This window comes from Faecalibacterium gallinarum (assembly GCF_022180365.1).
GTDB classification, from domain to species: Bacteria; Bacillota; Clostridia; order Oscillospirales; family Ruminococcaceae; genus Faecalibacterium; species Faecalibacterium gallinarum.
This window is the reverse complement of the sequence record NZ_BQKV01000106.1, coordinates 1-55593: the sequence shown is the minus strand read 5'-3', so window position 1 is coordinate 55593 and position 55593 is coordinate 1. Positions and strand designations below refer to the sequence as shown.

The following is a 55593-nucleotide window of genomic DNA, read 5'->3' as shown; positions in this document are numbered from 1 at the left end:
CCAAACCCCTTTGGGCACGTCGGCCGGGAGGTTCACAGAATGTCTGAAAAAGTTACTGTTAAGGTGGAGCGCCACGAGCTGCACCTGCCCGCCATCGCCCTGCGGGGGCTGGTGGTTTTTCCGAACAATCTCGTTCACTTCGAGGTGGGGCGCGAGAAGAGCGTCGCCGCCGTGGAGTGGGCGATGGCCAATAATTCCAACGTCTTTCTCGTCACCCAGAAGGAGATGGACACCGACACCCCCCAGCAGGAGGACCTCTACGCCTACGGCGTGGTGGCCGAGATCAAACAGGTGCTGCGGGTGTCCGACGAGCTGGTGAAGGTCCTGGTGGAGGGCAAATACCGCGCCAAACTCACCGGGCTGGACACCAGCGGCAAGTTTTATCTTTCCACCGTCCGCCCCGCGCCGGTCCAGGCCCCCAAGGGGGAACAGGCCCTGGAGGTGGACGCCCTGCTCCGCAGCCTGAAAGCCGGGTTTGACGAGTATCTCGCCATGAATCCGCGGCTGGCGAAGGACGTGGTCTTTGCCATCATGTCCTCCAGCGACCCCGCGTTCCTCAGCGAGTACATCCCCGCAAACCTCTTGTTCCGCTACCAGGACAAACAGTCGGTGATGAACGAGAACACCCTGGTGGGCCGTCTGAACCGGCTTTTGGAGATGCTCCACCGGGAGTGCCAGGTGATGCGGATCGAGAAGGAGATCGCCGACAAGGTCAACGAGTCCATGGACAAAAACCAGCGGGACTACTATCTCCACGAGCAGCTCCACATCATCTCCGACGAGCTGGGGGAGGGGGACGACACCCACGCCGAGGCGGACAACTACCGCCGCCGGATCGAGGAGCTCCACCTGGAAGCCGACAGCGAGGCGAAACTCCTGAAAGAAGTGGACCGCCTGTCCAAGATGCAGGGCTCGAACCAGGAGGCCACCGTCATCCGTACTTATCTGGATACCTGCCTCGACCTGCCCTGGAACACCTTCACCACCGATAACCTGGAGATCAACCGGGCCGCCCAGATCCTGGATCGGGACCACTACGGCCTGAAGAAGGTCAAGGACCGGATTCTCGAGCTGTTGGCCGTCCGGAAGCTGGCCCCCGATATGAAGGCCCAGATCATCTGCCTGGTGGGCCCCCCGGGCGTGGGCAAGACCAGCATCGCCCGGTCCATTGCCGAGTGCCTGAACCGGAAGTACGTCCGGCTGAGCCTGGGCGGCGTCCGGGACGAGGCCGAGATTCGGGGCCACCGGCGGACCTACATCGGCGCCATGCCGGGCAAGATCATCAGCGCCATGATCTCCGCCAAGAGCCAGAACCCCCTGATGCTGCTGGACGAGATCGACAAGCTGGCGGGGGATTTCCGGGGCGACCCGGCCGCCGCCCTGCTGGAGGCGCTGGACCCCGAGCAGAACAACACCTTTAAAGATCACTTCCTGGATATCCCGTATGATCTGAGCCACGTGCTCTTTATCACCACCGCCAACGACCTGGGGGGCATCCCCGGCCCGCTGCGGGATCGTATGGATATCATCGAGCTGCCCAGCTATACCCGGGTGGAAAAGTACAACATCGCCCGCAAGCACCTGCTGCCGAAGCAGCTGAAAGCCTGCGGCCTCACCGGCCGGGTGACCCTGAGCCAGTCGGCCCTCTACGGCCTCATCGACGGCTACACCCGGGAGGCGGGCGTCCGCAGCCTGGAACGCACCATCACCAGCGTATTGCGCAAGTGCGCCCGGAAGATCGCCGCCGGCGAAGTCGAGGAAGTCTCGGTCAACGGCTCCATGCTGGAAGAGCTGCTGGGCCCCCGCCGGGTCAAGCCCGAGTTCCTCAACCGGACCGGCGCGGTGGGCATCGCCAACGGCCTGGCCTGGACCAGTGTGGGCGGCGAGACCCTGCCCATTGAAGTACAGGCCATCGAGGACGGCGCGGGCAAGATCACCGTCACCGGTTCTCTGGGCGACGTGATGAAGGAGAGCGCCCAGCTGGCGGTCACCTACGCCCGGGTCCACGCCGCCGAGTACGGCATCGACCCCGAAAAGCTGAAAAAATGCGACCTGCACATCCACGCTCCCGAGGGCGCTGTGCCCAAGGACGGCCCCTCGGCGGGCGTCACCCTGACCACCGCCCTGATCTCCTGCCTGTCCGGCCGCCCGGTCCGGGGGGATGTGGCCATGACCGGCGAGATCACCCTCCACGGCAACGTGCTGGCCATCGGCGGCCTGCGGGAGAAGAGCATGGCCGCCTACCGGGAGGGGATGAAGATCGTCCTCATGCCCAAGGACAACGAGAGCGACCTCTACGAGGTGGACGACGAGGTGAAGGAGAATCTGGAGTTTGTGCCGGTCTCCAACCTGGAACAGGTGCTCCGCACCGCCCTCTCGGCCCCCGGCGCCGCCCCGGCCCGCCGCCCCCGCCCCAAGGCCAAAAAGCGGCCCGCCGCCCCGGTCCCGGCGGAGTCGGGCGCCCGGCCCGGCGCTTTCTGCTGAGACACACCCCCACAAACCAAAGGAGAGAGCATGAACTACAACAAGGCAGAGTTTCTGGCCAGCTACGGCATCTCGAGCCAGCTGCCCGAGGCCGATCGCCCCGAGATCAGCTTCTCGGGCCGGTCCAACGTGGGCAAATCCAGCATCATCAACAAGCTGTGCAACCGCAAGAACCTGGCCCGGGTGTCGGCCACCCCGGGTAAGACGGCCACCATCAACTTTTACAGCGTGGACGGCTGCTATTTTGTGGATCTGCCGGGCTACGGCTACGCCAAGGTGTCCAACGCCGACCGCCAGCGGTGGGACGAGCTGATCAACAGCTATTTTGCCGCCAAGCACCGCTGCACCCTGCTGGTCCAGCTGCTGGACTGCCGCCACGCCCCCAGCGCCGACGACTTGCAGATGCTCAAATACCTGCACTACCATGACATCCCCTTTGTGGTGGCCCTGACCAAGGCCGATAAGCTGAAAAAGAGCCAGCTGGCCGCCACCCAGGCCGAGTTCGAGGCGCTCTGCCGCCCCTACGGCTGCCAGGCCGTGGTGCTGACCAGCGCCGAGAACGGCTATGGCGTGCCCGCATTGCAGGCCCTTTTGGAAGAGGCCGCCTCGGCCGGGACGGACGGGGAGTGAGCAGGGGATGGCCTACAACGAGTTCGCTTATTTTTACGACGAGTTCAACGGCGAGGCCGACTACGAGGCCCTCTACGCCCAGGTGAAGGCCCGGCTGGACGCCCACGGCATATCCAGCGGCATCCTGGCGGATCTGGGCTGCGGCACCGGCGAATTGACCCTCATGCTGGCCCAGGCGGGCTACGACATGATCGGCATCGACCAGTCGGAGGAGATGCTCTGCGTGGTGCGGGACAAAGCCGAACAGCTGGGGCTCTCCGGGGGGCTGCTGCTCTTGCAGCAGGACCTCTGCGCCCTGGACCTCTACGGCACCATCCGGGGGGCGGTGTCCACCTTCGACACCCTCAACCACATCCCCGACCTGGACAAGGCCATCGCCAACGCCGCCTTTTTCATGGAAAAGGGCGGGGTGTTCCTCTTCGATATGAACACCCCCTATAAGCACCAGGCGGTGCTGGGGGAGAACGTCTTTACCTTCGAGGAGGAGGACGCCCGCTGCGTCTGGCGGAACCACTACGACCCCGACGCCCGCCGGGTGACCATTACGGTGGACATCGACTATCAGGAGACCGGCGAGCATTTCCACGAGGAATTCTTCGAGTACACCTATACCCTCGCGGAGATCACCGCCGCTCTGGAAAAGAACGGTTTCACCCTGGAATCGGTCTGCGACGGCGAGAGCTTCGGCCCCCTGACCGAGGAGAGCGAGCGGTATTTCTTCTGCGCCGTCAAAAACTACACACAACGGGAGGAACAATAAATGGCAGAACTGATTCGCGGCCTGTCCCACAACGGGGCAGTGGTTTTCTGCGGGGTGGATTCCACCGATATCGTCCGCACCGCCGAGCAGCTGCATAAAACCAGCGCCACCTGTTCGGCGGCCCTGGGCCGGCTTCTGACCGGGGCGTCCCTCATGGGCGCCATGCTCAAGGACACCCGGGACAAAGTCACCCTGCGGGTGAGCGGCGGGGGCCCGGCGGGGGTGGCCATCGCCTGCACCGACGGCACCGGCAACGTCAAGGGCTGCATCGACCACCCCCTGGTGGAGCTGCCTCCCCGGGCGGACGGTCACCTGGACGTGGGCGGGGCCCTGGGCTGTGACGGCGTGCTGACCGTCATCCGGGACAACACCCTCCAGAAGGAGCCCACCGTGGGCCAGGTGCCCCTGGTCTCGGGGGAGGTGGCCGAGGACCTGACCAGCTACTATGCCTACAGCGAGCAGATCCCCACCGTCTGCGCCCTGGGGGTGCTGGTGGATAAGGACCTCTCCATCCTCTGCGCGGGGGGGTATCTGGTCCAGCTTCTGCCCGGCGCGGCTGAGGCGGACATTGCCCGGCTGGAACAGAACATCGCGGGGATTCCCTCGGTCACCGAGATGATGCAGGCGGGCCAGACCCCCCAGCAGATCATGGAGCGGGTGCTGGCGGGCTTCGAGCCGGAGGTGCTGGACCGCCGCACCGTGGCCTACCAGTGCGATTGCAGCGAGGAGCGCACCCGGGAGATGCTCATGAGTCTCGGCCGCAAGGAGCTGGAAAAGATGCGGGACGAGGACCCTTCCTGCGAGGTGGTCTGCCACTTCTGCCACGCCAAATATACCTACGACCTGAACGACCTTCTGGCCCAGCTGGACGCCGAGGCCCAGCCCGCGGAATAACCATTACATAACCAAAAAAGACTGCCATCCCCTTTGCCGGGGGCGGCAGTCTTTTTTGGCTCAGCGGGCGATGTCGGCGATCACGGTGTAGACAACGTCGTAGTGGACCGCGTCCGCTGTCCGCTGGACATTCTCCCGCTGGGCCACCAGCTGGGCGTCGGGGTATTCCTCCTCGAGGGCCTGGAGGCAGGCCAGCCGCGCCAGGGCCAGGGCCGTCTCGTCGGAGTACCGGAGCTCGGCGGGCTGCTGCTGATAATAGGTGGTCTCCTCCACCGAAAAGGGGAGGGGCAGCCCCCATAAATCCGGCTGGATGTGCCGGGTGATGGCGAGCTCCCCGGAATCCTCCCCCGGCCCGAAGGGCAGTACCAGCTCCCGCCCGGCCCAGCGGATCACCCGCCGGGTGTCGGCCTCGCCGGTGAGGGCGGGGGACTGGCTGTCCAGGGGTTGGGTGTGGGCGGCGGACCACTCGAACCGGGCCAGGACGCTCCCCGCCGCGGGCTGGTAGATCAGTGTGCCGTCCCGCTCGGTGCGGGAGGTGCCGATGAGGGTCTGGCCCTCGGCCACCGTGGCCCCCGGCGTGACCAGAGGGGTGCCGCTTTTCAGGTTGATTTCGGTCACCACCCCGGCGGCGCTGGCTTTCAGCCCCTGCAAGTTCCCCGAGAAGATCTCGGGGGCGTCGCGGGCCGGGGCGGCCTCCACCGTCAGCCGCCCGCCGAAAAAGTTGACGCTGGCCCAGGCGAATTCCCCGCCCTCCAGGAGGGCGTATTCCCCGGCGGTGAGGAGGGCCTGGGTCACCTGGGCCCCGGGTTCCAGCCCCACCGTCCGCAGGGCGGCGGCGGCCCGGGCCTCCTGGCCGGGGGTCATGCCGGGGTATTCCACCGCCCAAACCAGACCCCGGGCCCAGAGCAACAGGGGCAGAAAGACCGCCAGCCCCACCCAGAGCCCCGCCCGGCGGGCCAGGGGCCGCAGCCGGAACCAGAGCCCCCGCCGCCGGGTCACCCGCAGCCGCACCCGCCGCCGGCGGGCCAGCCCCGCCAGGGGGAGGTAGTGCCAGGCGGCGCACCGGGCCGCAAAGCCCCCCGGCAGGGGCTCGATCTGCCGCAGGTGGAGCCCCGCCGCCGCGGCGGCCCCCAATAGCCCCTCGGTGTCGCCGCCCAGGGCCGTCAGCTGGACGGCCGCCCAGAGTTCTACCGCATCCATTCCTTATTCCTCCGAAAAATCCGTCCGCAAAAACCGCCCCCGCAGGGTGATCCGGTGGGCGGCCAGGGTCAGAATCTGCATCCCGTCGCCGTAGACGGTGAACAGCCCCCGCCCCATCTCGAGGCAGAGCTTGGTTTCGTCGTAGGCGCGGACCCGCCGAAAATGCTCGATCTCCATCTGTGCGCCGCTGATGTAGATCGAGGGCTGAAGGTACAGCCCGGCGGGAGGCTGCCGGAACAAGAGCTTGAGCCAGCCGCCCGGTGTTGTGCGCTTTTTGCGATGTTTCGACACCTTTTTCCCTCCCATAACGGCTGCGCAAGAAGTTGCGGGCCGCTACATATATATAAACCGGGGGGCGTGGTTATGAGTCGTGCGAACAAATTGGGGCGGTGGGGCTTGGCCTTGGCGGCGGTTTTGACGGGGGTTTTGCCCTTTGCGGCGCCGGAGGCCTGCGCCGAGGCCCTGGCCGAGGGGCTGGCCCTCTGCGGCGGGGGGCTGCTGGTGTCCCTTTTCCCTTATTTAATTGTGTCGGTGCTCCTGGTCCGCTCGGGGGCGGCGGGGGTGCTGGGGGCGTTCCTGACCCCGGCGGCCCGGCTCTGCGGGGTGCGGGCCCGGGCGGCAGGGGGTGTGCTTTTGATGGGATTGGTGGGGGGCTTTGCCCCCGCCGCCAACGCCGCCGCCGAGGCCGTCCGGGCGGGGGAGCTGACCCCCGGCGAGGCCGCCGCCCTGCTGCCCGCCTGCATCTGCTCGGGCCCCTCCTTTGTGGTCCTGACGGTGGGCGGGGAGATGCTGGGGAGCGCCGAACTGGGGGTGCGGCTCTTCCTGGCCCAGGTGCTGGCGGGGTATCTGGCGGCCTTTCTGCTTCGGCTGGGGCGGCGGGTGTCCTCCCCGGCGGTGGAACGGCCAACCCGCCCCGCCCCGGGGGAGGCTGGGGGGATCGACCAGGTCATCGCTAATGCGGCGGTGGCCTATCTGAAACTCTGCGGTTTCGTGCTCTACTTCCGGTTTTTGGCGGCGGGGCTGGGGGCGCTCTTGCCCGGCGGGGCGGCCACCGTCCTGGCCATGGTTTTGGAGGTCTGTTCGGGCTGCGATCTGGCCGCCCGGTCGGGGCGGTGGGCGGCCTGGCTCTGCTGCGCGGCCCTGAGCGTCCAAGGGGCGTCGGTCCTCTTGCAGATCCGCACCCTCTGCCCAAAGGAGATTTCCTTCCGGCCCTTGCTGGCCGCCCGGCTGCTCCATCTGCCCCTGTCGTTGGGGCTGTTCCGGCTGTTCCTGCCCGGGGGCGCGGCGGATGTGTTCAGCACCCTGCCGCCCCAGGTGGTGCCCCTGCGGCGGGTGCCCCCCGACTGCGCGGCCCTGGCGTTTTTGGGCTGCTGCCTGGTGGTCTGCTGGCTGGGGAAACTGAGGGATTCATCCGCGCCCTAGCTTGTGTGGGGGCCATTACGCCCGCGCCGCGACAGCTTAACGTGAAAAAACAGGGGGCATTAAATGGGCGGGCAACGCCGCCGAAGCGCCGCTGCGGAGCCGACCGCGCCCAGTGGGCGAAACAGGGAGCTGTTGTTGCCACGCGGTCTGTTTTTTTCAAGCGGTATCTGCCGCGCAGGAAAAACCAGCTCAGCGCAAGAGAAGGGCCGCCTTGGCGGGGCCGGATCTCTTGCGCTGAACCAATATTTGCGGCGGGACTTGCGCCCTTGCAAATATTGGAGCGCGGCGCCAACAACGCCTTGCTGTTTCCGCCACTGGCGGCGCTTCGGCGTTGTTGCTGGGCAAATCCGGGCGGCGGCCCCAGGAGCAGCGGTTTTCGGCCAGTTCCCCCCGGAGGGGGGATGCCGCGCAGCGGCAGGGGGGACACATTAGATGGGTGGGAGGGCGGGAGTATAAATCCCCTTGCATTTTCCCCCGGAATATGGTACTATACTAAAAGCACAGAGCGCGACGCTCTTGTGTTATCTGTCGGACAGCGCCTTGCTGCGTGGTTCGGCATACGGATGCGGGTCCTGTACGACGGGGCCTCTGCGAACCAGGTCAGGTGGGGAACCAAGCAGCCTTAAGTGGTGTGCCCGGTGCGTTTCAGTCAGCCTGCATCCGTATGCCGAGTTACGCAAGGCGGGGGTCAACCCCGCAGCGCTGCCCGATTTTTTATTTTCTGTCATCTTTCCGGGAGAGGAGGCGGGCGGATGTACCGTGCGCTCTATCGCAAATGGCGGCCCCAGCGGTTCGAGGACGTGGTGGGCCAGCGGGCCGTCGTGGCGGCGCTGAAAAACCAGGTGGCCGCCGGGCGGGTGGGCCATGCCTATCTGTTCACCGGCGTCCGGGGCACCGGCAAGACCACCTGCGCCAAGATTTTCGCCAAGGCGGTCAACTGCCTGCACCCCGTGGGGGGCGACCCCTGCGGCGAGTGCGAGGCCTGCCGGGGCATCGACAACGGCAGCATCCTGGACGTGGTGGAGATGGACGCCGCCTCCAACAACGGCGTGGACGATATCCGCGATCTGCGGGACGAGACGGCCTACACCCCCAGCGCCTGCAACTATAAGGTATACATCATCGACGAGGTGCACATGCTGTCCACAGCGGCCTTCAATGCGCTGCTCAAGACCCTGGAAGAGCCCCCCGCCCATGTGATCTTTATCCTGGCCACCACCGAGATCCAGAAGGTGCCCGCCACCATCCTCTCCCGCTGCCAGCGGTACGACTTCACCCGGATCGAGCCGGAGGACATCGCCGGGCGGGTGAGCTACATCGCCGGCCAGGAGGGGCTGGAACTGTCGGACGACGGGGCGGCCCTCATCGCCCGGCTGGCCGACGGCGCTTTGCGGGACGCCCTCTCGATCCTGGACACCTGCGCCGGCGTCAGCGCCAAGATTGACGCAGACCTCGTCCGCCGGATGGCGGGGGTCACCGACCGGAGCTATCTCTTCCGGATCTCGGACGCCCTGGCAGCGGGGCAGGGGAGCGAGGCCCTGGCCGAGCTGGCCGCCCTGCGTCAGCAGTCGGTGGACGTCAAGCGTCTCACCGAGGAGCTGATCTCCCACTACCGCTGCCTGATGCTGGCCGCCCTGCCCGGGGGCCAGGGGCTCTTGGCGGGCGTCTCCCCCGAGGAAGAAGCCCGTTACCTTGAAAAAGCCGCCGCCCTGCCCCGGCAGGAGCCCATCCGGGCCATCCGGGCCCTGGGCGGCGCTCTGGAACACATGGCCCGGGGCAGCGACCAGCGGATCGAGCTGGAATTGGCCCTGCTGGCCCTGGCCGACCCGCCCCAGGCGGCCGCCGCCCAGCCGGTGGTGTACGCCCCGGCGGCCCAGACCGCCCCGGCCGCACAGACTGCCGCCCGGCCCTTTGCCTCTGCTCCGGCGGCCCGGCCCTTCGCTTCGGCGCCGGTGCAGCCCCAGCCGGTCCAAGCCCAGTCCGTGGCAGAACCCCCGGCCCAGCCGGTCCAAGCGGCCCCGGTGACCGAACCGGATACCGCCCCTCTGGCCGGGCAGGACGCCCCGCACTGGGAGGCCCCCGCCCCCCAGATGGCTCCCGAGGCCCCGGCCGTCAGCGAGCCTGCCCCAGTGGAAGAGGCCCCTGCCGCCCCGGCGGCCCAGGCCCAGCCCGCCCCGGCCACCCCCGCGGGGACAGCCGACGCGCCGGAACCCTTCGGCCCCTGGGCCGAGGTGGTCCGCAAGATGCAGGACGCCGACCCGCTTCTCTACAGCTATCTCAAAAAGTCCAAAGCCTATTTCGACGGTACCCGGGTGCTGATCGACGGGGGAAAGACCTTCCGAGATTTCATCCGCAGCAACAAGGAGAGCCGCCGGTTTATTAAAACCCTGATCCTCAAGACAGCGGGGATCGCGGTGCCCATCGGCCCCTACGAGCCCAAAGCCGCCGCCGAGGCGGCCGCCGGTTCCACCGCCGAACAGTCCCTCCAGGCCCTGGCCGAGCGGGGGCTGGAGGTCACCATCCAGGACAGCGAAAAGCGCCCCGACCGCCGATAAAAAGATCAAAATAAAAAGGAGAACACTACCATGAAAGCAAGAATGCCCTCTGGCTTCGGCCGCCCCGATATGAACGCCCTGCTCCGTCAGGCCCAGAAGATGCAGGATGACATGAAGGCCAAGCAGGCCGAGCTGGAAGCCGCCGAGTACACCGGCAGCGCCTCGGGCGAGATGGTCACCGTCCGGATGAACGGCAAGCACGAGGTGCTGGGCATCACCATCAAGCCCGAAGCCGTGGACCCCGACGACATCGAGATGCTGGAGGACCTGATCGCCGCCGCCGTCAACGCCACCGTCAAGCAGGTGGACGACACCGCCGCCGCCGAGATGGGCAAACTGACCGGCGGGATGAACCTGCCCGGCATGGGCCTGTAACCCGGCCGGGAGGCGAAACAGGATGGCAAACAACGCTGCCCCCCTCGAGAAACTCATCGAGGAATTCGCCAAGTTCCCGGGGATCGGCCGCAAAGGCGCCACCCGGATGGCCTACCAGGTGCTGAGCATGTCGGACGAGGACGCCCAGAGCCTGGCCCAGGCCATCCAGGACGCCCACACCCGGCTCCACCGGTGCCCGGTCTGCCAGAACTTTACCGAGCAGGAGATCTGCCCCATCTGCGCCGGGGCCAAGCGGGACAAGAGCGTTATCTGCGTGGTGGAAAAACCCCGGGACGTCCAGGCCTTTGAGCGCACCCGGGAGTACCACGGGATGTACCATGTGCTCCACGGCCTCATCAGCCCCATGGACGGGGTGGGGGCCGAGCAGCTCTCGGTCAAGGAGCTTCTGGCCCGGCTGAAGGACGGCACCGTCCAGGAGGTCATCATGGCCATGAACCCCACCGTGGAGGGCGAGGCCACCGCCATGTACCTGGCCAAGCTGATCAAACCCCTGGGCATCCGCACCACCCGGCTGGCCTATGGTCTGCCGGTGGGCAGCAGCCTGGAATACACCGATGAAACCACCCTTTACCGGGCGCTGGCGGGCCGGGACGAATTGTAAACTTTTTGCGTTTTGGGCTCTTTCGACAGGGCCCGGCCTTGCACTTTCGCAAAAAAATGGTATACTATCGGGGTAGCAGGGGGCCGGACCCCCGGCCCACACCCCACAGGGAAAGGAGGCGCGCAGAATGGCGCCAGTCAATCCGCGCCCGGCGGTCAAGACCATTGCCACCAACCGGGAAGCGCGCCACGAGTACTTTGTGATCGAGGCGCTGGAAACAGGCATCGAGCTCAAGGGCACCGAGGTCAAGAGCCTGCGGGCCGGCGGGGTCAACCTGAAAGACAGCTGGGTGGACATCGAGGATGGGGAACTTCGGGTCAAGGGGATGCACATTACCCCCTACGACCACGGCAACATCTTCAACGAAGACCCCCGGCGGGAGCGGCGGCTCCTGGCCCACAAGAGCGAGATCCGCCGTCTGGGCCAGCAGTGCAAGCTCCAGGGCTACACCCTGATCCCCCTGTCCCTCTACTTTAAGCACGGGCGGGTCAAGCTGGAGCTGGGCCTCTGCAAGGGCAAAAAGCTCTACGATAAGCGGGCGGACGCCGCCAAGCGGGACGCCAAGCGCTCCATCGACCGGGCCGTTAAATCCAACGGCCAATACTATTAACCGGCTTCACAGCCGGGCAGGCCGCTTTCGGCCGAACCAAAGTTTCCCACTGTGCGCTCTATGCGCACATTTCATGGGGGCGTAAAGGTTTCGACGGGGAGAGTGAGGCCTGAGCAGCGGGTAGCAGCGGGGGAACTGCTCTAAAATCCTCCAAAACAATAACTGACAACAAGAATTATCAGTTGCTCGCAGCCTGAGTGCTGCGCGTCTCGCCCACATCTGTACCGTGTGGGGCCGGGGCGTCCTTTAGGTACAGCCCGTGAACGGACCTAAGCTTTGCGGACCGTCATGAACTCATGAAGCTACCAATGCGTTAGCCTGGCGACCGGCGTGACGCGGCGGGAATGTTGTTGATCGCCTGCACCCGGAGATACTCACGCTGAATTCTTTTCGGACATGGGTTCGACTCCCATCGCCTCCACCAGTAAAAAACAGCCTAGGAACGCGAGTTCCCGGGCTGTTTTCTTTTGCTTGACCACACCCTGTTTTAGCCCTGTGCAAGCGGCCCCGAGAAAAGGGGGGCGCTGCGCCGGGCCGGTTTTCCGCCCGTTCGGCCCGCGCGCCTTAAATCTCGTTTGGATACTTGTTCGGGCCCGCAAAGGGGTATATAATACAGGGGTATTGTGCGTTCGGCAAGAAAAGCCAAATTTGTTCCAGGGATGGGGGAGAGATTTCATGGTAAAAACGCTCGAACCGATGACAACCGGTTCCATATCCAAACGTATGATCGCCTTTGCGCTGCCGCTTCTGCTGGGGAACCTGTTCCAGCAGCTGTACAACACCGTCGATTCCCTGATTGTGGGCAATTTCCTGGGCAGCAGCGCCCTGGCCGCCGTCAGCTCGTCGGGCAGTTTGATCTCGATGCTGATCGGCTTTTTGAGCGGCATCGCCTCCGGCGCGGGGGTGATCGTGTCCCGCTATTTCGGCGCCAACGACGAAAAGGACGTCTGCCGCGCCGTCCACACCATGGTGGCGTTCGGCCTGGTGGCCGGGGTGCTGATGGGGGTGGTGGGGGTGGTGTTTTCCCCCCAGATCCTGGCCTGGATGGGCACCCCGGACAGCGTCATGCCCGAGTCGGTCGCCTATTTGCAGATTTACTTTTTCGGCTCCCTGGGGTTTGTGATGTACAATATCTTCGTGGGCATCCTCCAGGCCGTGGGGGACAGCCGCCACCCGCTGTATTATCTGATGGTCTCCTCGGTGGTCAACCTGGTGCTGGATCTTTTGCTGATCGCGGGGTTCCACACCGGGGTGGGCGGGGCGGCGCTGGCCACCGTGGTTTCCCAGCTGATCAGCGCGGCCCTCTGCTTCGCCCAGCTGCTCCGGACCCAGGCCAGCTACCGGATCCGGCTGTCCCAGATCCGGTTTGACTTCAAGATGCTCCGGCAGATCGTCCAGATCGGCCTGCCCTCCGGGGTGCAGAACTCCATTATTTCCTTCGCAAACGTGATCGTCCAGTCCCACATCAACGCCTTTGGCGCCATGGCCATGGCCGGCTACGGCGCATACAGCAAGATCGAGGGATTCGCGTTCCTGCCCATCAACAGCTTTACCATGGCCATGACCACCTTTGTGGGGCAGAACCTCGGCGCCGGCCAGAAGGACCGCACCCGCCGGGGGGCGCGGTTCGGGATCTTGACCACCGTCCTTCTGGCCGAGCTGATCGGGGTGGTGGTGTTCCTGCTGGCGCCCCAGCTGGTGGCCGCCTTTGACTCGAACCCCGAGGTGATCCGCTTCGGGGTGGAAAAAGCCAGGACGGCGGCCCTCTTTTACTGCCTGTTGGCCTACTCCCATTCGGTGGCGTCGGTCCTCCGGGGGGCGGGCAAGGCGGTGGTCCCCATGCTGATCATGATGACCTTCTGGTGCGTGGTCCGGGTGACCTTCCTCTCCATCAGCATCCCCATGACCCACTCCATCCAGATGGTGTATCTGGTTTATCCCCTGACCTGGTCCCTCAGCTCCATCGCCTTTTTCTTCTATTACAAAAAGGCCAACTGGATGGAGCTGACCGATGCAGGCGGGGCAAAACAGGTGGGCTGAGAGCCCCGCAGGAAAGGAGGAAAGCGCCGTGAGCGATCTGACCATCATCGGCGGGGCGGACGGCCCCACCGCCATCTATGTGGCCACCCGGCCGGTGGACTGGCTGATTCTGGGGGCGGTTCTGCTGGTAGTGATCGGCGGGGCCGTTACCCTGGTCAAACGGTGGAAGCGCCGGAAATAACCCCGTAAATGTAAGATGATAAAAACCCCCGCAGCCCTTGCGAAAAGCAGAGGCGGCGGGGGTTTTCTGTGTCGTTTAACCGCTTACAGCTGGTAGGCGGCCTTGAGGGCGTCGTAGGCGGCGTCCTCGTTCTCGGCCCGGACCAGAAGCGAGATATCCAGGTCGCTGGTGGTGATGAGCAGCACCTCGATGCCGGCGGCGGCCAGGGCGCTCAGGGCCCGGGCGGCCACGCCGCAGCAGGTGACCATCTCTTCGCCGTAGAGGTTCAGCTTGGAGTAGCCCGAGCTGATCAGGGGGGCGCTGCCGGCGTTGGGGTCCTGCTTGACGGCGGCGATGGCCTTCATCACCCGGGGCAGGTCCTCGCTGGAGGTGGTGAAGCTGAAATCCAGGCTGGTGCCGTGGGGGGCGCTCTGGCTGATCATATCCACCACAACGCCGCTGTCCGCAAAGATTTGCAGATAGCGGGCCAGGCTTCCGGCGCTGAACTCGGCGTCCTGGACGCTGATCATCATAAGGCTGGGTTGGATGGTGATTTTGGATACTCCGTACATAAAAAACGCTCCATTCTGCCCGATGCGGGCCTAAAGTGGCTGTGCAGCAGGGGGGTGCTGCGCCCGTTCGTTAAGAGAGTTCCAGAAATTCGGCGCGGATGTATTGCTGGGCCGTGGCCTGGATATAGTCGTAGCTGAACTCGGGGTACTTGGCCCGCACGCCGTGGGCCTGGGCCAGCTCGGGGGTGTAGTCCCGGTAGAGGTAGGCCCGGACGTTGGCCTTGCCCCCGTCGTAGTGGGTGACGGTGGGGTGGAGCCGGGGGTTCTTCACCGCCAGATGGACGGTGCCGTCGGGGTCGGTGGTCTTTTCCAGCTGCAAGGTGAGGATGGCCCCGATCAGCTGGTCCTTGTGGCTCTGGGTGCTGAGGAAGTTGCCCAGGGAATAGGCCACAAACACCTGGCGCCCGTCGGCGGCGGTCCGCCACTCGGCGTCCTGGAGCACATGGGGGTGGGTGCCCACGATCACATCCGCGCCCCAGTCGGCCAGCTGCTGGGCCAGGGTGCGCTGGGCGTCGGTGATGGTGTGGCTGTCCTCCACCCCCCAGTGGACCCCCACCACCACGAAGTCCGCGGCCTCGGCGGCTGCGGTGACCTGGCGCTGGATCACCTCGGTCTCGCTGGTGTAGACGATGTTGGCCTCGGCGGAGCCCGGGCGGCGGATGCCGTTGGTGTGCTCGGTGTAGGAAAGATAGGCGATGGAGACGCCGTTCACCACGTGAAGGGGGATGTGGCCATAATCTTCTTCTCCGTACCACAGGCCGGTGGTCACCACATCCTCGGGCATGCTGTTCCAGAACCGCAGGGTGGCCGCGATGCCGGTTGCCCCCTTGTCGTAGGTGTGGTTATTGGAGAGGCTGAACACCCGGATTCCCGCCCGGTAGAGGGCCTCGGCGCACTCGCCCGGAGTGGAAAAACAGGGGTAGGTGGAGGGTTCCAGCTCTTTGGTACAGAGGGTTTCCTGGTTGATCCAGTTCACATCCTGGCCGCTGTAAAAATCCACCAGATTGGCGTAGCAGTAATCGAAGCTGTACGCCTCTCCCTCGCCGGCCCGGGCGGCGGCCTGCTTGTAGATGCCGGCGTGAATCAGGTTGTCGCCGGTGGCGGAAAAATCCACCGTGGTAACCACCGGCTTTGGGGGCTCCGGGGGCGGGGCGCTGGAAGCCGGCTCGGAGGCCGGGCCGCTGCCGGGGGTCAGGGCCGATTGGGCCGGGCCGGCGCAGCCCGCCAGCAATGCGGCGCTCAGGGCCAGGGCGATACAAAGGGCGGAAAAGATGTTTTTACGTTTCATATAGGGGACCTCTTGCCCGAAGGGGCAGCGCGCGGGGGGATAAAAGGGGGGATCAGAGCTCGGCGATCAGGTCGTTCATGTTGTAGAGGCCGGGGTCCTTCTTGGCCAGATAGACCGCCGCGTTGATGGCCCCGTTGGCGAAGATGCTGCGGGAGTAGGCGGTGTGCTTGAGGGTGATCACCTCGTCGGGGCCGCAGAACAGCACCTCGTGGTCGCCCACGATGCTGCCGCCCCGGACGGCGCTGATGCCGATCTCCTGGGGGTCACGCTTGGCCCGGACGGCCGAGCGGTCGTAGACGTAATGATAGGCCCCGTCGTTCTGCTCGTTGATGGCGTCGGCCAGCATCAGGGCGGTGCCGCTGGGGGCGTCCAGCTTGTTGTGGTGGTGCTGCTCCACGATCTCGATGTCGTAGTTTGCCCCCAGGATGGCCGAGGCCCGCTTGCACAGCTCGGCCAGGACGTTGATGCCCATGGACATATTGGCGCTCTTAAAGACCGGGATCTGGCGGGAGAGCTGAACTACTTTAAGCTGCAATTCCTCCGAAAGGCCGGTGGTGCAGAGGACGATGGGGGTCTTGGTGGCCTCGCAGTAGGGCAGGATCCGTTCCACGGCGGCGGGGGAGCTGAAGTCGATGATTACGTCTCCCAGACCACCCAGCTTTTCGGGGTTGTCGTAGACGGGGATGCCGTTCTGGGTGCCGTCGGCCAGGTCCAGCCCGGCCACCACCCGGCAGTCGGTCCGCTGGGCGATCATATCGCAGAGCACATGGCCCATCCGGCCGCCGATGCCCTGAATCACAATATCGGTCATAGGTTTCATCCTTTCTCTTTGACGTATACAAGAAATGCCCGGGGAGAAATTCTCTGGCCGGGCATGGGTGCGGGGATCTTATTCCTGCAAAAGCCCTGCGCTGCGCAGTGCGCGCTCGATCATGGCTTTCTTATTGTCGTCCGGCTCCACCAGGGGCAGGCGGCACTTGCCGGCCTTCCAGCCCAGCAGATTCATGGCGTACTTGACGGGGATGGGGTTGACGTCGCAGAAGAGCGCGTCGGAGAGGGGCAGCATCTCCAGCTGGAGCGCCCGGGCCTTGGCGGTGTCCCCGGCGAACCAGGCGGCGCAGCAGTCGTGGACCAGGGTGGGGGCCACGTTGGACACCACGCTGATCACGCCCTTGCCGCCCAGGGACAGCAGGGGGACCACCTGGTCGTCGTTGCCCGAGTAGAGGTTCAGCTCGTCGCCGCAGAGGGCCGCGATCTTGGCCACCTGGGAGATGTTGCCCGAGGCCTCCTTGATGCCGTTGATCAGGGGGTGGGCGCTGAGCTTCTTGGCGGTCTCGGGGGCGATGTTGACGCCGGTCCGGGAGGGGACGTTATAGAGGATCACCGGGATGCCGCCGGCCTCGGCCATGGCGGTAAAGTGGGCCACCAGGCCCGCCTGGCTGGTCTTGTTGTAGTAGGGGGTGACCATCAGCAAAGCGTCGGCGCCGCAGTCGGCGGCCCCTTTGGCCAGGGCGCAGCCGTGGGCGGTGTCGTTGGAGCCGGCCCCCGCGATGACCGGCACCCGATGGGCCACGGTGTCCACGGTGTACTTGATGGCGGCGAGCTGCTCGGCGTCCACCATGGTGGAGCACTCGCCGGTGGTGCCGCAGATGATGATGGCGTCAGTGCCCCGGGCGATCTGGTCCTCGAGGATCCGGCCCAGCTCTTCAAAGTTGATGCTGCCGTCCTCGTGCATGGGGGTGACGATGGCCACGCCCGCACCGGTAAAAACAGGCTTCTTCATAGTGTAAAAGGCTCCTTCCGTCTGTGTATCTGAAAGGCTCTGGGGGTTTTGGCCCCGGGCCGCTTAGTCCAGGTAGCCCTTGGCCGCCAGCAGCTCGGCCAGCAGCACGCCGCCGCCGGCCGCGCCCCGCAGGGTGTTGTGGCTCATGCAGGCGAACTTGTAATCGAAGAGGGTGTCCTCCCGCAGGCGGCCGATGGAGACGGCCATGCCGTTCTCCAGGTTCCGGTCCAGCTTGGGCTGGGGGCGGTCGTTCTCCTCAAAGTAGTGCAGGAACTGCTTGGGTGCGCTGGGCAGGTCCAGCTCCTGGGCGGGGCCGCGGAAGTTTTTCCAGGCCTCCAGGATCTGCTCCTTGGTGGGCTTTTTCTCAAAGCTGACAAAGACCGCGGCGGTGTGGCCGTCGGAGACGGGAACACGGAAGCACTGGGCGGTGATCACCGGGCCCTCGGCGTTGACGATCTTGTCGCCCTCGATGTGGCCCCAGAGCTTCAGGGGTTCCTGCTCGCTCTTTTCCTCCTCGCCGCCGATGTAGGGGATGACGTTGTCGATGATCTCGGGCATCCGGTCGAAGGTCTTGCCCGCGCCGGAGATGGCCTGGTAGGTGCAGACCAGAGCCTTGGTGACCTTGAAGTCCTTCATCAGGGGGTGGAAGGCGGGGACATAGCTCTGGAGGCTGCAATTGGACTTGACGGCGATGAAGCCGCGCTTGGTGCCCAGGCGGGCCCGCTGTGCGGGGATGATGTCGATGTGGTCGGCGTTGATCTCAGGCACCACCATGGGGACATCGGGGGTGAAGCGGTTGGCGCTGTTGTTGGAGACCACGGGGCACTCGGCCTTGGCGTAGGCCTCTTCCAGAGCCTTGATCTCGTTCTTGGGCATATTGACGGCGCAGAAGACAAAGTCCACCTGGCCGGCGACCTTTTCCACCTCGGCGGCGTCCAGAACGATCATCTTCTTGACGCTCTCGGGCATGGGGCTGGTCATGGCCCAGCGGCTGCCGACGGCCTCCTCATAGGTCTTGCCGGCGCTGCGGCCAGAAGCTGCCAGGACGGTCAGCTTGAACCAGGGGTGGTTCTCCAGCAGGGTGACAAATCTCTGGCCGACCATGCCGGTCGCGCCGACGATACCTACCTTATATTGTCTTTCCATTTCCAGCATCTTTCCTTTCGGAGCAAAAATTCATAGCCGAGCTAAAATTTCATACAGAACGCGGCTTGAAAACCGGGCGTTCCTGCAATATAATAAAGCTTGTTTATGTAAAAGCTATCATATCATTGATACGGCTCTCGTGTCAACCATCGGAAAGGCAAATGCTCGTATGTTAAGAAAAGATTTTTGGTACGATTTACCCAAAGAACTCATTGCTCAGGAGCCCGCAAATCCCCGGGATTCGGCGCGGCTGATGGTGCTGCATCGGGGCAGCGATTCCATCGAGCACCGGGTGTTTCGGGACCTCACGGCCTATCTTATGCCGGGAGATCTGCTGGTTGTGAACAATTCCAAGGTTCTGCCCGCCCGGATCATCGGCACCAAACAGCCCACCGGCGCGGTGTGTGAACTTTTGCTGCTGCGGCAGGTCAAGGGCGACCAGTGGGAGTGCCTGGCCCGGCCGGGCAAACGGATGCAGCCGGGCACCCGCGTCAGCTTCGGGGACGGCAGCCTGACGGCGGTGGTGGACGAGACCGAGGAGGACGGCAACAAGCTGGTGACCTTCTCCTACGACACCGAGACCCTCTACGAAAAGCTGGACGAATTCGGCAAGATGCCTCTGCCCCCCTACATCACCAAGCAGCTGGAGGACCAGAGCCAGTACCAGACCGTCTACGCCAAGGAGCTGGGCAGCGCGGCGGCCCCCACGGCGGGGCTCCACTTCACCCCCGAGCTGATGGACACCCTGCGGGCCCAGGGGGTCGATATCGCCGAGGTGACCCTCCATGTGGGCCTCGGCACCTTCCGCCCGGTGCAGGAGGACGAGATCACCGACCACAAGATGCACAGCGAGTGGTATTCCGTCAGCGAAGAGGTGGCCGAGAAGATCCGGGCCACCAAGGCGGCGGGCCATCGGGTGATTGCGGTGGGCACCACCAGCTGCCGCACCCTGGAGGCGGTGGCGGCCAAGTACGGCGAGATCCGCCCTTGCAGCGGCAACACCGATATTTTCCTCTACCCCGGCGTGGAGTTCAAGTGCATCGACGGCCTGATCACCAACTTCCACCTGCCCGAGAGCACCCTCATCATGCTGGTGTCGGCCTTCTACGGCTACGAGCGGACCCTGGCGGCCTATAAGGTGGCGGTGGAGGAGAAGTACCGCTTCTTCTCCTTTGGGGATGCAATGTTGATTATTTAAACCCGCCCTCCTCTTGCGCTGGCTGGTTTTCGCCGTTTGCAGCTGCGGGCGGCAGGGAAGAGGGGTGGCAGGATCGTCTTGTGCCGGAGGAAACCGCCAGGCCCTGCGCGGTTGATTTATACTCCCGCCCACCCGCCCATTAAAGGAACTTGGGGCTTCGCCCCAAACCCCGATTTAGGCCGCTGCTTCCCACTGGGCGGCAGTCGCTGCCCTCATTACAAAGATAAAAGCCCTGCATCTCGGGAATTTCCGGGACGCAGGGCTTTGTTATTGGTTGTTTGATCGCTGGAGCCAACCGCCGCGCCTTGGTTCCGGCGGCGGCCCGATAAGCAGTCGCTGGCGGTTTTATTTCCCCAGGAGCGACCTCTGCTTGCGGTAAACCGCAGGGCCTGACGGTTAGACGGGGGCATGGGGGCGGAGCCCCCATACCGAAAAAGGGAGGGTGGGCGGGTTCAAATAATTACCCCAGGCAAATCCCCATCCGGCGGGCGACGGCCAGCAAATCGCAGCTCTCGGGGATGTTGCGGCTCTTGCCCGCGATGTCGGCCAGACGGTTCTCGGTGACGTGGTTGTTGACCATGGCCACCGTCACGCCGTAGCGGTCGGCCTCCACCAGCTTGGCCGCGTAGCTGCCGAACTGGGTGGCCAGGACCCGGTCGTAGGCGCTGGGGCTGCCGCCCCGCTGCATGTGGCCCGGGATGCAGACCCGGGTCTCGAAGCCGGTCTTTTTCTGGACGGCGGCGGCGATCCGGTTGGTGGCGGTGGTGCCGAGGCCCGCCTCGGCCCGCTTTGCGGTCCACTCTTTCCGCTTCATCTTGGCTTCCTCGGTGTTGATGGCGCCCTCGGCCACCGCCAGGATGGAGAAGTTGGAGCCATTCTCGGCCCGCTTGACCACGGCGTTGCAGACCCGGTCGATGTCGTAGGGGATCTCGGGCAGCAGGATGATGTCGGCGCCGCCCGCGATGCCGGAATAAAGGGTCAGCCAGCCGGCCTTGTTGCCCATGATCTCGATGCACATCACCCGGCTGTGGCTGCCGGCGGTGGTGTGGATCCGGTCGATGACGTCGGTGGCGATGTCCACCGCCGTGTGGAAGCCGAAGGTCACCTCGGTGCCGTAGATGTCGTTGTCGATGGTCTTGGGCAGGCCGATGATGTTCAGCCCCTCCTGCGAAAGGAGGTTGGCGGTCTTGTGGGTGCCGTTGCCGCCCAGGGTCAGCAGGCAGTCCAGCTTGAGGGCCTTGTAGGTCTTTTTCATGGCGGCGACCTTGTCGATGTTGTCCTCTTCCACCACCCGCATCATCTTAAAGGGGGTGCGCTTGGTGCCCAGAATGGTGCCGCCCAGGGTCAACAGACCCCGGAAATCGTCCGGGCACATCTCCTTGTAATCCCCATTGATCAGGCCGTGGTAGCCGTTCAGGATGCCGATGATCTGGACATCGTCGCCCATCCGGGCGTAGAGCGCCTTGGCCACGCCGCGAATGGTTGCGTTCAAACCGGGGCAGTCGCCGCCGGAGGTCAGAATACCAACACGTTTTTTCAATGTGATCCCCTCATTTCAATTCAGAGTCTGTTCGGCCGGGCCTCTGCCGATACCGATTATTACTATAAGAGTATTCCGAAACCGCCCCCCTGTCAAGCGTCTGAGGCGGAAAAAACCTCTCCCGCAAAAAAAGCAAAAAATCTCAAAAAAGGAGTTGACAACCGCGGGGCAGGGGAGTATAATATCCCTCGTCAGCTGCGGCACACAACACACCGCCGCCTGACGAACCGAATAGTGGGGATTTGCATAGTGGTAGTGCGGCAGACTCTGACTCTGTTTGTGGGAGTTCGATTCTCTCATCCCCAACCAAACCGCAGTCTTACAGGCTGCGGTATTTTCGGGGCATAGCGCAGTTGGTAGCGCGCCTGGTTCGGGACTAGGAGGCCGTGGGTTCAAATCCCGCTGCTCCGACCAAAGCAAAACCCGTCTGATTTCTTGGGTCACCCAAGGATTCAGGCGGGTTTTCTTTTTTTGTTTCTGCGTAAAAAGAGCGGGCGGCCCCGTTTGAGGGGGCTGCCCGCCTTTTTCGGGGGCGGGGGTTAGGCCGCCAGCTTCTGGCGCCGGACCTCGGCCTCGATCCGGCCGGTGAGATAGGTCTCGGCGTCGCCGAAATTTTTCTCGATGTAGTCTTTCGCCTCCTGGCTCAAACTGCCCAGCAGGGTGGCCAGCGCCAGGGCCAGGGCGTGGAGCTGGGCCTCCTTATTAAAAGACCCGCTGGCTTTCAGGTCGTCCACATAGGTCTGGGTGGTGGCGTAGACGGCGTCCTCCAGCCGGCTGGTGATCTCGTCGGCCAGCCCGTCCGAGATGATTTTCGAGAGGAACTGCCGCAACAGCAGCAGCCCGAACCCCGAGACGGCGGGCACCGCCACCGTCAGCACCGAGAGAAACGCATTGGTGAGAAACTCGTTGACCATAAAATTCACCTCCTGATTTTAAAAGCCGTTCAGCCCGGCCCGCTGGATGATGGCCGGGTAGTCCTTGTAAGCGATGTCCAGATCCACCGGTCCCTGAACCCCCGGCACCTGGCCGGTGCTGGAATGCTGCCAGATCCCATAGGGCAGGGGGACTGCCCCGGGGGTGCTGCCGTAGGCCGCCACCCAGATGTCCAGGGCCTTGAGCTGGTCGGGGAGCACCCAGTGTTCCAGCCAGTCCCGGCTGCAATAAAGGCCGGTGTAGTAGCCGTGCTCCTCCAGCTCGGCGCAGAACACCCGGACGAGATCGGTCCGCTGCTGGCTGGTCAGGGCCTTGATCCCCGGCTCATACTCCTGGTCGAACCAGACCGGGTACTCAAAGCGCTTGCCCTGAATGGCCTTCAGGCAGGTGTGGGCCTCTTTTAAGGCACCGTAGGGGTCTGTGGCGTAGCTGTACCAGTAGGCCCCCACCGGCAGCCCCACCGCTTTGCAGGCGGCATAGTTTTTCTCGAAACAGGGGTCCACCTGGCTTATCTCCCGGCCGTACCCGGCCCGGAGGATGGCGAACTCCACCCCCGAATCTTTGACCTTCTGCCAGTCGATTTCCCCCTGGTGTTTGGAGACATCGATTCCCTTCACTTCCATTTTATCCCCTCTCCATCTCCCCGAGAAAATCGTGCTTTGCCAGCCGGTCGTCGTAGACCCGGCCAATGTTGGCGACGGCGTGCCTGGCCCGGTTGTTTTTGTAGTCGGGGTGGCTGCGGCAGTAGCTCTCGTACTGATCAATTTCGGCCAAAACCTCGATGAAATCCTCCCGGGTGTGGTCGATCCCCCGCAAAAGCTCGGTGTTAAAGGCCAGGATCTTGGCCCGGTGGGCGTCGGCGTTCCGCTCGTCGTCCAGCCGGATGTGCTCCTCCAGGGCCGCCTTGGTGGCGGAAAGCTCTTTGAGCAAATCCGCGTTCACCGCCCGGCCCAGGGCTTTGGCCAGGGCGGACCAGGGGTTCCACTTCACCGGGGCGATCTCCACCAGGCCGAACAAAAGGCAGAGCAGCCCGCCGCCGCCCAGCAAAAATTCCGACAGCGTCACCCCGTCACCCCCCGGCAGCCCGGTAGGGAACGGGTCTTTGGGTTTGCCATGGCCGCACCTCCTTTAATACTTGATGCAGGGCAAAAGGGTGAGGGTCCGGGTGATGCGGCTTCCCTGGCCGGTCAAAAAGGTATCCGCTTTGCCGATGGTGAGCCGGTTGCCCTCGATGATCTTGGCGTGCAGGTCGGGCAGGGCAAAGGTGGTCTCGCCGTCCCCCTCGCCGAAGGTGGTGCCGAGGACGGCGAACAGGGCCGCATAGGTGCTGCGCTCCACCACCGCGCCGTTGCAGATCAAATAGCCCTCGGGGGGCGTCTCTCCCGCGAACCAGATCACGCTGCCCGCCGGGACGCCCGCGCCCGACTGCCCGGCCGCCGCCGCGATTTTCTGGTCCGTCTCTTCTTTGGTGTAGGCGTCGATCTCCCACCGCTGGGCTTCGGCCAGCTTGCCGTCGCTGCCCAGGGTCGCGTAGCCGTCCGGAATCAGCGCGCCGGGGATTTTGCCGTCGCTGCCCAGAACCACCACCCCGCCGGGAACGTTTTCCTCGGGGGAAAAGCCTACGTTTACCGATCCAAAACCCACGTTATCAGCCTCCTTGTGCTCCTTTTAAAATTCGATATTCGCCCGAGAGGGTGCTCTTCGGGGCCGAGACCGCCCGGAACCGCAGTGCCCCGGCCAGGGTCTCGACGGTGGGGCAGAGCCCGCAGGCGGACGCCGCCGCCATGCTGCCCGCCGCCAGCGCCACCTGGACGCTGTCCGCGGCGGTGACCGATGCGGCGGCTACATCCCGATACACCTTGTAGGGGCCGGACGTGCTGGACTTCCACCCCGTGGCGGGGATGGAGAGGGCCGCCGCCGGGAACTCCGACGCATCCGCCAGGGCCTCCAGCACCCCATAAATGGCCTGGCCGTCCTTCTGGGTCAGGCAAAGGCTCCTGAGCAGAGCCTCCAGCGCTTTCACACCGGCGTCATCCAGATATTTTTTCATGGCCGCTCCTTACTCCCAGCCATCAAAAATGGCCTGGATTTCCTCTGAGGTCATGGGCACGAGCTCGGCCGCTTTGAGGTAGCTGGCCAACTTGGTATCGGTGCTGGAATTGGCCGAAGAGATGGCCTGGCTCTTGGCGGTGGCGATGGCGCTGGTCATGGCCGAGGTGGTGGCGTAGCCGGATAAATCCACAAAGCCCGCCAGAACGTCGAACTTGTAGGTTCTGCTGCCCGCGTCCACCACCACCACGTTGGTCCCTGCCGGGTACTTCTTGCCCGAGCCCTCCATAAAGCTGGAAGTAGTGGTGAAAGCGTCGGTCACGTTGTAGACCTTGCCCAGCACGCTGGCCGAGAGGGCCGGCAGGGAGGCGAAGGCCACCGAGCCGCCGGGCTTGTAGACCGAGGCGATCTTGGAATTGATGGCCGAGGTCACCTGGGAGCTGGTCTGGAACCCGGAGTCGTTGGTGATCTGGCTGACCTTGGTGGGGACGGTGATGTTGACGGCCTTGGAGCCGTCGGGGGTCAGGGGGCTGCCGTTGACCTTGACCGTCTCGATGACGTTGGCCTCGGCCCCGGCGCTCTCGAGGGAGTCCACCTTCTGGGCGGCCTGGTCGTACTTGGCCTTGAGCTCGTTGGTCAGGTCGTTGGTGGACAGGCCCTTGCCCGCCACGGGGCGGACCACCCGGGTTTTCAGTGCGTCCATCAGCTCCTGGATGTTCGCCGGATTTGCGTAGATGATGTTGTTTGCCATTTGTTATCCTCCTTTGTTTGTTGGATCAATTCTCCGAAAAAGCCCGGGCCACGATCTCGCTCATAACGCCTTCTGCGGCCGGGACCGGGATATCTTTCACGGAGATTTTGCCGTCGCTGGTTACGTTCACGTTTTCGCCGATCATCACGCCGCCCAGGGTGTTGGCGGTGGCGATGGGCAGGCCCCCCGCGCCGCCCCCGGACAGCAGGATCAGGGTGGCGGGGAGTTCGGCGGCCGGGGCCCGTTTGGCCCAGAGCCGCACCGCCCCCGCCCGGGTCTGGGCCACCGGGTAAAGCCCGGCATCCCGGGCCCCGGCCAGGGCCTCGGGGTGGAGGGCCAGAAGGGGAATCTGGCTTTCCTCCGCTCCCGCTACGGCCACGTCCAGGGCCAGGGGGGCGGTTTCGTCCTGGAACCACCCTTCCGCCGGGACGGTGATCTCCCGCACTACGGTGCGGGCCGCGATGGAGAGATACTCCTGGGCGGTCTGGGCGCTCTCGGCGGCGCTGGTGGCGGCATTCTCCGCCCGGCCGGTGAGCTGGGCGGCTTCCTCTGCGGCGGCCTGGGCGGTCCCGGCGCTGGCGCTGGCCTCGGCCTGGGCGGCCTCGGCGGCGCTCCGGGCGGCTTCGGCCTGTTTTGCGGCTTCCTCTGCCCGTCCGGCGGCCCCCGCCGGTTCCGAGGCGGCGGCTTTGCGGGCGCTCTCCGCTGCGGCGGCTTCGCTCTCGGCGGCATTGGCCGCGCTCTGGGCGGCTTCGGCGGCGCTGGCGGCGGCAGAGTCCGCGGCTTTTTCGGCGGCGGCTTCGCTCTGGCCCGCCGCTTCGGCCTTTTCGGCGGCGTCCTCCCGGCTTTCCGCCGCGGCCCGGGCGCTTTCGGCGGCGGCGGCCTCGCTCTTGGCCGCCGCCAGCACCGCCTGTTCCAGGACCGAGGGGGTGGCCTGGCTCTCCGGCCCCTCCACCGGGGCGTGGTCCGCCACCAGGTAGGGCAGGTCGCAGCTGATCCGCTGCACCCCCTCGGCCAGCCCCGCGAAAACCATCCGGCCCGGGTAGAGCAGGCTGGACGAGGCGGTGGCCTCCGGCGGGACCTCCACCAGACAGTCCTCCTTCACCAGCAGCCGGACGGGGCGGTTCCGGCCGGGCGGGTGGAAGGTGACGGTGATGGCCAGCCCCTCCCAGCCGGGGCCGGGCAGGAGTTTCAGCCGTTCGATGCCGTAGCTGTCCCGGGTGCCCAGATGAAGGGGGCCGCCCCTGGGGGGCTGGGGCCTCGCCTGGTAGCCGGCGAGTTCAATGGTGTGTGTCATCGGTTCGCTCCTTTCCATGAGAATGTTTTTTCCATTTTACAGGGCCGGGGGGCGGGGGGCCAGTGTGCATTTTTTGCCCCGGTTCCCGGTGGATTTCCCTCCCATGGGGGGAAACGCCCCCCTCAATCTCTCCGCTTGCGGCGGAAAGGGCGGGTGGCGGCGTCCGCCAAAAAGTCCCGCCCGCTGGGGGCCGGCCGGTCCACCCGCTGGCCCCGGCCGCTGCCGCTGTGGGCGGCCTGGAACTGGGCTAGGGTTTTGCACCCCTGGGCGATGGTGCGTTCCAGGCTGGCCCGCAGATAGGGCAGGGGGGCGCTGGCCTCGTATTCGGCGGTGCGGCGGATCGCCTCGGCCAGCACCGCATCTTCTACCCCTTTGGCCCGGCAATCGTCCAGCAGCCGCTGGAGCGCCGGGCTCACCTGACTGCCCAGCCCCAGCTGAATCCAGACCTGTTCGGGGGTCATCGTCGTCGTCGTCCCCGCTTCGGGAGAAGGAGGTTTGGAGGATGAAAATCCAGTTCCAGGTTCAGTTTCAGGGACAGGCTCAGGCTCAGGGACAGGCTCAGGTTCAGGGACAGGGACAGTTACAGCTTGATTTGCCTGGTTTTGCCCGGTTTGCCTGGCAAAAGCAGCATTTGCTTGGCGCTGCTTGCCGCCCAGGGCCCCGGCTTTTTGCCGTTTTTGGCGGATTTCGTCCCATTTTTGGGTGTTGGCGTCCAGGCGCAGCCGGACAAACTGAAAGGCCATGGCGGCGGCCGGGTTCTCAAACCCCGGGGCAAGCCCGGTGTCGGTGTAATCCAAAATCGCCAAAAACAAACGGCCCACGTCCTCCAGCGGCAAAGTCCGCAAAGGCTCCGCCCAGTCGGTGTAGAGAAGTACGCTTTTCTTGCTTTCGTCCATATCCGCTCCTGTTCCGGCCGGTTACCGGACGGCCCGGCGGGGCAGCCCCGGGGCCAAAGTCCCGCCGCCGGCGGGAGGGTGAATCTGCTTCATGGGGGGTGTTCCTCTCTTTCCGTGTAATTAAATTACACGATTTTTGCAAAAAAAGATGGCGACTTTTTCCCGCAGGGTCAGCCCCAGCAGCTCGGCCAGATCGTCCATCTCGCTGACCGTGAACTCCCGCTGGTTCTCGATTTTGCGCTGCAAGGTGGAGGGGCAGATCCCCATTTTCCGGGCCAGAGCCTTGTACTTGTAGCCGGAGCGGGCCACCCGGCGGCGCAGTTCGTTTGTGTTGGTCATGGTCTCACCTCAATTTTTTGTGGTTTTTGCAATCGGATTTTGTTGAACTAAATTCCACACCACAAGGATACCACGCAGGAGAATGAAAGTCAACAATTCTTGGGGGAATCCTCCGCCGCACTTGAATTTTGTTCCACAATGTGGTATCCTGTTGAGGTAAGGAGGGGAACCATATGGCGAACATATACGAACGGATCAAAGCCCGGCGCCAGGAGCTGGGGCTGACGGTGGAAGAGCTGGCCAACCGGATGGGGTATAAGGACAAATCCTCCATCAGCAAGATCGAAAACGGCAAGGCGGATATCCCCCAGTCCAAGGTGGAGGCCTTTGCCCGGGCGCTGGAGACCACGACGGCCTATCTCATGGGGATCGACGAGGAGAAAGAGCCTCTGCCCGAGGCGGCCATCCCGGTGCGGCCGGGGCCGATGATTCCGGTGCTGGGCCAGGTGCGGTGCGGCTGCCCCATGTATGCCGAGGAGAACATCAGCGGGTATGTGTCCTATCTCGGGAACAGCGGCGAGAAATACTACGCCCTGCGGGCGGTGGGGGACAGCATGAACGCGGCGGGGATCAACGACGGGGACACCGTCATCGTCCGCCAGCAGGAGGCGGTGGACCCCAACACCATCGCGGTGGTCTGCATCAACGGGGACGAGGCCACCTTGAAGCGGTTCCGCCAGGATGGGGACACGGTGTTCCTCTCGCCCCAGAGCTATAACCCCCAGTACCAGGTCCAGGTGTACGACCTGAAAAAAACCCCCGTCCACGTCATGGGCCGGGTGATGGAAGTGCGGAAAACCTTCTAATCTTTTCTATCAAAGGGAACGGCTGGGGCGGGGTTTTGGCCGAACTGTAAACAAACTGTTAAATGAGAATGGTTCTCATATATTAGCCTTGACTAACTTCCGGTCCGGCGGGTATAATGGCGTCGTTGAAACGACAGCACTCTGCTGTTGCGAGTGTTTAAGACATATGGAGGTTTATTACTATGGCAAAGTACGTTTGTAAAGTTTGTGGTTACATCGCTGAGGGCTCCATCCCCGAGAAGTGCCCTGTCTGCAAGGCTCCCGCTTCCGCTTTCGTTGAGAAGGTGGGCAACGAGTACGTCACCGAGCACGTGGTGGGCATCGCCAAGTCCGAGGACGTGCCCCAGGATATCGTCGACGGCCTGCGCGCCAACTTCGAGGGCGAGTGCAGCGAGGTCGGCATGTACCTGGCTATGTCCCGCGTGGCTGAGCGCGAGGGCTACCCCGAGATCGCCGAGGCTTACAAGCGCTACGCCTTCGAGGAGGCCGAGCACGCCGCCAAGTTCGCCGAGCTGCTGGGCGAGGTGCTGACCGACAGCACCAAGAAGAACCTGGAGATGCGCGCCGAGGCCGAGTGCGGCGCCTGCTCCGGCAAGATGGAGCTGGCCAAGAAGGCCAAGGCTCTGAACCTGGACGCCATCCACGACACCGTTCACGAGATGGCCAAGGACGAGGCCCGTCACGGCCGCGGCTTTGAGGGCCTGCTGAAGCGTTACTTCAACGCCTGATTTTAACAGTTTGAACCTCTGGGAGGGTGAGCCGGGTGCGGCTTGCCCTCCCTTTTGTCGGTTCCGCCGCCGGCCTTTTGCGGAAAGGATAATCAACGATGGAACAAGCGAAACAATCCCCCGTGCGGTATCATCTGCTGGATGAATTGCGGGGGCTCAACCTGATCAATATGGTGGTGTACCACGGCCTGTGGGACCTGGTGTTTCTCTACGGGGTGCGGGCCGACTGGTACCTGGGCCTGCCGGGGAAGATCTGGCAGGTGTCGGGCTGCTGCCTGTTCATCCTGCTGTCGGGGTTCTGCGTGCCCTTTGGCCGTCACACCGCCCGCCGGGGCGCCCAGGTGTTCGGGGCGGGGGCGCTGGTCACCCTGGTGACCTGGCTCTTTATGCCCGAGACATTGGTCCTCTTCGGGGTGCTCACCATGCTGGGCTCCGCCATGCTCCTCACGGCGGCCCTTCGGCCCCTCTTTGAAAAAGTCCCCGCCGGGGTGGGGTTTGGGGTCAGCCTGGCCCTCTTTCTGGTTACTTATAATGTCAATATGGGGGGCCTGGGCTTTGAGTCCTGGTGGCTCATGACCCTGCCCCGGGGCCTTTACGCCAACCTCTTCACCGCCTTTTTGGGGTTCCCGCAGCCGGGGTTTTATTCCACCGACTATTTCTCCCTGATCCCCTGGGTGTTTTTGTTCTGGGCGGGGTACTTCCTCCACCGGCTGGTGGGCCGGGCCCGGATGGAACCCCTCCGCCGTTCGGTCTGCCCGCCCCTGGGCTGGCTGGGCCGCCACTCTTTGATCTTCTATCTGCTCCACCAGCCGGTGGTCTTTGGGGTGCTCTATCTTTTCTTCTCCCTCCGGGGCTGACAAAATCTTCCAGCCGGAATAACGCCCTCACGGGTCGGGCATACTGCTGACAGTGAGGTGATAAAAATGGAGAACAAAGGTGTTATTTGTGATGTCTGCGAGTGCCGCTACAATGTGGGCAGCTGCAAATGCGATCTGCCCCAGATTAAGGTGACCGAGCACTGCGACAGCTGTGCCACTCAGCAGATGGAGACCCCCCACTTCTGCCAGAGCTTCGAGAAGAAATAACCTTTAGGCTCTGAACAAAGCGAATTCCCCGCTGTGTTTCCAACGGAAACCCGGCGGGGAATTTGTTGTTTGTATTGGTTTGTGCGGGGCGGGATCACCGCAGGGAGATGTTGCAGGTGGCCAGGCTCCGCACCAGGGTGCCCACGCTCTCTTTCATCTGCAAACCGTTCATCCCCAGCTGGAAGGCCGTCTGGACGTTGGGGCGGCTGTCGTCGATGAAAACGCACTCGGTGGCCTTGAGGTTGTATTTTTCCAAAAGGGCCTGGTAGATCCGGGGGTCGGGCTTGTTGATGTGGACCTCGCAGGAGGCGATCCCCCCGTCGAACTTGTCCAGCAGCCCCTTCTCCCGCAAGAGGGCCAGGGCGTCCTCGGGCATATTGGAGAGGTAATAGACGCAGTAGCCGTGGCTCTTCAGCCGGCGCACCAGGTCCAGCATCCGCCGCCGGATCCGGAGAATGCTCATCCAGTCGTCCAGCACCTCCTGCACCTCGAACAGACAGCCCTCGGCCTTGGCGTCTTCCAGCATCTTCTGGTTGCCCTCGAACCGGGAGATCAGCCCCGCGTCCAGCTGGGCCCAGGTCTCGCTGCCGAAGGTCAGCCGGTAGATCTTTTCCTCGGCGGATTCGTGGCAGAACCGCTCCATCAGGTAATCCTTGGGGTCAAAATCCACCATGACCCCGCCAAAATCAAAAATAATATTTTTGTACATAGCTGTACCTCTTTGCCGTTTTTTCCAGTATAGCACAATCCTGGCGGGAATTTCCACTCCCTTCTGAGCCCGGGCGGGAATAAAGCCGCCCCGGGGCGCATATTGTCTTTTTAATCGGGGGTGGATCGCATCCCCGTGCGAGAGGGGGTACTACTGTGACATTTCGGGAATTATGTGCCAAAGAGGTGGTCCAGCTCCAGGAGGGGGCCTGCCTCGGGAAGGTGGACGATATGGTGATCGACCTGGAACACGCCCAGATCGAGAGCCTGCTGATGCTGGGGCGGCCGCGGCTGTTCGGGCTGCTGGGCCGGGGGGAGACCCTGACCATCCCCTGGAGCGACATCGAGAAGATCGGGGCCGATGCCCTGCTGGTCAAAACGCCCCTGCCGGAGGAGTCATCCCCCCAGCCCGGACTGCTGGACCGGCTGCTGGGCCGGACCAAATGAGGGGATTTTACACCAAACTTTCGATCTTTCCCGGTGGATTTTAAAAAAAACTGCGTTATAATGGGTGCCGGGCCTGCCGCGCTTTGGCGGCAGAATCTGAAACAGAAGAGGAAGTGAACCGTTTTTCTATGAATCGCAGGCAGACAGAGCTGCCGCTGCTTTGGGCCCGGGGGCTTTTCCCGGCGGGGGCGGCGCTGGTGGTTCTGGTTTTGACCGAGTGGATCGCCCGGGGGGCCCTGACGGCGGAGACTTTCACCGAGTATATCCTGCCCCACGGGTCGGCCTATCTTCTGGCCTGGGGCTTTTTGCTCCTCTGCTGGCAGGTGACGGACGCCGCCACCCGGCTGGCGCCCCTGGCTACTTTTTTGACCGCCTGTCTGGGGTGCGTCCCGGCGGCGGTCAATTATTATACCCTCCAGCTTCGGGGCGAGCCCTTTTTGCCCTGGGACCTCTCCCAGGTGTCCGAGGCGGCCGGGGTGGCCGCTGCGGCGGGGATCAAGATCCAGCCCGGCATGGCCTGGTCGATGGGGATCATCGCGGCCCTGGTGGGGCTGACCTTCTGGCTCTACCGGGGCCGGGCCCCGCTGGCCCTGCCTCACCGTCTGGTGGAGCTGGCGGCGGCCTCGGCGGCCCTGGCGGCCCTGGTGTTCGGGGTCTATCTCCAGCCCACGGTCACGGCCTGGCTGGGGATCTACCCCGACGCCTGGATGCAGGACCGGTATTACCGCTGGTACGGAGTCATCACCGGCTTTATGACCAACCTCACCAACCTGGAAATCGACAAACCCGAGGACTATTCCGAAGAGGCGGTGAACGCCGTCCTGGACGCGGTGGAAAAAGCCGATGGGGCGGCGGGGGAGAACTTCCCCGAAAGTTACGGCGCCACCGAATCAAACCCCGAAGAACAGCCCACCATTATCTATGTGATGAACGAGTCCTACTGGGACGTAAGCCAGCTGGAGGACTACGGCGTGGTCTTTGACACCGACCTTTCCCCCAACCTCCACGCCCTCCAGCAGTCGGCGGCCAGCGGCAAGGTGTACAGCCCCAGTTTCGGCGGCGGCACCTGTGACGTGGAGTTCGAGGCCCTCACCGGGTTCTCGGTGTCCTTTCTGCCCTCGGGGTGCAAACCCTACCAGCAGCACGTGACACACCCCATGTTCTCCCTGCCCGCCTGGCTCAAGGCCCAGGGCTACCAGACGGCGGCGGTCCATTGCTTCTACGCCAAATACTGGAGCCGGAACACCGCCTATCCGAACCTGGGGCTGGACGAGTTCATCAGCCTGGAGGATATGCGGGGGGTCGAGCGGGTCCGGGATTACTATTGGAGCGGGGGCCTTGTGTCCGACGCCTCCATGGCCGACCAGATCATCCAGGAATATGAGTCCCTGAAAGCCGAGTCCGACGCGCCGGTGTTCCTCCACGCGGTGACCATGCAGAACCACACCAACTACAACGCCGCCAACTACCCCGACGATGAGCGGGTGCGGGTTCTCTCGGCCCCTGCGGGGCTCAAGGCGAGCACCATCGGCGCTTTGGAAGATTTTGCCACCGGCGTCCGGGACGCCGACGCCATGCTGGGCCAGCTGGTGGAGTATTTCTCCGGGGTGGACGAGCCGGTGATCCTGGTGTTCTGGGGGGACCACTATAACCCCATCGACTCGGGGTACGACGTCTACACCGCCACCGGCTATGCGGGGGACTCGGCCTCCGACCCGGCCCTCCACCAGACCACCCTTCTCATGTGGTCCAACTACACCGACCAGCCGGTGGACCTGGGCACCATCGCGGCCTATGAGATCTCCCCGGTGATGATGGACCTCTACGGGCTGGAACAGCCCCTTTTCTTCCAGTACCTGAACCTCCAGCTCAAGGAGGGCTACCGCAGCCACACCGGCGGGGTGACCGTCAACTGGGACGGCACCATCACCCAGGAGCTGACCGAGGACCAGGCCGCCTGGAACCGGAACCACTGGCTGCTCCAATACGATCTCATGTTCGGCGGGGAGTACGCCCTCGATCGGATGGGCCTTGACCTGGGCGGGGAGTAACCACGGCGGAAAAATTCTGTAAAAAGGGCGAAAAACCTCTTGCAACCGCCGCTTTTCTGTGTTATTATATCCGAGTATCACACACGCATCACTATGCCCTCATGTGCCGAACCGGTGGAGGGCAGTCCACCCCACCCGATGTGGGGGCGGATCATGGTGTGCGGAGGCAAAACAATTTTTGGAGGTAATTTTATCATGGCAGTCGTTTCTATGAAGCAGCTTCTCGAAGCAGGCGTGCACTTCGGTCACCAGACCCGCCGCTGGAACCCCAAGATGGCGAAGTATATCTTCACCGAGCGCAACGGCATCTATATCATCGACCTGCAGAAGACCGTTAAGAAGCTGGACGAGGCTTATAACTACGTGAAGGAAGTCGCAGCCGAGGGCGGCGACATCCTGTTCGTCGGCACCAAGAAGCAGGCCCAGGAGTCCATCCGTGACGAGGCTCTGCGCTGCGGCATGCACTACGTCAACGCTCGCTGGCTGGGCGGCATGCTGACCAACTTCCGCACCATCCGCAAGCGGATCGACCGGATGGAGCAGCTGGCTAAGATGAAGGAGAACGGCACCTTCGAGCTGCTGCCCAAGAAGGAAGTCGCCAAGCTCGAGCTGGAGATGGAGAAGCTGGACAAGTACCTGGGCGGCGTCAAGAACATGAAGGTCCTGCCCAAGGCCATGTTCATCGTTGACCCCCACAAGGAGCGCATCGCTGTGGCCGAGGCCCGCAAGCTGAACATCCCCATCGTGGCCATCGTTGACACCAACTGCAACCCCGACGAGATCGACTGGGTCATCCCCGGCAACGACGACGCCATCCGCGCTGTCAAGCTGATCGCCGGCGCTATGGCCGACGCTGTCCTGGAGGGCAAGCAGGGCAACCAGGAGGCTGCCCCCGCCGAGGAAGCTGCCAACGCCTGATTTTTCCGTATCAACGCGAAAAAACGAGTAAGGGAGAGTACAAAAATGGCTATTTCTGCAAAGGACGTTATGGAGCTGCGCAAGCAGACCGACTGCGGCATGATGGAGTGCAAGAAGGCTCTGACCGAGGCTAACGGCGATTTCGCCAAGGCGGTCGAGCTGCTGCGTGAGCGTGGCCTGGCCACCGCCGCCAAGAAGGCCGGCCGCATCGCTGCCGAGGGCATGGTCTACGCTGATTACTGCCCCCAGTGCAAGGTGGGCGTTGTCATCGAGGTCAACGCTGAGACCGACTTCGTCGCCAAGAACGACAAGTTCGTCGCCTTCGTCAAGGATGCCGCCAAGGTCATCATGGAGCAGAACCCCGCCGATGTGGACGCTCTGATGAACTGCAAGATGGGCGAGGGCACCGTCGACGACGGCCTCAAGCAGCTGATCCTGGTCATCAAGGAGAACATCAAGGTTCGCCGTTTTGTCCGTTACGAGGGCGCCTGCGCTGCCTACGTCCACGGCGGCGGCACCCACGCTGTTCTGGTTGACTTCGAGACCTCTGACGAGATCGCCGCCAAGCCCGAGTTTGCCGCTTACGGCAAGGACATCGCCATGCAGATCGCCGCTGCCAACCCCAGCTACGTCGACGAGGCCAACGTCCCCGCCGAGGTGGTTGCCAAGGAGAAGGAGATCATGCTGGCCCAGATGGCTGGCGATCCCAAGACCGCCAACAAGCCCGAGGCTGTCAAGGCCAAGATGGTGGAAGGCAAGATCAAGAAGTTCTTCAAGGAGAACTGCCTGGTCGAGCAGGAGTTCGTCAAGGACGGCGACCTGACCGTTGGCCAGTACACCGCCAAGGTTGCCAAGGAGCTGGGCGGCGACATCAAGATCGTCAAGTTCGCCCGCTTCCAGAAGGGCGAGGGCCTGGAGAAGCGCGCCGACGACTTCGCTTCTGAGGTCGCCAGCATGGTGAAGTAAGCCTTTCCGGCCCAAACACCCACAATCTAAAACCCCATCGGGGCGCTGCCTGTCACAGGGCAGCGCCCTTTTTTCATTCGCGGCGTAACCTCATGGTACCGGCAGGCCCGCGCCGCGACAGTTTTTCGTCCGCGGCGTAACCTCATGGTACCGGCAGGCCCGCGCCGCGACAGTTTTTCGTCCGCGGCGTAACCTCATGGTGCCGACAGGCCCGCGCCGCGGCAGCTTTTCGTCCGCGGCGTAACCTCATGGTACCGGCGGGCTCGCGCCGCGACAGTTTTTCGTCCGCGGCGTAACCTCATGGTACCGGCGGGATCGTCCCACGCGGGAGGAAACCGCCAGGCCCTGCGCGGTTGATCTATACTCCCGCCCTTCTCTTGCGCTGAGCCGATTTTTGCTGCGAGATGCGATGCGCTCTTGCAAAAACCGGAGCGCGGCGCCAACAACGCCTTGCTGTTTCCGCCACTGGCGGCGCTTCGGCGTTGTTGCCCGCCCTTTCAATGAACCTGGGGCTCCTGCTCGCTTGCACTAAGGCAGCCGAACGGTTTGAACAGCAGGAACCGCCACTACAGACCGCGAGGTGGGATGTCTTGGCGGGGCCGGATCTCTTGCGCTGAACCAATATTTGCGGCGGGACTTGCGCCCTTGCAAATATTGGAGCGCGGCGCCAACAACGCCTTGCTGTTTCCGCCACTGGCGGCGCTTCGGCGTTGTTGCTGGGCAAACCCGGGCGGCGGCCCCAGGAGAAGCTGCTCCCGGGTCAGTTCCCCCCGGAGGGGGGATGCCGCGCAGCGGCAGGGGGGATACATTAAATGGGCGGGCGGGTGGGCTCAAATAATATTACTTTTCCGCATTTTGCCTGTTTTTTCGGGAGAAGGTATGGTGAAAGTTTGTGTTCTAAACTGTTTGTTTTTTGAGGAAAATATGGTATAGTATATAAAATCCCTGTTGTATATTTCCGTTTTCCATAAGAGACAGCCCGTTTTGTAACACAATGTCGGCTGATTGGTGTAATTTGGTATTGTAGAGAAAAGGAGTTTTGACTATGGCTTATTTTTATGAAGAACCCTCCCGCACCTTTGGCGAGTACCTGCTGATCCCCGGTTATTCCTCTTCCGCCAACGTGCCCGATGCTGTCAGCCTCAAGACCCCCCTTGTCAAGTACCGCAAGGGCCAGGAAGAGTGCCCCCTCGAGATGAATATCCCCATGATCAGCGCCATCATGCAGGCGGTTTCCGGCGATAAGCTGGCCATCGCCCTGGCCCGTCAGGGCGGCGTCTCCTTCATCTATGGCTCCCAGAGCATCGAGGACGAGGCCGCCATGGTCCGCCGGGTTAAGACCTATAAGGCCGGCTATGTGGTTTCCGACTCCAACCTGAGCCCCGAGGCCACCCTGCGGGATGTGCTGGCCCTCAAGGCCCGCACCGGCCACTCCACCATCGCCATCACCGCCGACGGCACCGCCCACGGCAAGCTGATGGGCATTGTGGCCTCCCGTGACTACCGGGTCAACCACACCCCCGACGACGCCCCCGTCACTACCTTCATGACCCCGCTGGACAAGCTGGTCACCGCCCCCGAGAACACCTCCCTGCATGACTGCAACAACATCATCTGGGACAACAAGATCAACACCCTGCCCCTGGTGGATGCCGAGGGCAACCTGAAGTACTTCGTCTTCCGCAAGGACTACAACTCCCACAAGGAGAACGCCAACGAGCTGCTGGACGCCAACAAGAGCTATGTGGTGGGCGCCGGCATCAACACCCGCGACTACGCCGAGCGTGTGCCCGCTCTGGTGGAGGCCGGCGTGGACGTCCTCTGCATCGACTCTTCCGAGGGCTTCTCCGAGTGGCAGAGCCGCACCATCGGCTGGATCCGTGAGCACTACGGCGACAAGGTGAAGGTGGGCGCCGGCAACGTGGTGGACGCCGAGGGCTTCCGCTTCCTGGCCGAGGCCGGGGCCGACTTCGTCAAGATCGGTATCGGCGGCGGTTCCATCTGCATCACCCGCGAGACCAAGGGCATCGGCCGCGGCCAGGCTACCGCCGTCATCGACGTAGCCCGCGCCCGGGACGAGTACTTCAAGGAGACCGGCATCTATGTGCCCATCTGCTCCGACGGCGGCATCGTCCACGACTACCACATCACCCTGGCCCTGGCCATGGGCGCCGACTTCGTCATGCTGGGCCGTTACTTCGCCCGCTTCGACGAGAGCCCCACCAACAAGGTCCGCATCAATGGCCAGTATATGAAGGAGTACTGGGGCGAGGGTTCCAACCGTGCCCGCAACTGGCAGCGGTACGACCTGGGCGGCTCCACCAAGCTCTCCTTTGAGGAGGGCGTGGACAGCTACGTGCCCTACGCCGGCCCCCTGGCCGACGGCGTCCAGACCACCCTGTACAAGGTCAAGAGCACCATGTGCAACTGCGGCGCCCTGACCATCCCCGAGCTGCAGCAGAAAGCCAAGCTCACCGTGGTTTCTTCCACCTCCATCGTGGAGGGCGGCAGCCACGACGTTCTGCTCAAGAACGCTACCCCCAGCAGCATGAACGGCTAATTTGAACTGAAAAACACCCCAGCCCCGGCGCCTCTGCGCCGGGGTTTTTCATTCGCGGCGTAACTTTGCGCAGACCGGCAGGCCCGCGCCGCGGCAGCGTTACGCCGGTGGGGGAGGGGGGCGGCCAAAGTTCCCAAGGTACTGCCAGCGGGTAGCTGCTGCGCCCTTGCAAATATTGGCCCGCTTTGCGCGGGCTCGTTCGTAAACAGCACGGAGGGTCGGAGCCGTAGCCACGGACTCACGGGCCGTAAGGCCCGCCCGGGTCCGTGGCCGTGGCTCCGGCCGGAGTGCATTCCCTGACTGGGAGGGTCCAGGGCAGAGCCCTGGTCGTTTTAGGGTGGGTAGGGTAGTCCAGAAGGGGGTAGGGAGGGGAATCGAAACCCCTCCCTCCCCCTTCTGGCCCAGCGGAGCGTCCCGTCCGTAGCTGCCGGCGCAGCGCAAGAGGTGGGCGGGTTTAAAATAATAATCTCTGGGGACTATGCTCGCTCCCGGTACCATGCGGCTCCTTCGCCATAAGATGACGAACAAACGCTTCTTTTTCTTCCGGATTGACCTCGATTTTACAAAAACGCTTGCGCCGGGGGTCAAATGGTGATATCATATCTCAAATGCCCTTTGTGTTTTTTCGTCATGAAAAGACGGGTGTCCAGACACCCCGGGGCGGCATCCACCGGCCCGGCCGGACAGCGCCGGACGGCCCTTTGTGAAATGGAAAAGAGGAGCCTCTCTATGGAAGAAATCAAAGTGATTCCCTATATCCCGGACGAGGATTACGATAACCCTGCCATGGTGGTGGATTTTTACGAGTTCACCATGGCCAACTGCCTGTTCCTCCACGGCTATAAAGATACCCGGCTGGTGTTCGATATGTTCTTCCGCAAGAACCCGGACAACCAGGGTTATTCCATCAGCGCCGGCCAGCGCAAGCTGACCCGGTTTTTGCTGAATTACCACTTCAACGCCCAGGACATCTGGTGGCTGCGCACCAAAGGGATGAGCGAGGAGTTCTGCGAGTACCTGCGCACCTACCGGTGGCAGGGGGATATGTACGCCCTGCCCGAGGGAACCGTCTGCTATCCCCATGTTCAGATGGTGCGGATCGAGTGCGACCTGGTGGGCGCGATCCTGATCGAAACCTACCTGCTCCAGACCATGAACTTCCACAGCCTGATCGCCACCAAAGCCACCCGGGTGGTGGGCCTGAATACTAAGACCCCCCGCCAGGTGATGGAGTTCGGCACCCGCCGGGCCCAGGGCGAGAGCGCCGGCAACGACGGCGCCTACGCGGCGATCTTGGGCGGCTGCATCGGCACCGCCAACTGCCTGGCCGAGATGAAATACGGCGCCGAGGTTAAGGCGGTGGGCACCGTGGCCCATAGCTTCATCGAGTTTTTCCCCACCGAGTTCGACGCCTTCAAGGCGTTTGCCGATACCTACCCCGAGTCGGTGAGCCTGCTGCTGGATACCTATAACATCATGGAGAGCGGTCTGCCCAACCTCATCAAGCTGGACGACTACCTGATCGAGAAGTACCCCGACGACCCCAACAAGCGGGTCAAGGCGGCCCGGATCGACTCGGGCGACCTGGCCCGTGGCTCCAAGCGGCTGCGCAAAGCCCTGGACGCCGTCGGCAAACCCTACATTAAACTGGTTGCTTCCAACGGCCTAGACGAGAAGAAGATGGCCAACATGGAGCTGTATGAGCACGCCCACTTTGACTCCTACGGCGTGGGCGAGAACCTCATCACCTCGGCCTCCGATCCGGTGTTCGGCGGTGTCTATAAGCTGGTGGCGGTCCAGCAGCCGGACGGCAGCTACCTGCCCAAGATGAAGTGTTCCGACAGCGCCAGCAAAGCCATCATCCCGGGCAAAAAGATGCCCTGGCGGCTCTACGACGCCAACGGCCAGGCCCAGTGCGACCTGATTGCCATGGACGGCGAGGTCATCGAGGCGGGCAAGCCGGTGACCATGGTGAACCTGGACCCCGACGCCATCGAGCGGACGGTGACCTTCACCCCGACGGCGGTCAAACCCCTGCTGGTGCCCCATATCCTGGGGGGCCAGCTGGCCATCCAGCTGCCCACCATCGCCGAGAAGCGGGACTATGTGGCCCACCAGCTCACCTACGAGACCTGGGAGAGCGAGCTACGGCTGGAGTGCCCCCACAAGCACTATGTCAACATGACCCCGGCGGTGGCCGAGTGCCGCACCCGGATGTATGCCGAGCTCCACGGCGGCAAAGTCTGAGCCGGGCAGGGGAGTCAGCTTCGGCCCATCGGTTGACAAAATCCGGTAGATCTAGTATTATAGTAGTTGCCGCGCAAACCCAGCGCGGCGGCTTTTGGGCCGCTATGGTGGAATTGGCAGACACAAGGGACTTAAAATCCCTCGGGAGTGATCTCGTACCGGTTCGACCCCGGTTAGCGGCACTGTAAACCCCCGGGCCTCTCGAAAATGAGAGGCCCGGTTTTTCGTTCGCGCCGTAACCTGGTACGGGCCGTTCAGTCCGCGCCGGGCAGTGCTTCGGCGTTGGGGGACTTCGTTTCTGGCAGCCGGACGGTTTGAACGGCAGGAACCGCACTCTCGGACCGCGTTGTGGGCCGACTTGCGGGACCTGCCGGGCAAATCCGGACGGCTGCCTCAGAAGCTACTAGCGGTTTCATTCCCCCAGGAGGGACCGCTGCCTGTAGTAAACCGCAGGGCCTGGCGGTTGGACGGGGGGAATGGGGGCGGAGCCCCCATTCCGAAAAAGGGCGGGCGGGTGGGTTTAAAATCATCCTCTCCTATGGTATGATAGACCCACACCCCAACAAGGAGGAGAGAAAAATGGACAACCAGAAAGTATTTGCCATGGAGTTTTCCCGGGTGTACCCGCTGTTGGTGGCCAAGGCCGAGCGGAAAAGCCGCACCCAGCAGGAGGTGGACCAGGTGATCTGTTGGCTCACCGGCTACACCCCCGCCGACATTGCCCGGGCGGTGGCGGAGCCCACCGGATACGGCGACTTTTTTGAGAACGCCCCGGCCCCGAACCCCAACCGAACCAAGATCACCGGGTCCATCTGCGGGGTCAAGCTGGCCGAGATCGAGGACCCCCTCATGCGGGAGATCCGTTACCTGGACAAGCTGGTAGACGAGCTGGCCAAGGGCAAACCCATGGAGAAGATCCTCCGCACCTGAAAAAGGGGCGGCGTTTCTTCCGATTGTTTTATCCCGCCTGAAAGAATCAATTTTCTAAAACCGGTGCTGCCCCAACGCAGCACCGGTTTTTTATTCGCGGCGTAACTTAGTGTGGGCCGCTCGGCCCGCGCCGCGGCAGTTTTTTATTCGCGCCGTAACTCAGTACGAGCCGTTTGGCCCGCGCCGCGACAGTTTTTTATTCGCGCCGTAACTCAGTACGAGCCGGTCGGCCCGCGCCGCGACAGTTTTTTATTCGCGCCGTAACTCAGTACGAGCCGTTTGGCCCGCGCCGCGACAGTTTTTCGTTCGCGCCGTAACTTGCTGCGGTCCGTTCGCTCTCCGCCGCGACAGCTTTGCCCTGGCGGGAACCGGCAGGCCCGCCCGGCTTTTGTATCCCGCAACGGCGTAAACCTTCGATTCTATGCAGAAAAACGCGGCACTTTCTCCCGAAAAGAAAATTTAATTACATTTTACGTTGCGAAGAAAGAAAGATTTACATTCACCTGCTATACTAAGGGTGCGTGAGAGAAACAAACCAATCAATCGGAGGAATTGAATATGAACGCCGCGCAAAAACAGTCTGCAACCCAATCTCAGAAATTGATGATTTTTGTCCTGAGCATGTCTCTCTACGGGCTTGCCACCCTCTTCACCGAGCTGATCCCCAAGTTCCAGCTGGGGCTGGTGGAGCTGTCGGTGGAGTACTTCCTGTTTATCCCCCTGACCCTGGCCATCCTGTTCGACCCCCTGTCGGCGGCCCTGGGCGCTGCCACCGGTGAGCTGGTGTTCAGCGAGATCATGCTGGGCCAGTTCGGCGGCCTGGGCGAGCTGGAAAAGTTCCTCACCGTGACCATCGGCGTTTACATTGCGGGCCGGATGGTCCGTGACCCCAGCAACCGGGCCATGGTGGGCCTGGCCGCCATCACCGGCACCGCCGCCCAGCTGGCCATGGGTACCCTGGTGGATATCGCCAAGGTCCAGTTTGCGGTGGAGGATTTCGAGGCGGTGGCTGGCCTGCCCGAGAGCGTGTTTGCCACCGAGGGCTTTGCCTTCCTGAATGACCTGCTCTTCTCCGGCATCCTGTTCTGCCTGCTGCCCACCCTCTACCTGGTGCCCCGCCTCTACGGCAAGATCGAGCCCCTGCTGGGCATGGCGCCCCGCACCGCCGCCAGCGCCGTGGCCGGCCTGAGCCCCAAGGCTCTGGTGGTCTGCGCCCTGGGTTTTGTCTGCGCAGTTCTGGCCGAGCTGGCCGCTACCGCCGGTATGTCCCTGATCGATTGGGAGGCCGAGTGGGCCGAGAGCGGCACCGCCCTGGCCCTGGGCATGGTCACCGCCGCAGCGGTGGCCGTGGCCGCCCTTCTGGTTGCCAAGAAGAACAGCGAAAGGAATGTGACCCGATAAGATGAATGTGGTTGAGATTGCCGGCCTGACCTACACCTACCCCGGCGCTTCTCAGCCCACCTTAAAGGATATTTCTCTCGAGATCGAGCAGGGGGACTTCCTGGCCGTTGTGGGAAACAACGGATGCGGGAAGTCCACTTTGTGCAAGGTGCTCAACGGCCTGATCCCCCACTTCATCACCGGGGATCTGACGGGAGAGGTCCGGGTGGCTGGGGTGAATACGCTGGAGAGCGACGTGGGGGCCCTGGCCCAGAAGGTGGGCTACGTCTACCAGGACTTTGAAAACCAGATCGTCCGGCCCACGGTGCTGGACGACGCCTCCTACTCCTGTTTGAACTATGCCTTTCCCGACTACCAGGAGCGGGGCCGCCGGGCCCTGGCCCAGTGCGGCCTGTCCGGGCGGGAGGAGGAATACGTCTGGCAGCTCTCGGGGGGCCAGACCCATCTGTTGGCCCTGGCGGGGGCGGTGTCCCTCCAGCCCGAGATCCTGATCCTGGACGAGCCCATCGCCCAGCTGGACCCCCTGCACGCGGACCGAATCTACGAGGTTCTGCGGGAGCTCAACGAAAAACAGGGCAAGACCATCATCGTGATCGAACATCACACCGAGTACATTGCGGACTACTGCCGCCATGTGATGCTGATGAAGGACGGCGGCGCGGCCTGGAAACTCCCCACCCGTCAGGCCCTCCAGCGGGTGGAGGAGCTGGAAGAGTGCAACATCTTCCCCCCGCAGGTCACCCAGGCGGCCTGCCGGCTGAAAAACGCGGGCTTTTTGCCGACGGATTCGCCCCTGCCCACCACCGTGGCCGAAGGTCGCCGGATCTTTCCGGTGCCGGGCTGCCTGCCCCGGCAGAACCCGCCCTCGGCCCGCCCGCCCGAACCCCCGGCGGTTTCGTTCCAGAAGGTGTCCCTGGCCTACCGGTCGGTGAAAGGGGAGCCCCGCACCATCTTCGACGGGCTGGATCTGGAGATCCGCCAGGGGGAGCGGGTGGCCCTGATCGGCTCCAACGGCGCGGGCAAATCCACCCTGATGAAATTGATGGTGGGCCTGCTCAAGCCCCAGAGCGGAAAAGTCTCCCTCTATGGGGAGTCCATCTCGGATAAAAAGGCGGAGGACTTCTCCCGCCAGATTTCGCTGGTCTACCAGAACCCGGAGGAAATGTTCATCAAGGATTCCATCCGGGGGGATATCGCCTACGCCATGCAGGTGCGTGGGGTGCCCCAGTGGGAAGAGCGGACCGATGAACTCCTGGAACGGTTCCGGCTCAAAGCCCTGGAAGGCCGGGACGGCCGTCTGATGTCGGGCGGCCAGATGCGCCGGGCCAGCCTGGCCATCGGGGTGGCCCTGGAGCCGGGGGTGCTGCTGCTGGACGAGCCCACCGCCAACCTGGACATCGCCACCCGGCGGGAGATCCTCAGCGTTTTGGAGGATATGAAGGACATCATCCAGACGGCGGTCATCGCCACCCACGATATGCAGCTGGTCTGCCAGTGGGCCCAGCGGATTGTGGTGCTCTGCGGGGGCAGGGTAGTGGCCGACGGCACCCGGGACGAGATCTTCTCCCGGCCGGACCTGGCCCAGCTGGTGGGCATCCGCCCGCCCGAGATCTTCACCATGGCCCAGGCGCTTTGCCCCGGGGCCCTCTGCTACACCGTCGACGAGTTTACCAACTGGTTCAAGGAGGCACAAACCCATGCAAAAGCGGATGAATAAACTGTCGGAGAACCTGCTGGATAAATTCTCCATGGAGTTTCTCCGCAGCCAGGTGCTCAAAAACGCCTACGGCAACGACGATACTGTGATTGCCGCCCTGGACCCCCGGATTCTGATCGTCTGGTACCTCTTCTTCGGTCTGGTGCCCTGGTTTGTGGATGCGCTGCCCTTTCTGCTGGGGTGCTTTCTGCTGGTGATGGTCACCACCCTGTTGGCCCGGGTGGCGGGGCTGGTGCTCTTCCTCTTCGGGGTGGGGGTCTTTTCCCAGACGGGGTATCTCTTTTTGGCCACCCTGCTCTTTGGGGGCGACGCCTCGGCCATTGCGCCTTTGCTGGTCCTCACCCTGAAAGTCGCCACCATCTCCCTGGCCTCGGTCACCGTCTTTTCGGGCCTCGACCCGGACCGGCTCTCCAATGGCCTGATGTGGTTCGGCTGCCCCGAGCGGCTGTCCTTTTCCATCTCCTACGCCTACCGGATGCTCCCCATGCTGATGGAGGAATTCCAGAACGTGCTCCTCTCTTACCGGCTGCGGGGCAACCCGCCCGCCCACGAGACCTTTATGGGCAAGGTGCGGTATCTGATTTACCAGATCAGGATCATCATGGAGTCCTTTTACCCCCTGATGCTCAACACCGCCAAGCGGTCCCGCACCACCGTCGAGGCCCTGGAACTGCGGGGCTACCGGTACGCCGCCGCCAATAAATCGGTGAAGAAGATCAAGCTGGCGGCCCTCAAGGTGAGCTACAACGATCTCTTGTTTTTGGCGGTGTCCTTTTTGTGGGTGGCGGTGTCCATCCTGTTCTGTGCGCTGCTCTGATAGAAAGAAGGTTTTTTCTGTGCGACTGGATTTTCATACCCACGGCAAGCTGGCCAAAAAGCTGCCTTTTTCCACGGCCTACACCGACTGGCTCTTCGGCGAGGCCCGGCGGGCGGGGCTGGACGCCCTCTGCCTGACCGAACATTTCAACACCCTCCAATTTGCCGACCTCTACGGCTATCTTTCCTCCATCAGCCGCCGGGTGGGGGATACGTTGGAGCTGGAAAACGGCCTGCATATCTTCCCCGGCATGGAGACCGACGTGGCCGAGGTGGGGCATATCCTCTCCATCGGCCCTCTCGAGGCCATTCTGGAGCTGAACCGCCGGCTGGAACCCTACAAAGAAAAAGGCCGGTTTCTGCCCTTCGCCCAGCTGATGGATCTGTTTGAGGAGTACCCGGTGCTGGTGGGCTGCGGCCACCCCTACCGGGCCCCGGGCCATGTGCCCGAGCAGCCGGAGGACCAGCTGGCCCGGCTGTCCTTTTTGGACCTGAACGGCAAGGACCTGGCCCTGGACCGGGCCCGCACCGAGGCTTTGACCTATGCCCTGGGCAAACAGCTGGGGATTCCGGTGGTGTCGGGCAGCGACACCCACCAGGCGGTGCAGTATGGCTGCGTCAGCACCCTGTTTGAAAAGGAGATCACCACCCTCCCGGCCCTGAAAGCCGAGATGGAGGCGGGCCGGTATCGGATTCAGCTGTCGGACCAGGCGGCCTTCCAGGTGCGGACGGCCTGCCTGCTCAAGCGGTCGCTGAAGGAGATCCACGCCCTGGGCGGGGACTACGTCTCCATCCTCACCGCCCGGGAGGCCATCGCATGAGCGGTTTGACCCCGGCCCTGGCCGGGCAGGTGATCGCGGCGGTCCAGCGGGCGGGGCAGCTGCTGGCGGACCCGGCGGCGGTGCAGCGGATCGCCGCCAAAAGCGCCACCGATTTTGTGACCAACGTAGACTGCGCGGTCCAGAACGCCCTGCGGGAACAGCTGGCCCAGCTGGCGCCGGAGATTCAGTTTCTGGGGGAGGAGGGGGAGCGCCCCTCCATCGACCCGGCCCGGCCCTTCTGGATTCTGGACCCGGTGGACGGCACCACCAACCTGATCCACCACTTCGGCCACAGCGCCGTCTCCCTGGCCCTGGCCGAGGGTGGACAAGTGACCTTTGGTGTGGTATATAATCCCTATACGAGGGAGTGTTTTACGGCCCGGCGGGGCGGCGGCGCGTATTGCAGCGGCCGGCCCATCCGGGTCAGCGGGGCCAGCCGCCTGGCCGACAGCCTGCTCTCGGCGGGGACGGTGCCCGGCCAGCGGCAGCTGGCGGACCGGGCCTTCGCCCAGATGCGGGCCATGTACGACGCCTGCCAGGACATCCGCCGCTGCGGCTGTGCCTCGCTGGATCTCTGCTGGGTGGCCTGCGGGCGGCTGGACGGCTTTGTGGAGCTGGCGCTCCAGCCCTGGGACTACGCCGCCGGGCTCTTGATCGTGGAGGAAGCCGGCGGCCGGGTCACCGGGCCGGAGGGCGGCCCTCTCCCCCTCACACAGGGCGGCGGCGTGCTGGCCACCAATGGGGCGCTTCATCCGCTGCTGCTGGAATTACTGCAATGAGGGGATATACCATGGAACTGCGCCTGCCTGTTTCCGCCGGGGAGCTCACCCGGGCGGAGCAAAAAATCCTGGACTACATCAACACCAATATGGACAGCTTTCTCTACCTGCCCATTGGCCAGCTGGCCCAACAGCTGGGCCTCTCGGACGCGACCCTCTCCCGGTTTGCCCGCCATGTGGGCTGTCGGGATTTCAAGGCGCTGAAGAGCCTGGTGGTGGAACAGATGTCCGGCCCGGCGGGCAAGATGGCGGGTACCCTGGCCCAGGAGGCGGATTTCTCCCCCGAGGCCTGGCTCCAGCGCCAGCAGCTCTATCTGGAAAAGACCGCCCAGCAGCTGCGCACCCCTGAGTTTCACCGGGCCGCCGACGCCCTGGTCTCGGCCCGGCGGGTGCTGATCCATGGCAAAAACGCCTCGGCGGCCCTGGCCCAGATGCTCTCTTTCCGGCTGCGGCGGCTGGGGCTGGAGGTCTCGCTGCTCCCCTCCGGCGGGTCTGAGCTGCTGGAAGGTTTGGTCCAGGCGGGGGAAGGGGATCTGGTGGTGATGTTCAGCTTCTCCAAGCTGTCCCAGGAGGGCAAGGTGATTCTGGCCCATAGCCGGGAGGCGGGGTATCAGACCCTGGCCTTTGTCAGCCGCACCTGCCTGCCCCCGGACCAGCAGGCGGACATCACCCTTTACGCCTACCGGGGGGAGGAGCGGGAATACCACTCCATGACCGCCCCCACCGCCCTGCTGGATGCCCTGGTGGTGGCGGTGACCAGCCGGCTGGGCCAGCCGGGGGCCGAGCGGCTGGAGCGGCTCCACCGGCTGAAAAAACAGTATTTCCCCGGGTGAAATCCCGTTGCAAACCGAAAAAAGCGGCAGGCTCCCAGGGGGCCTGCCGTCTATCTTTTTGGGGATGTTTGTTTACAGAATGTCTATTGTATTCCCCCTGTGGCCGGGCTATAATCGGCGTACAGGAAGGGCCGCACCCTTCCCATTCTGCCATTTGAAGGAGGGCGTCCCCAATGAAAAAATGGTCGTTTTTGCTGTTGGCCTGTGCCGCGACGCTCCTGTTTATGGCGGGCTGCGGCGAGCAGACGGCGTCGTCCAGCGCAGAGGAAGCGGTGGTGTACGAAAATTCCCAGCTGGGGATTCGGTTTGAGCTGCCGGCGGTGTTCCGGGATCATCTCAAGGTGGAGGAAAACACCGAGGAGATGGGGGGCGAGCCGGTCAACGTGCTCTATATCCTCTATGAGGACGAAGACGAGAGCGCCATCATCTACCGGATCGAGGAGATGAGCAGCGAGCTCTGGGCCAAAATGCAGGCCGAAGAAGGCCCCAAGGGGATGGAGCTGGGCCAGCGGGACGGGCGCGCCGTGGTCTACTATCCGCCCCAGTCGAACCCCTTTGAGCAGGGCACCGACGCGTATGAGGCCATGCAGATCCTGCCGGACCAGGCTTCGGCGCTGCCGGACAGTTTCGCCTTTATCGAGTGACGGTTTTTGCCGGGGCCCGTTTCCCGGCGGAACGAAAAAATCCGAACCCTTCTCCCGCCGTGGGAAAGGCTCGGATTTTTTTTGGTGCGGGAGAAGGGGGTCGAACCCTCACTCTTTCGGAACTGGTGCCTAAAACCAGCGCGTCTGCCATTCCGCCACTCCCGCAGAACGCTGCTTTTAACTATACCAACTCCGGTCCCAAATGTCAAGGCGGCCCGGCGGGGCGGTTGGATTTTGGGTCGAAATGTGATATAGTGGAGCCAATCCTGCAAAACAGGCCGAAACTAGAGTAAAGAAGGTTTTGTCCATGATTCGTTTTACCAACGATTACAGCGAGGGCTGCCACCCCTCCATTCTGGAGGCCCTGGCCGCCACCAACACCGAGGGCAACCCCGGTTATTCGATGGACCCCCACTCGGCCCACGCCCACGAGCTGATCCGGGCCGCCATCGGCCGCCCGGACGCCGACGTCCACCTGCTGGTGGGGGGCACCCAGACCAACGCCACCGCCATCGCGGCCTTCCTCCGGCCCTATGAGGCGGTGATCGCCGCCGTTTCGGGCCATATCTGCGTCCACGAGACCGGCGCCATCGAGGCCACCGGCCACAAGTGCATCGCCTGCCCGGCGGAGAATGGCAAACTGACCCCGGCGGCGGTGCGGGCCGCCTGCGCCGCCCATACCGACGAGCACATGGTCCGCCCCCGGATGATCTACGTCAGCCAGACCACCGAGATCGGCACCCTCTACACCCTGGCCGAGCTGGAAGCTCTGCGGGCAGTCTGCGACGAGCTGGGGCTCTACTTCTACCTGGACGGCGCCCGTCTGTCCAGCGGCCTGGCGGCCGGCGGCCCCAGCCTGACCGACCTGGGCCGGCTGTGCGACGCCTTCTACATCGGCGGCACCAAGAACGGCGCCCTCTTCGGCGAGGCGCTGGTGATCCTGAACCCGGCCCTCAAGCCGGATTTCCGCTACAACATCAAGCAGCGGGGCGGCATGCTGGCCAAGGGCTGGCTGCTGGGGGTCCAGTTCGAGCAGCTGTTCCAGGGTAACCGGTATGTGGAGCTGGCGGCCCACGCCAACGCCCTGGCCCTCAAGCTGAAAGAGGGGATCGCCGCCCTGGGCTACACCTTCCTCTGCGACAGCGTCACCAACCAGCAGTTCCCCATCCTGCCCGACGGGGTGGTGGCGGCCCTGGGCCAGGATTTCGGCTTTGAGTTTAACTGCAAACCCGACGCCGCCCACACCTGCATCCGCCTGGTGACCAGCTGGGCCACCCCCGAGGAGAATGTGGACGCCTTCCTGAAGGCGCTGGCGGCACTGACGAAATAATTATTAAACCCACCCACCCGCCCTTTAAATGTTCCCCCGGCCCTGCGGGCCCGCCCCCGTGGGGCTCTAAACCGAAAACGGCTGCATCTAGGGCCGCCGCCCGGATTTGCCCGTCAGGCCCCGCCAAGACATCCCACCTCGCGGTCTGTAGTGGCGGTTCCTGCCGTTCAAACCGTTCGGCTGCCGGAACCAAGGGGCGCGGCGTTTGGCTCCAGCGATTAAGCAACAAATAATAAAGCCCTGTGTCCCGGAAATTCCCGGGAGGCAGGGCTTTGTTAGCTTTTATTGTGCAAAGAGAGCAGGCAACAGCGACCGCCGCTTGTGGTAAACCGCAGAGCCTAGCGGTTAGGCGGGGGGATGGGGGGGCGGAGCCCCCATACATCTAAATGGGCGGGCGGGTGGGTTAAAATAATTTTACTCCCAGCCCTTCCACACCTCGGGCTGATACCCCACGGTGGCCTGGCGGCCGTTCCGGACGATGGGGGTCTTGAACAGCTGCTGGTTTTCAAACAGCTTGTCCTCTTTCTGCCAGTCCACCAGCGCCTCCAAAAGGGCCAGGGTCTGCTTGTCCTTGGCCTCGGGGTTCACCAGCTTCTCCCAGCCCCCCAGGGCCCGGGCCACGTTCTCGAACTCGCCCCGGCTCATCCCTTTTTCTTTCAGGTCGATCATCTGGAACCGGATGCCCCGCTCCTTGAAATACCGCTGGGCCTTTTTGGTGTCGAAGCACTTGCTGGTGCCGAAAATCTGGATGTTCATGGTTTTGCGTCCTTTCCTGTGATGGGATTCTCTGCCGCCATTGTAGCATACCCCGGTTAAAATGTGTAGGGCGGCGGAATATTTTCCCCGGCCCCGGACCACACTGTCCACGAGAGAGCCCCGCCGCCGGGTGTTCTTGTGATCCGCCCGGCGGGTGGGGCATCCCATCTTACCAGCCAAAGGAGCGTTTGTGATGAAAGCTTTTGTTGATCCCGATACCTGCATCGGCTGCACCCAGTGCGCGGGCCTGTGCCCCGAGGTTTTCTCCATGGAGGGCAGCCTGGCGGTGGCCATCTCGGGCGAGATCCCCGGCGAGGCTGCGCCCCAGGCGGTCCAGGCGGCCGAGAACTGCCCGGTCAGCGCCATCCGCATCGACAACTGATCTCCCCGCATTTTTGGCCCGTGCCGCCCTGGCGCGGGCTTTTTTGCGCCTCTTTTTTCCGAAAACATTTCCCGCCCGGGGGATTTGTGGTATACTGATAGAAGCGCCCGGCCTGTTTTGACGGGCCGGCAGTACAAAAACGGAGGTTCCACGTCTTATGCGTTTACTGGTCATCGACGGCAACAGCATCGCCAACCGCGCCTTTTTTGGCATCAAGCTGCTGACCAATAAGGACGGCCGCTATACCAACGCCATCTATGGCTTTTTCAATATTCTGCTGGCGCTGCTGCGGGAGAGCCAGCCCGACGAGGTGGCGGTGGCCTTTGACCTGAAAGCCCCCACCTTCCGCCACCAGATGTACGACGGCTACAAGGCCAACCGCCACGGCATGCCCCCCGAGCTGGCCGAACAGATGCCGGTGCTGAAAGAGCTCCTGACCGACCTCGGCTATAAGATCGTCACCGCCGAGGGCTGGGAGGCCGACGACATTCTGGGCACCCTGGCCGCCGCCTGTGCCGCCCGGAAGGACGACTGCTTCCTGGCCACCGGCGACCGGGACAGCTTCCAGCTGGTCAGCGACACCACCACGGTTCTGCTGGCCTCCACCGTCATGGGCCGGAGCGTCACCCAGGTCATGGATGTCGATGCCATCCGGGAGAAATACGGCCTCGAACCCCGCCAGCTCATCGACGTCAAGGGCCTGATGGGGGACACCTCGGACAATATCCCCGGCGTCAAGGGCATTGGCGAAAAGACGGCCCTCTCTCTGGTGCAGAAGTTCGGCGGGCTGGATGGGGTCTATGACCACATCGAGGACCCGGCCATCAAGCCCAAACAGCGGGAAAAACTGTTGGCCGGCCGGGAGATGGCCGAGCTGAGCCGGACCCTGGGCACCATCCGCACCAACGCCCCCATCGACACCGCCGAGGGCGCCTATGCCGTGGGGGAGGGGGACAAACCCGCCGCCGTCCGGCTGCTGCAAGAGCTGGAGATCCACACCCTGATCCCCCGTCTGGGGCTGGATGGGGTCGCCCCTGGCGCCCCGGCGGGGGAAGAGCGCCCGGCCCTGCCCGAGGCCGAGATCGCGCCCCTGCCCCTCGACCCGGCGGGGGTGTATCAGCTGGCCACCCGCCCGGCGGTGATCGAGAAGCAGGGCAGCAAAAAGGTGGTTACCCGTCCGGAACAGTGGTACGCGGTCCAGGGGCAGACGGTTTACCCCCTGGAGGACGCAGACCTGCCCCGGCTGCTGGATGCCCCCGGCGTCCGGCTGGAAGTGTTTGATTCCGCGCCCCTTTACGCCCGGGCCATGGCGGCCGGGGGCTGGGGCAGCGCCATCGCCTGGGACGGCAAACTGGCGGCCTATCTGCTGGACGCCTCCGCCGCCCGGTATCAGGTGGGGGAGCTGGCGGCCTCTTATAAAGCCGAGGCGGCCTTCGACTGCCCCGACTGGCCCGACGCCGGGCGGCTGGCCAGCCTCTTTGAGACCATGAAAGCCGAGGTCGCCGCCCGGGGCGAGGATGAGCTCTACAACGAGATCGAGTTCCCCCTGGCCCAGGTTCTGGCGGATATGACCCGGCTGGGGGTCCTGGTGGACCGGCAGGGGATCGAGGCGTTCGGCGTCCGGATGCGGGCCAAGATCGAGGAGCTTCTGGCCCGGATCCGGCAGCAGGTGGACGACCCCTCCTTCAACCCCAACAGCCCCAAACAGCTGGGGGAGATGCTCTTTGACAAGATGGGCCTGCCCCACGGCAAAAAGACCCAGACCGGCTGGTCCACCGACGCCGCCACCCTGGAGAAACTGCGGTACGATTCCCCCCTGGTGGAGGATGTTCTGGAGTACCGCACCTACCAGAAACTCAACTCCACCTATGTGGAGGGCCTTTTGAAGGTGATCGGCCCCGACGGCCGGATCCACTCCACCTTCAACCAGACCGAGGCTCGGACGGGGCGGCTCTCGTCCGATAACCCCAACTTGCAGAATATCCCCATCCGCACCGAGCTGGGCAGCCAGCTGCGGGCCTATTTTGTGGCCCGGCCGGGCTGGGTGCTGGTGGACGCCGATTACAGCCAGATCGAGCTGCGGATCCTCGCCCACATCACCGGGGACGAGCATATGCAGGAGGCGTTCCGCAGCGGGGAGGACATCCACCGGAGCACCGCCGCCAAGATCTACGGCCTGCCCCTGGAAGAGATCACCCCCCGGCTCCGCTCCTCGGCCAAGGCCATCAATTTCGGCATCATGTACGGCAAGGGGGCGTTCAGCCTCTCCAAAGACATCGGGGTCTCGGTCAAGGAGGCCGAGTCCTTCCTCCAGCAGTACCTGGCCACCTTCCCCAAGGTGAGCGGCTATATGGACAAGACCATCGCCGACGCCAAGGCCAGCGGCTACGTCAGCACCCTGTTCGGCCGCCGGCGGGCCCTGCCGGAGCTGTCCAGCTCCAACTTCAACGTCCGGTCCAGCGGCGAGCGGATGGCCCGCAACACCCCCATTCAGGGCACCGCCGCCGACGTGATCAAACTGGCCATGGTGCGGGTTTGGCGGCGGCTTCGGGCGGAAGGGATGGAGAGCCGGCTGATCCTCACCGTCCACGACGAATTGATCGTGGAGGCCCCCGAGGCCGAGGCTGAAAAGGCCGCCCGGGTCCTGAAAGAGGAGATGGAGGGCTGTGTCCAGTACGCCGTCCCCCTGGAGACCGAGGTGGGCCAGGGCAAAAACTGGCTCGAGGCCCACTGACCAACTTGTTGAGAGAGAAAAGGCAGGAAAAAGAAAACCATGATCGTTTTAGGAATTGAATCCACCTGTGACGAGACCGCCGCCGCCCTGGTGCGGGACGGCCGTCAGCTCTTGTCCAACGTCATCGCCACCAGCGTCCAGGAGCAGGCCCTCTATGGGGGCGTCGTGCCCGAGATCGCCAGCCGCCGCCACTGCGAGGCCATCAGCGCCACCGTCAAGAAAGCCCTGGCCGACGCCCAGATGACCATGGAGGATGTGGACGCGGTGGCGGTCACCTTCGCCCCGGGCCTGATCGGCGCGGTGCTGGTGGGGGTCAACTTTGCCAAAGGGCTGGCCTATTCGGCGGGCAAACCCCTGGTGCCGGTCCACCATCTGCGGGGGCATATTGCGGCCCTCTACCTGACCCACCCGGAGCTGGAGCCCCCCTTCCTCTGCCTGGTGGCCTCGGGCGGCCACAGCCACATTGTCCAGGTGGAGGGCTATACCCATTATAAGATCCTGGGCCACACGGTGGACGACGCCGCCGGCGAAGCCTTCGACAAGGTGGCCCGGACCCTGGGGTTATCCTATCCCGGCGGGCCCAGCGTGGCCGCCGCCGCCAAGACCGGCGACCCCAAAGCCTACCGGCTGCCGGTGCCCCATGTGGAAGGGAAGTATAACGTCAGCTTCTCGGGCCTCAAGACGGCGGTCCTCAACGAGGTGAACCAGGCCCAGATGAAGGGCCTGCCCGTCAACGTGCCGGATCTGGCGGCCAGCTTCCAGGAGCGGATCGCGGGGATCCTGGCGGAGAAGCTGCTGCTGGCCGCCGCCGATACCGGGGCCAAACAGGTCTGCCTGGCGGGGGGCGTGGCGGCCAATGGTCGGCTGCGCCAGCTGGTGAACGACGGAGCCCAGAAGCTGGGGGCCCAGGTCTATCTGCCCCAGCTGAAATTCTGCGGGGACAACGGCGCCATGATCGCCGCCCAGGGCTATTACCAGTACATGGCGGGGCACACCGCGGGGCTGGAACTCAACGGCCTGCCCACCCTGCCCATCGACTACGAATAAACGAAAAAACGCCCGTCCCGGAGAGAACCCGGGACGGGCGTTTTCTGTGATGGGGTTATTCCGCGGGGGGCTGCTGGGCGGGGGCCAGTTCCTCCTGGAAGTTCAGGGCCACCTGGCCGATCCGCTTGCGGCGCAGCAAAAACAGCACCGGCAGAATGTAGATCAGGACGGCGGACAGCATGCTGGCGTCGTAGTTGCTGACGGCCTCCGTGACGGTCTCGGTGCCGTACAGGCCGCCGATGATGATGCTGGACACATCCATGAACCCGTGGATAAAGACGGGAACCCAGATGTTGCCGGTGCGGAAATAGATGGCCCCCAGCAGGGTGCCGATGGATATGGTAAAGAGGCACTGCATCAGAACCCCAAAGGGGGCGCTGCCGAGGAGGTTGGTCAGGTGGGCGCACCCGAAGAGCAGACCGGACAAAAGACAGGCTTTCCAGACGCCCTGGGTGCTGGGGCCGAATTTCTCCAGCAGGGTTTCGGCGATGACGGCCCGGAACAAAAACTCTTCCGCGATGCCCACCGAGAACATACCCACCACAAAGGTCAGGATCTGGAGGGGGGAACGCATGGGGCTGTCGGGGCGGCTCAGGGTCAGGCTGACGACCATGGAATAGCAGATGAGCCCCAGGGGGTACATTCCCACCAGCAGCCCGTCCAAAAATCCGCAGCCCCGGCGGGTGAGTAGGTGCTGCCGCCCGGTGGCGAAGAGGAAGACAAGGGCCACGGCGATTCCGGCCAGCTCCTGGAAAATGGTCATGGCGTATTCATCCAGGGCCGACCAGTCCGCCCCGGTGAGGACCAGGCCAAAGGCCAGCCCGTATACCGCGACCATCATAAACAATAGGAATAGGATTTCGGCGACGACACAGTATAGCACCGGCCGGCGCTCTCTCAAACGTTTCAGCATAATCTCTGCAACCTCCTGAGATGTAGATGGTGAGGCTATTTTATCATATTCCCGTTATAATATAAATAGGTTTGGCGCACCTGGCGGCCCGGGAAACTTTTTGTCGAATTTTTTTCAAAAAAGTGTTGACAAAAGGGGGCGGCGGTGGTATTATACTCAGGCACCCCGGGTCACACGAAAGAATGACTCTTCGGGAGCCCACGAAACCGATCGAAAAGTTCAAAACGCTTCGAAAAAAGTGCTTGACAAACGAACGGTTCGGTGGTAAAATAAAGAGGTCGCCGGCCGAGAGGCGAACGACACACAGGACCTTGAAAATTGAACAATATCGAAAAACTTGTAACGGAACCTTATTGCGTGCGGATTTGGAAACGCACGTTAAACAATTCCAAAAACAAAGTAATTCGTATAGGACGCAAGCGATTGCGTGCTG

The 55593-nt window shown here is 63.6% G+C and carries 54 protein-coding genes, 4 tRNA genes and 2 other RNA genes; 39 read left to right on the top strand and 21 right to left on the bottom strand.

The window, feature by feature from the left end; translation table 11 throughout:
• The first annotated feature begins 39 nt into the window (after window positions 1-39).
• Genes lon through hslO form a run of 4 tightly spaced genes read left to right on the top strand, consistent with a single transcriptional unit; the run spans window position 40 to window position 4768 of the window.
• Entirely contained in the window at window positions 40-2484 is a 2445-nt protein-coding gene (gene lon / locus JCM17207_RS12555; RefSeq protein WP_238317968.1) for an endopeptidase La, read from the top strand.
• A 30-nt stretch (window positions 2485-2514) separates the two neighbouring features.
• Window positions 2515-3114: a ribosome biogenesis GTP-binding protein YihA/YsxC gene (yihA, locus tag JCM17207_RS12550; protein WP_238317967.1), complete on the top strand. Its 600-nt coding sequence runs from the start codon at window positions 2515-2517 to the stop codon at window positions 3112-3114.
• Window positions 3115-3121: 7 nt separating this feature from the next.
• A complete protein-coding gene (locus JCM17207_RS12545) occupies window positions 3122-3874 on the top strand; it encodes a class I SAM-dependent DNA methyltransferase (RefSeq protein WP_238317966.1) in 753 nt (250 codons plus the stop codon).
• On the top strand, window positions 3875-4768 hold the full coding sequence (hslO, locus tag JCM17207_RS12540; protein ID WP_238317965.1) for an Hsp33 family molecular chaperone HslO: 894 nt from the start codon (window positions 3875-3877) through the stop codon (window positions 4766-4768). It begins immediately after the preceding gene.
• A 60-nt stretch (window positions 4769-4828) separates the two neighbouring features.
• Here hslO and JCM17207_RS12535 read toward each other — a convergent pair whose 3' ends face one another.
• Entirely contained in the window at window positions 4829-5968 is a 1140-nt protein-coding gene (locus tag JCM17207_RS12535) for a sporulation protein YqfD (RefSeq protein WP_238317964.1), read from the bottom strand.
• A gap of 3 nt (window positions 5969-5971) precedes the next feature.
• Entirely contained in the window at window positions 5972-6259 is a 288-nt protein-coding gene (locus JCM17207_RS12530; protein WP_238317963.1) for a YabP/YqfC family sporulation protein, read from the bottom strand.
• 72 nt (window positions 6260-6331) lie between these two features.
• Here JCM17207_RS12530 and JCM17207_RS12525 point away from each other — a divergent pair, with 72 nt between their 5' ends.
• From JCM17207_RS12525 to JCM17207_RS12485, 9 genes are all read left to right on the top strand, one after another.
• Window positions 6332-7390, top strand: coding sequence for a hypothetical protein (locus JCM17207_RS12525; RefSeq protein WP_238317962.1), 1059 nt, complete (start codon window positions 6332-6334; stop codon window positions 7388-7390).
• 563 nt (window positions 7391-7953) lie between these two features.
• Window positions 7954-8053, top strand: an RNA gene (ffs, locus tag JCM17207_RS12520) — signal recognition particle sRNA small type.
• An 89-nt stretch (window positions 8054-8142) separates the two neighbouring features.
• Complete coding sequence (dnaX, locus tag JCM17207_RS12515) at window positions 8143-9945, top strand: DNA polymerase III subunit gamma/tau (RefSeq protein ID WP_238317961.1); 1803 nt, start codon at window positions 8143-8145, stop codon at window positions 9943-9945.
• 30 nt (window positions 9946-9975) lie between these two features.
• On the top strand, window positions 9976-10320 hold the full coding sequence (locus tag JCM17207_RS12510) for a YbaB/EbfC family nucleoid-associated protein (RefSeq protein WP_238317960.1): 345 nt from the start codon (window positions 9976-9978) through the stop codon (window positions 10318-10320).
• A 22-nt stretch (window positions 10321-10342) separates the two neighbouring features.
• Window positions 10343-10942, top strand: a complete 600-nt coding sequence (recR, locus tag JCM17207_RS12505) for a recombination mediator RecR (protein ID WP_238317959.1) — start codon at window positions 10343-10345, stop codon at window positions 10940-10942.
• A 127-nt stretch (window positions 10943-11069) separates the two neighbouring features.
• A complete protein-coding gene (gene smpB / locus JCM17207_RS12500; RefSeq protein WP_238317958.1) occupies window positions 11070-11552 on the top strand; it encodes an SsrA-binding protein SmpB in 483 nt (160 codons plus the stop codon).
• A 75-nt stretch (window positions 11553-11627) separates the two neighbouring features.
• Window positions 11628-11976, top strand: a transfer-messenger RNA (tmRNA) gene (ssrA, locus tag JCM17207_RS12495).
• 251 nt (window positions 11977-12227) lie between these two features.
• Window positions 12228-13592 (top strand): MATE family efflux transporter, encoded by a 1365-nt coding sequence (locus tag JCM17207_RS12490; protein ID WP_238317957.1) that lies wholly within the window; start codon window positions 12228-12230, stop codon window positions 13590-13592.
• A gap of 28 nt (window positions 13593-13620) precedes the next feature.
• Window positions 13621-13773 carry a sodium ion-translocating decarboxylase subunit beta gene (locus tag JCM17207_RS12485; protein ID WP_238317956.1) on the top strand — a complete coding sequence of 51 codons (153 nt, stop codon included), beginning with the start codon at window positions 13621-13623 and terminating at the stop codon, window positions 13771-13773.
• Between the two features lie 83 nt (window positions 13774-13856).
• Here JCM17207_RS12485 and JCM17207_RS12480 read toward each other — a convergent pair whose 3' ends face one another.
• The 5 genes from JCM17207_RS12480 to asd all read right to left on the bottom strand — a co-directional run bounded on the left by JCM17207_RS12480 (window position 13857) and on the right by asd (window position 18541).
• The gene (locus JCM17207_RS12480; protein ID WP_238317955.1) at window positions 13857-14324 is read right to left on the bottom strand and encodes an ACT domain-containing protein; all 468 of its coding nucleotides are present in this window, start codon (window positions 14322-14324) and stop codon (window positions 13857-13859) included.
• Window positions 14325-14394: 70 nt separating this feature from the next.
• Complete coding sequence (locus tag JCM17207_RS12475) at window positions 14395-15612, bottom strand: CapA family protein (RefSeq protein WP_238317954.1); 1218 nt, start codon at window positions 15610-15612, stop codon at window positions 14395-14397.
• A 52-nt stretch (window positions 15613-15664) separates the two neighbouring features.
• Complete coding sequence (gene dapB, locus JCM17207_RS12470; RefSeq protein ID WP_238317953.1) at window positions 15665-16423, bottom strand: 4-hydroxy-tetrahydrodipicolinate reductase; 759 nt, start codon at window positions 16421-16423, stop codon at window positions 15665-15667.
• A 78-nt stretch (window positions 16424-16501) separates the two neighbouring features.
• Window positions 16502-17395: a 4-hydroxy-tetrahydrodipicolinate synthase gene (dapA, locus tag JCM17207_RS12465; RefSeq protein ID WP_238317952.1), complete on the bottom strand. Its 894-nt coding sequence runs from the start codon at window positions 17393-17395 to the stop codon at window positions 16502-16504.
• A 63-nt stretch (window positions 17396-17458) separates the two neighbouring features.
• Window positions 17459-18541: an aspartate-semialdehyde dehydrogenase gene (asd, locus tag JCM17207_RS12460; protein ID WP_238317951.1), complete on the bottom strand. Its 1083-nt coding sequence runs from the start codon at window positions 18539-18541 to the stop codon at window positions 17459-17461.
• Window positions 18542-18710: 169 nt separating this feature from the next.
• Between asd and queA the strand changes: the two genes are divergently transcribed.
• Window positions 18711-19739 (top strand): tRNA preQ1(34) S-adenosylmethionine ribosyltransferase-isomerase QueA, encoded by a 1029-nt coding sequence (queA, locus tag JCM17207_RS12455; protein WP_238317950.1) that lies wholly within the window; start codon window positions 18711-18713, stop codon window positions 19737-19739.
• Window positions 19740-20199: 460 nt separating this feature from the next.
• On the opposite strand, the gene JCM17207_RS12450 is transcribed toward queA, so the two are convergent.
• A complete protein-coding gene (locus JCM17207_RS12450) occupies window positions 20200-21279 on the bottom strand; it encodes a 6-phosphofructokinase (RefSeq protein WP_238317949.1) in 1080 nt (359 codons plus the stop codon).
• Window positions 21280-21514: 235 nt separating this feature from the next.
• On the opposite strand from JCM17207_RS12450, the gene JCM17207_RS12445 reads away from it, so the two are divergent.
• Window positions 21515-21588 (top strand) — tRNA-Gln (locus JCM17207_RS12445).
• A 29-nt stretch (window positions 21589-21617) separates the two neighbouring features.
• Window positions 21618-21693: transfer RNA gene (locus JCM17207_RS12440), tRNA-Pro, on the top strand.
• Between the two features lie 125 nt (window positions 21694-21818).
• Here the strand turns inward: JCM17207_RS12440 and JCM17207_RS12435 are convergent.
• The 9 genes from JCM17207_RS12435 to JCM17207_RS12395 all read right to left on the bottom strand — a co-directional run bounded on the left by JCM17207_RS12435 (window position 21819) and on the right by JCM17207_RS12395 (window position 27541).
• On the bottom strand, window positions 21819-22193 hold the full coding sequence (locus JCM17207_RS12435; RefSeq protein ID WP_238317948.1) for a hypothetical protein: 375 nt from the start codon (window positions 22191-22193) through the stop codon (window positions 21819-21821).
• Window positions 22194-22211: 18 nt separating this feature from the next.
• A complete protein-coding gene (locus tag JCM17207_RS12430; protein WP_238317947.1) occupies window positions 22212-22835 on the bottom strand; it encodes a glycoside hydrolase family 25 protein in 624 nt (207 codons plus the stop codon).
• Between the two features lies 1 nt (window position 22836).
• Window positions 22837-23277, bottom strand: a complete 441-nt coding sequence (locus JCM17207_RS12425) for a hypothetical protein (RefSeq protein ID WP_238317946.1) — start codon at window positions 23275-23277, stop codon at window positions 22837-22839.
• Between the two features lie 63 nt (window positions 23278-23340).
• Window positions 23341-23856, bottom strand: a complete 516-nt coding sequence (locus JCM17207_RS12420; protein ID WP_238317945.1) for a phage tail protein — start codon at window positions 23854-23856, stop codon at window positions 23341-23343.
• A gap of 4 nt (window positions 23857-23860) precedes the next feature.
• Window positions 23861-24262, bottom strand: coding sequence for a hypothetical protein (locus tag JCM17207_RS12415; protein WP_238317944.1), 402 nt, complete (start codon window positions 24260-24262; stop codon window positions 23861-23863).
• Between the two features lie 9 nt (window positions 24263-24271).
• The gene (locus JCM17207_RS12410) at window positions 24272-25012 is read right to left on the bottom strand and encodes a hypothetical protein (RefSeq protein WP_238317943.1); all 741 of its coding nucleotides are present in this window, start codon (window positions 25010-25012) and stop codon (window positions 24272-24274) included.
• A 25-nt stretch (window positions 25013-25037) separates the two neighbouring features.
• Entirely contained in the window at window positions 25038-26306 is a 1269-nt protein-coding gene (locus tag JCM17207_RS12405; protein WP_238317942.1) for a hypothetical protein, read from the bottom strand.
• A 122-nt stretch (window positions 26307-26428) separates the two neighbouring features.
• Window positions 26429-27202, bottom strand: coding sequence for a DUF6291 domain-containing protein (locus tag JCM17207_RS12400; protein ID WP_238317941.1), 774 nt, complete (start codon window positions 27200-27202; stop codon window positions 26429-26431).
• Window positions 27203-27322: 120 nt separating this feature from the next.
• Window positions 27323-27541 (bottom strand): helix-turn-helix domain-containing protein, encoded by a 219-nt coding sequence (locus JCM17207_RS12395; protein WP_238317940.1) that lies wholly within the window; start codon window positions 27539-27541, stop codon window positions 27323-27325.
• A gap of 173 nt (window positions 27542-27714) precedes the next feature.
• On the opposite strand from JCM17207_RS12395, the gene JCM17207_RS12390 reads away from it, so the two are divergent.
• The 4 genes from JCM17207_RS12390 (at window position 27715) to JCM17207_RS12375 (ending at window position 30160) form a co-directional block, all read left to right on the top strand.
• Window positions 27715-28347: a LexA family protein gene (locus tag JCM17207_RS12390; protein WP_238317939.1), complete on the top strand. Its 633-nt coding sequence runs from the start codon at window positions 27715-27717 to the stop codon at window positions 28345-28347.
• Window positions 28348-28529: 182 nt separating this feature from the next.
• A complete protein-coding gene (locus JCM17207_RS12385; RefSeq protein WP_238317938.1) occupies window positions 28530-29075 on the top strand; it encodes a ferritin family protein in 546 nt (181 codons plus the stop codon).
• Window positions 29076-29173: 98 nt separating this feature from the next.
• Window positions 29174-29932, top strand: coding sequence for a heparan-alpha-glucosaminide N-acetyltransferase (locus JCM17207_RS12380; protein WP_238317937.1), 759 nt, complete (start codon window positions 29174-29176; stop codon window positions 29930-29932).
• A 66-nt stretch (window positions 29933-29998) separates the two neighbouring features.
• Complete coding sequence (locus JCM17207_RS12375; protein ID WP_238317936.1) at window positions 29999-30160, top strand: DUF1540 domain-containing protein; 162 nt, start codon at window positions 29999-30001, stop codon at window positions 30158-30160.
• Window positions 30161-30254: 94 nt separating this feature from the next.
• Here JCM17207_RS12375 and JCM17207_RS12370 read toward each other — a convergent pair whose 3' ends face one another.
• The gene (locus JCM17207_RS12370; protein WP_238317935.1) at window positions 30255-30869 is read right to left on the bottom strand and encodes an HAD family hydrolase; all 615 of its coding nucleotides are present in this window, start codon (window positions 30867-30869) and stop codon (window positions 30255-30257) included.
• A gap of 155 nt (window positions 30870-31024) precedes the next feature.
• On the opposite strand from JCM17207_RS12370, the gene JCM17207_RS12365 reads away from it, so the two are divergent.
• From JCM17207_RS12365 to JCM17207_RS12295, 15 genes are all read left to right on the top strand, one after another.
• Complete coding sequence (locus JCM17207_RS12365; protein WP_238317934.1) at window positions 31025-31315, top strand: PRC-barrel domain-containing protein; 291 nt, start codon at window positions 31025-31027, stop codon at window positions 31313-31315.
• Window positions 31316-31443: 128 nt separating this feature from the next.
• Window positions 31444-33366 (top strand): LTA synthase family protein, encoded by a 1923-nt coding sequence (locus JCM17207_RS12360; RefSeq protein WP_238317933.1) that lies wholly within the window; start codon window positions 31444-31446, stop codon window positions 33364-33366.
• A 195-nt stretch (window positions 33367-33561) separates the two neighbouring features.
• Window positions 33562-34284 carry a 30S ribosomal protein S2 gene (gene rpsB / locus JCM17207_RS12355; protein ID WP_238317932.1) on the top strand — a complete coding sequence of 241 codons (723 nt, stop codon included), beginning with the start codon at window positions 33562-33564 and terminating at the stop codon, window positions 34282-34284.
• 45 nt (window positions 34285-34329) lie between these two features.
• Window positions 34330-35250, top strand: a complete 921-nt coding sequence (tsf, locus tag JCM17207_RS12350) for a translation elongation factor Ts (protein ID WP_238317931.1) — start codon at window positions 34330-34332, stop codon at window positions 35248-35250.
• 1045 nt (window positions 35251-36295) lie between these two features.
• Window positions 36296-37810: an IMP dehydrogenase gene (locus tag JCM17207_RS12345; RefSeq protein WP_238317930.1), complete on the top strand. Its 1515-nt coding sequence runs from the start codon at window positions 36296-36298 to the stop codon at window positions 37808-37810.
• A gap of 729 nt (window positions 37811-38539) precedes the next feature.
• A complete protein-coding gene (locus JCM17207_RS12340) occupies window positions 38540-40057 on the top strand; it encodes a nicotinate phosphoribosyltransferase (RefSeq protein WP_238317929.1) in 1518 nt (505 codons plus the stop codon).
• Window positions 40058-40155: 98 nt separating this feature from the next.
• A tRNA-Leu gene (locus JCM17207_RS12335) sits at window positions 40156-40239 on the top strand.
• A gap of 397 nt (window positions 40240-40636) precedes the next feature.
• A complete protein-coding gene (locus JCM17207_RS12330) occupies window positions 40637-40987 on the top strand; it encodes a DUF2200 domain-containing protein (RefSeq protein WP_238317928.1) in 351 nt (116 codons plus the stop codon).
• Window positions 40988-41545: 558 nt separating this feature from the next.
• Complete coding sequence (locus tag JCM17207_RS12325; RefSeq protein WP_238317927.1) at window positions 41546-42388, top strand: DUF8171 family membrane protein; 843 nt, start codon at window positions 41546-41548, stop codon at window positions 42386-42388.
• Window position 42389: 1 nt separating this feature from the next.
• The gene (locus tag JCM17207_RS12320; protein ID WP_238317926.1) at window positions 42390-44105 is read left to right on the top strand and encodes an ABC transporter ATP-binding protein; all 1716 of its coding nucleotides are present in this window, start codon (window positions 42390-42392) and stop codon (window positions 44103-44105) included.
• Window positions 44086-44922: an energy-coupling factor transporter transmembrane component T family protein gene (locus JCM17207_RS12315; RefSeq protein WP_238317925.1), complete on the top strand. Its 837-nt coding sequence runs from the start codon at window positions 44086-44088 to the stop codon at window positions 44920-44922. The genes JCM17207_RS12320 and JCM17207_RS12315 overlap by 20 nt, the downstream gene beginning before the upstream one ends.
• A gap of 19 nt (window positions 44923-44941) precedes the next feature.
• Complete coding sequence (locus JCM17207_RS12310) at window positions 44942-45742, top strand: PHP-associated domain-containing protein (protein WP_238317924.1); 801 nt, start codon at window positions 44942-44944, stop codon at window positions 45740-45742.
• Window positions 45739-46521 carry an inositol monophosphatase family protein gene (locus JCM17207_RS12305; protein WP_238317923.1) on the top strand — a complete coding sequence of 261 codons (783 nt, stop codon included), beginning with the start codon at window positions 45739-45741 and terminating at the stop codon, window positions 46519-46521. Before JCM17207_RS12310 ends, JCM17207_RS12305 begins: the two co-directional genes overlap by 4 nt.
• Before the next feature lie 11 nt (window positions 46522-46532).
• The gene (locus JCM17207_RS12300) at window positions 46533-47354 is read left to right on the top strand and encodes a MurR/RpiR family transcriptional regulator (protein ID WP_238317922.1); all 822 of its coding nucleotides are present in this window, start codon (window positions 46533-46535) and stop codon (window positions 47352-47354) included.
• Between the two features lie 173 nt (window positions 47355-47527).
• Window positions 47528-47998, top strand: coding sequence for a hypothetical protein (locus tag JCM17207_RS12295; protein ID WP_238317921.1), 471 nt, complete (start codon window positions 47528-47530; stop codon window positions 47996-47998).
• 82 nt (window positions 47999-48080) lie between these two features.
• Here JCM17207_RS12295 and JCM17207_RS12290 read toward each other — a convergent pair.
• A tRNA-Leu gene (locus JCM17207_RS12290) sits at window positions 48081-48163 on the bottom strand.
• A gap of 142 nt (window positions 48164-48305) precedes the next feature.
• Between JCM17207_RS12290 and JCM17207_RS12285 the strand changes: the two genes are divergently transcribed.
• Complete coding sequence (locus JCM17207_RS12285) at window positions 48306-49328, top strand: threonine aldolase family protein (RefSeq protein WP_238317920.1); 1023 nt, start codon at window positions 48306-48308, stop codon at window positions 49326-49328.
• A gap of 414 nt (window positions 49329-49742) precedes the next feature.
• On the opposite strand, the gene JCM17207_RS12280 is transcribed toward JCM17207_RS12285, so the two are convergent.
• Window positions 49743-50084: an arsenate reductase family protein gene (locus tag JCM17207_RS12280; RefSeq protein WP_238317919.1), complete on the bottom strand. Its 342-nt coding sequence runs from the start codon at window positions 50082-50084 to the stop codon at window positions 49743-49745.
• A gap of 193 nt (window positions 50085-50277) precedes the next feature.
• On the opposite strand from JCM17207_RS12280, the gene JCM17207_RS12275 reads away from it, so the two are divergent.
• From JCM17207_RS12275 to tsaD, 3 genes are all read left to right on the top strand, one after another.
• Window positions 50278-50466: a ferredoxin gene (locus tag JCM17207_RS12275; RefSeq protein ID WP_238317918.1), complete on the top strand. Its 189-nt coding sequence runs from the start codon at window positions 50278-50280 to the stop codon at window positions 50464-50466.
• 157 nt (window positions 50467-50623) lie between these two features.
• Complete coding sequence (locus tag JCM17207_RS12270) at window positions 50624-53200, top strand: DNA polymerase I (protein ID WP_238317917.1); 2577 nt, start codon at window positions 50624-50626, stop codon at window positions 53198-53200.
• Window positions 53201-53239: 39 nt separating this feature from the next.
• Window positions 53240-54247, top strand: a complete 1008-nt coding sequence (tsaD, locus tag JCM17207_RS12265) for a tRNA (adenosine(37)-N6)-threonylcarbamoyltransferase complex transferase subunit TsaD (RefSeq protein WP_238317916.1) — start codon at window positions 53240-53242, stop codon at window positions 54245-54247.
• Window positions 54248-54302: 55 nt separating this feature from the next.
• On the opposite strand, the gene JCM17207_RS12260 is transcribed toward tsaD, so the two are convergent.
• Entirely contained in the window at window positions 54303-55088 is a 786-nt protein-coding gene (locus JCM17207_RS12260; protein WP_238317915.1) for a CPBP family intramembrane glutamic endopeptidase, read from the bottom strand.
• Window positions 55089-55593 lie beyond the last annotated feature (505 nt).

Coding starts and splice junctions, on each gene's coding strand:
- JCM17207_RS12490 (WP_238317957.1), top strand. CDS start 12,228: ATGGTAAAAACGCTCGAACCGATGACAACCGGTTCCATATCCAAACGT.
- JCM17207_RS12325 (WP_238317927.1), top strand. CDS start 41,546: ATGAACGCCGCGCAAAAACAGTCTGCAACCCAATCTCAGAAATTGATG.
- JCM17207_RS12305 (WP_238317923.1), top strand. CDS start 45,739: ATGAGCGGTTTGACCCCGGCCCTGGCCGGGCAGGTGATCGCGGCGGTC.
- JCM17207_RS12405 (WP_238317942.1), bottom strand. CDS start 26,306: ATGACACACACCATTGAACTCGCCGGCTACCAGGCGAGGCCCCAGCCC.
- JCM17207_RS12535 (WP_238317964.1), bottom strand. CDS start 5,968: ATGGATGCGGTAGAACTCTGGGCGGCCGTCCAGCTGACGGCCCTGGGC.
- JCM17207_RS12320 (WP_238317926.1), top strand. CDS start 42,390: ATGAATGTGGTTGAGATTGCCGGCCTGACCTACACCTACCCCGGCGCT.
- JCM17207_RS12430 (WP_238317947.1), bottom strand. CDS start 22,835: ATGGAAGTGAAGGGAATCGATGTCTCCAAACACCAGGGGGAAATCGAC.
- JCM17207_RS12510 (WP_238317960.1), top strand. CDS start 9,976: ATGAAAGCAAGAATGCCCTCTGGCTTCGGCCGCCCCGATATGAACGCC.
- JCM17207_RS12395 (WP_238317940.1), bottom strand. CDS start 27,541: ATGACCAACACAAACGAACTGCGCCGCCGGGTGGCCCGCTCCGGCTAC.
- JCM17207_RS12400 (WP_238317941.1), bottom strand. CDS start 27,202: ATGGACGAAAGCAAGAAAAGCGTACTTCTCTACACCGACTGGGCGGAG.
- tsaD (WP_238317916.1), top strand. CDS start 53,240: ATGATCGTTTTAGGAATTGAATCCACCTGTGACGAGACCGCCGCCGCC.
- JCM17207_RS12270 (WP_238317917.1), top strand. CDS start 50,624: ATGCGTTTACTGGTCATCGACGGCAACAGCATCGCCAACCGCGCCTTT.
- smpB (WP_238317958.1), top strand. CDS start 11,070: ATGGCGCCAGTCAATCCGCGCCCGGCGGTCAAGACCATTGCCACCAAC.
- JCM17207_RS12275 (WP_238317918.1), top strand. CDS start 50,278: ATGAAAGCTTTTGTTGATCCCGATACCTGCATCGGCTGCACCCAGTGC.
- JCM17207_RS12285 (WP_238317920.1), top strand. CDS start 48,306: ATGATTCGTTTTACCAACGATTACAGCGAGGGCTGCCACCCCTCCATT.
- dnaX (WP_238317961.1), top strand. CDS start 8,143: ATGTACCGTGCGCTCTATCGCAAATGGCGGCCCCAGCGGTTCGAGGAC.
- JCM17207_RS12435 (WP_238317948.1), bottom strand. CDS start 22,193: ATGGTCAACGAGTTTCTCACCAATGCGTTTCTCTCGGTGCTGACGGTG.
- JCM17207_RS12260 (WP_238317915.1), bottom strand. CDS start 55,088: ATGATGGTCGCGGTATACGGGCTGGCCTTTGGCCTGGTCCTCACCGGG.
- JCM17207_RS12415 (WP_238317944.1), bottom strand. CDS start 24,262: ATGAAAAAATATCTGGATGACGCCGGTGTGAAAGCGCTGGAGGCTCTG.
- dapB (WP_238317953.1), bottom strand. CDS start 16,423: ATGACCGATATTGTGATTCAGGGCATCGGCGGCCGGATGGGCCATGTG.
- queA (WP_238317950.1), top strand. CDS start 18,711: ATGTTAAGAAAAGATTTTTGGTACGATTTACCCAAAGAACTCATTGCT.
- lon (WP_238317968.1), top strand. CDS start 40: ATGTCTGAAAAAGTTACTGTTAAGGTGGAGCGCCACGAGCTGCACCTG.
- recR (WP_238317959.1), top strand. CDS start 10,343: ATGGCAAACAACGCTGCCCCCCTCGAGAAACTCATCGAGGAATTCGCC.
- JCM17207_RS12480 (WP_238317955.1), bottom strand. CDS start 14,324: ATGTACGGAGTATCCAAAATCACCATCCAACCCAGCCTTATGATGATC.
- JCM17207_RS12370 (WP_238317935.1), bottom strand. CDS start 30,869: ATGTACAAAAATATTATTTTTGATTTTGGCGGGGTCATGGTGGATTTT.
- JCM17207_RS12545 (WP_238317966.1), top strand. CDS start 3,122: ATGGCCTACAACGAGTTCGCTTATTTTTACGACGAGTTCAACGGCGAG.
- JCM17207_RS12340 (WP_238317929.1), top strand. CDS start 38,540: ATGGAAGAAATCAAAGTGATTCCCTATATCCCGGACGAGGATTACGAT.
- JCM17207_RS12525 (WP_238317962.1), top strand. CDS start 6,332: ATGAGTCGTGCGAACAAATTGGGGCGGTGGGGCTTGGCCTTGGCGGCG.
- JCM17207_RS12375 (WP_238317936.1), top strand. CDS start 29,999: ATGGAGAACAAAGGTGTTATTTGTGATGTCTGCGAGTGCCGCTACAAT.
- JCM17207_RS12475 (WP_238317954.1), bottom strand. CDS start 15,612: ATGAAACGTAAAAACATCTTTTCCGCCCTTTGTATCGCCCTGGCCCTG.
- hslO (WP_238317965.1), top strand. CDS start 3,875: ATGGCAGAACTGATTCGCGGCCTGTCCCACAACGGGGCAGTGGTTTTC.
- yihA (WP_238317967.1), top strand. CDS start 2,515: ATGAACTACAACAAGGCAGAGTTTCTGGCCAGCTACGGCATCTCGAGC.
- JCM17207_RS12280 (WP_238317919.1), bottom strand. CDS start 50,084: ATGAACATCCAGATTTTCGGCACCAGCAAGTGCTTCGACACCAAAAAG.
- JCM17207_RS12380 (WP_238317937.1), top strand. CDS start 29,174: ATGGAACAAGCGAAACAATCCCCCGTGCGGTATCATCTGCTGGATGAA.
- JCM17207_RS12410 (WP_238317943.1), bottom strand. CDS start 25,012: ATGGCAAACAACATCATCTACGCAAATCCGGCGAACATCCAGGAGCTG.
- JCM17207_RS12300 (WP_238317922.1), top strand. CDS start 46,533: ATGGAACTGCGCCTGCCTGTTTCCGCCGGGGAGCTCACCCGGGCGGAG.
- JCM17207_RS12295 (WP_238317921.1), top strand. CDS start 47,528: ATGAAAAAATGGTCGTTTTTGCTGTTGGCCTGTGCCGCGACGCTCCTG.
- dapA (WP_238317952.1), bottom strand. CDS start 17,395: ATGAAGAAGCCTGTTTTTACCGGTGCGGGCGTGGCCATCGTCACCCCC.
- tsf (WP_238317931.1), top strand. CDS start 34,330: ATGGCTATTTCTGCAAAGGACGTTATGGAGCTGCGCAAGCAGACCGAC.
- asd (WP_238317951.1), bottom strand. CDS start 18,541: ATGGAAAGACAATATAAGGTAGGTATCGTCGGCGCGACCGGCATGGTC.
- JCM17207_RS12390 (WP_238317939.1), top strand. CDS start 27,715: ATGGCGAACATATACGAACGGATCAAAGCCCGGCGCCAGGAGCTGGGG.
- JCM17207_RS12315 (WP_238317925.1), top strand. CDS start 44,086: ATGCAAAAGCGGATGAATAAACTGTCGGAGAACCTGCTGGATAAATTC.
- JCM17207_RS12330 (WP_238317928.1), top strand. CDS start 40,637: ATGGACAACCAGAAAGTATTTGCCATGGAGTTTTCCCGGGTGTACCCG.
- JCM17207_RS12385 (WP_238317938.1), top strand. CDS start 28,530: ATGGCAAAGTACGTTTGTAAAGTTTGTGGTTACATCGCTGAGGGCTCC.
- rpsB (WP_238317932.1), top strand. CDS start 33,562: ATGGCAGTCGTTTCTATGAAGCAGCTTCTCGAAGCAGGCGTGCACTTC.
- JCM17207_RS12360 (WP_238317933.1), top strand. CDS start 31,444: ATGAATCGCAGGCAGACAGAGCTGCCGCTGCTTTGGGCCCGGGGGCTT.
- JCM17207_RS12345 (WP_238317930.1), top strand. CDS start 36,296: ATGGCTTATTTTTATGAAGAACCCTCCCGCACCTTTGGCGAGTACCTG.